Source organism: Burkholderia sp. WSM2230, from assembly GCF_000472445.1.
In the GTDB taxonomy this organism is placed as follows: Bacteria; Pseudomonadota; Gammaproteobacteria; order Burkholderiales; family Burkholderiaceae; genus Paraburkholderia.
This window is the reverse complement of record NZ_AXAJ01000005.1, coordinates 1-57671: the sequence shown is the minus strand read 5'-3', so window position 1 is coordinate 57671 and position 57671 is coordinate 1. Positions and strand designations below refer to the sequence as shown.

Below are 57671 nucleotides of genomic sequence, written 5' to 3'. Positions count from 1 at the left end.
GCATTTCTGGACCAGCCGACGCAGTCGTTCCAGGACGCGTATCTGACCGAGCTGCACAACTTCACGCAGTTCGGCAACGCGGCGAGCCGCGCGTCGCTGGACTCGATCGACACGCGGATGTCGGCTTTCCGCGTCGTCAGCATTGTCATTCTGCTTGCGCTGGTTGGCGGCACGTTTGCGGTTCATCTCGGCTTGCGCCGCGGCGTGGTCGCGCCGCTGGAAGAAGTCGGCCGTCACTTCGAGCGCATTGCGCAAGGGCGTCTCGATCAGCCGATTGCCGCACGCGGCACCAACGAAATCGGCCGGCTGTTCTCGGGCCTCGCGAAGATGCAGGCAAGTGTCGCCCGCACCGTGCAGACCGTGCGCGAATCCGCCGACTCGATTCACCTTGGCGCCGATGAAATCGCGACCGGCAACGCCGATCTTTCTGCGCGGACGGAGAATCAGGCGGCATCGCTTGAGGAAACGGCTTCGAGCATGGAGGAACTCACCGCCACCGTGCGTCAGAATGCCGACCACGCGCGTGAGGCGAATGCATTGGCCGAGACGGCGCTCGAAGCGACTTCGCGCGGCAGCGAAGTGGTGGACAAGGTCGTAGACAAAATGCGCGGCATCGCGCAAAGCTCGGACAAGATTGCGGAGATCATTTCGGTGATCGACGGCATTGCGTTCCAGACCAATATCCTCGCGCTGAATGCGGCGGTCGAGGCAGCGCGCGCCGGCGAGCAGGGCCGCGGCTTCGCGGTCGTGGCCGGCGAAGTGCGCGGTCTGGCCCAGCGCAGCGCACAGTCGGCGAAGGAAATCAAGACGCTGATCAGCGAGTCGGTTGCCGAAATCCAGGGCGGTTCGGCGCTGGTCGAGCACGCCGGCGAGGCGATGAGCAACGTGTCCGCGTCCATTTCGCGTGTCACGCAGATGATGGCGGAGATCAGCGCCTCGTCGCTCGAGCAAAGCACCGGCATCGAGCAGGTTAACCAGGCCGTGGTCCAGATGGACGCGATGACGCAGCAGAACGCAGCGCTCGTCGAAGAGGCGGCGGCAGCGGCAGCTTCGCTGCATCAACAGACGCAGCAATTGAAAGAGGCGGTTTCCGTCTTCGAAATTTCGGAGTCTGTGTTGCGCACACAACAGATTGATGAAATGCCGCCGAAATCTGCGCAATTTGCGTTGTCGCGGATGCGCGCGATTTAAATTGTCTGCGCTTAAAAATCAGGCAGCGGGAAAAAGAAAATGGCCCGCAAAAGCGGGCCATTTTTGTATTGGACGCAAGCGTCTAAGCGTGCGTCAGCCTACCTCGTACCGTGGGTACTTAGGCCGGCGTGATGTTCGCAGCTTGCTTGCCCTTCGGGCCTTGCTTCACTTCGAACGACACCTTCTGGTTTTCCTGCAGGGACTTGAAGCCGCTGCCTTGAACTTCCGAAAAGTGCGCAAACAGGTCTTCGCCGCCGTCGTCCGGCGTGATGAAGCCAAAGCCCTTTGCATCGTTAAACCACTTCACAGTACCTGTTGCCATTTTTGATCCAGTAAATGTTGTGTATTGCATTCGCGCCCGCTATTTCTCAACCCGAGAACGAGCGCGAAGTACGAGTTGTATCACGTCTTTATGACAGACGCCAATCAACCCGTATTCGGGTATTCCCCGGCTTCGGTGTTTTTTGGCTCTCGCGAGCCTGAAAAAAGACGTCCTTAAAGCCAGGGTAAACCATTTGGCAATAAGGTTTTTCGCTGGCTTCAGCGCGAGCTTTGCCGTGCTTCAGACCGGCAAGGCGTCAAAAGCCGTGGCGAGGTGATAAGGCGTGGTCGACGGCATATCGGCGCGCGCAACTTCGCCGTTCGCCGTTTTGCACTCGAACCAGCCCTGCGGCCGCAGAAAGCGTTGCTGGAACAGTCCGATCTGCCGCGGCAAGACGGCGCGCACGGCCTCTTCGTGGTGGCTTGCGAGCGCGCGCAGATATTCCGTCTGCGCCCAGATGCGCTGAATCGGGTCCTTGATGCGCCCGTCTTCTTCGAGCGACGCAAAGACGCCGCCCGTTTCCTGATCCACGCCATGGTGTTGCGCAAAGGTGAAGGCGCGCGCCAGGCTTTCCGCGAGCCCGGAACCGTCCAACAGCCCGCCGGCCTGTTTGACCAGCCAGAACCACTCGAACTGATGGCCAGGTTCCAGGCGATTGTCTGCCGCGCCGACCGGCAATTCGGCGATGCAACCCGAGGGCGCATGCACGAAGTGCCGGGCGACTGCGCCGGCGAGACGCCGCAGCGCAGCGTCGAAAGCGTTGTCGCGCGTGGCTTCGCGGGCGGCGAGCCATGCTTCCGTCAGATGCATCAACGGGTTCTGGATGGGCGTGCCGGTCACCTGCGCGAAGTCGGCGCTGAGCGCGGCGTTGAAGAGATCGTCCTCGGCGGCAAAGCTCGACTGAATGAGCGCCGACGTGCGATGCACGATTTCGAGCGCGTCCCGATTGCCGGAGCGCCGGCCGTATTCCGCACAGGCAAACACGACGAACGCATGCGTGTACAGGTCTTTGACGGTCTCGAGCGGGGCTCCGTGCTGGTCCACGCTGTAGAACCAACCGCCGTGTTCCGTGTCCTGAAACGTGTGCGTGAGCGAGTCGAACAGAACCTGCGCGTGGGCGGCGTCGCCGGCCTGCGAGAACACGAACAGTTGACGCGCGCACGCCATCGCCCGATAACGCTGGACGGGCGCGGGACGATGATGTTCTGCGCTGAGCGCTTCGTACGGCAGGCTGAGCGCGGTGTTGAAGCCCGGTCCGCGCCACATCGGAAGGATCACGCCGTTGAAGTGATCGCGCAGCGCCGCGGCGAGCGCAATCGTCGAGGCGGCGTCAGGGTTCATGCTCGGCATAGTCAAATTTCAAAACGCGTTGATTCAAGGCGCCCGCGAGAGCGGGCCTGGTCTGGCCGCGGTACGGCGGCGGCGCGGCAGCGCACGTATGCCACTCGGCGATCGGGTTGGAAGAGCGGCAGCGCGCGGCTTAGCATAATGCAAACAGATGCCGGGCGGCGCCCGAAAGAGGTCGGGAAAACGCTGCAAATAATTTCAACAGCGAGAGAACGATGCTCGGGAATCTCGAACTCATCTCCCGTCTCCCGTCTCCCGTCTCCCGTCTCCCGTCTCCCGTCTCCCGTCTCCCGTCTCCCGTCTTGCCTTTGCCGCGGTGCCCCAAGTTCCGGCGGACGACGCATCCGGTTAAAACCGAAAATCGTCGGCGAATGGCTTCGGCGGCGGTGGGCGCCATGCGACAATGCGGTCTCGAAAAATTCCAATGGCATTTGATGAGCGGTGCCGGCGCCCGCTCCCCGGCGACCACCGCTTTCTTCTCTATGGCAGATTCCGCAGTATCCAAGCAGTCCCGGCCTGAGCGCGCCGCTTCGAAGAAGCGCCGCCAGGCCACCGTCTCCACCGAAACCGAAAAGAAGCTGGCGCGCGCCGCGCGCTCTGCACAACGCCTCGCGCAGCTGAGCGACGTCTCGCGCGACGACAGCACGCTGGACCTGTTCCCCGACGATCCCACCCGCGCCACGCTGGAAGCGATGAACATCGACATCCGCCAGGGCACGCTGCACGGCTTTGAACTGCCCGATGTAGTGCTCGCGGCGGTGGGCGCTCTGGATACGGCCGCCGAAGGGGCATCCGTGGACGCAAAGGCGGGGCGCCGCGCGCCACGCGCGGCCAGGACCGATGAACCCATCGCAGTCCACGCGCAACTGAGCGGGTTGGAGACCGAACCGCCGCTGGCAGACGGGTCGGGTGCGCCGCAGGCGTCGTCGGCTGTGGATTTAGCTGTTGCCGACAAAGGAGCGATACCCCCGCTCACGCCGGCAATGGCGGCCGCCACGGTGGCGCGCAGCGTGACCGCGCTGCGTCAGGCCGCGGAACGGAGCGCTGCGGGTACGGATGCGGCGGTAGGCATTGGGTCCAGGGACGGCGGCATGGTGGTCGAGCCGGCGGCTGTCAGCGGGCGAGCGGAAGCGGCGGAAGCGGCGGGGGCGGGGGTGAGCCGGTCAGGCGGGATGCAAGCGTCGGCTACCAGTCCGGGCAGCGAGTTTGCGGCGCTGGACTTGGAGCGGACATCGGCGCGCGAGATGGCTTCGTCGGCGGGGATGGGCGCAGCAGAGGCGCCGTTGGCCGGGACCAACGCGGGAGTGCGGCCCGCGGCGTCATTGACGGCGACGGGCACACAAGCGCACGGCACGCGGGCATCGGCAGGGATGGACGCGCAAACGCGCGGCACGGCGCCATTTGCGTCGACGGACACAGGAGCTGGAAGCACGGCGCCATCGGAAGGGATGGACGCACAAACGCGAGGCACGGTGCCATCGGCGGCGACGCGGACAGAAGCGCGCGGCACAGCGTCGTCGGCAAACCCGCACGCGTCAGTGCACCAAGCAACGCGATCCACGAATTCGAGCGCAGCAGCACCGGAGAACAATCGGTCCGCCAATGCGCCGTCACCGGCGCACGACACGGCATCGAACATATCAGACGCATCCGGCCGCGCTGCCGCCGGGTTCGTCCCGCCTCTCCACGAAGCGCGACGCGCGGAAGCCGCCTCCCCTACGGCGCCGGAACTCGACCGGGCGCGCGCGACGGCCTTCGCGGACACCGTCGACGCGTTGTACGGCGTGATCGCCGATCAGCGTCGCGCGGCCACCGATCATTCGCGCCGCATGAAATGGATGCTTTCTATCGTGGTCGGCGCGCTGCTGATGACGGTCGCAATCGGCATCACGCAAACGGTGCTCTTGATGCGCCTCACGCGCGAGACGACCGCACAACAGCATCGCGTCGAACAGATGATGCAAAACCAGCAGGCCGCAATGGCCAGTCTGCTCGACACCCAAATGGCGATGGCCAATGCCGCCGCCGCCCAGGCCGCTTCGCCGGCAGTCACTCCGGAGTCCGCAACACCGCAGCACACGGCGGCGGCGTCGGCATCGGCGAACGGCAAGCGCGCTGTTCACGCGCAGCGCGCTCACAAGCAGAAAACAGCCACCGTGCGGTAAGGGTCCGCACCGCCCGCCGCACCGCCTGCCTGTGACGCTCTCTTTACCGCCGTCCTTGGATAGATGCCGTAAGGCAGGCGTCGCGCGCCGCCCGTCGCAAGCCCGATTGCCCGCTCTACACTCTGCATGCTGCTGCCGCGAAGCCGAATCGGACCCGCCAGCGCCTCATTCGACCGAAGCCAACATGCCGACTAGCGAACACAAATATTCCATCGAGGACCTGATCGCCGCGCTCCTGCGAGACCAGGGCATACATGAGGGACACTGGGCCTTGAACGTCGAGTTCTCCGCTACGGGAGCCGCCGTCAAGCCGCAGGACCAACCGGCGCGCACGCTGCCTGGCCTGATTGTGTCCGTCAACAGCGCCACGCTGGCAGCCGCCGAGCCGTCGGCACAAGGCGCCGTCGACGCCGCCGCCGTGAATCCGCGCAAGAACGCTCCCGCGCGGCGGCGCGCATCGAACCCAAAAGCGGCGCCGACCACGCTTCAATAGGCGTTGACAGCAGCCAAAGGGCGAAAAAACGGGGACGTTGTCATGTTGCAACGCAATATAGGCCGGGCCCCTGCGCCGATGGCTTATTTGGCGGTTCATGTTGCGTCGCACTAGCTTTTGCCTAGGGAAAACCCTATAATGCTTATTAAGGGAAAACCCTAGCAATTGCAGCAACCAACCGGGAGTCGCCATGAGCTTCATCTTTGCATTGTTCCAAAAGGTCAGCGACCTTTTTGCGTCGCCCCACTTGCCGCTGGACACGGATTACTCGTACGCAGCCCGTGCGCGCGAAGCCGAGCGCCAGCGCAAGGCGCAAGCTACGCTGTTCGGCATCAAGCTGACCGACTAATACGGCCGTCAAACCCGCGCGCGACAACAGCGCCGGGTGCGCACCTCGAGTGCGCGCGCATCATTTCAAGCCACTGCCCGCGAAAGCGCGCCGTGGCTTTTTGTTTGTCCCGCGTTTGCGTCCGCCTCGGCCGCTTTTCGCTGCCGTCAATATTTCGCGACCGAAATGGATGTAACGGCCGCTGACATGGCCACGTCGCGCAAGACCCGCGTTCAGCCCCGCAAGCGTTCATGGACGGGCGTTTCCGGAGAAGAGACGGTTTCGCTATCCGCCCCTTTCTTTGAAATGCACGCTTACAAGTGCTCACGTCTTCATGCGGTTTGCGTCGTTAAAGTGGGTTTCAAGCGCACGGCGTCGTGTGCAGGCCTGAAGAGTCGGGCTCGGGCAACACGGCGCAGGCTCGATTCAAACTTTGACGGGAGAGAACCATGAAAACTTTCAACAAGACATCGCGGACCATCATCGCGGCGCTGCTCGCCGGCGGCGCCATGCTGGCTGCGGGCGGCGCGTCCGCTCAGGAACGCGTGGTCGTGGACCACGGTCCGGCGCCGGTTGTTTATGGCGAGCCGCATATGATGCCGGTGGGCGTGTCGATCGATATCGGCTGGCACGGAGATCGTTATTACGACGGCCACCGCTATTGGAACCATGACGAGTGGATGCGCCATCACCCGCACGACTACGATCCGCGTCACCATGACCGCGACGAACACCGCCCGCCTCCGCGCTACTAATTTGCGCATCAACCCTCGCGCCGCCTCATGCGGTGCGAGCCCGGCAGAGCCGGCTTTTCCGCGAGGAAGGCCGGCTTTGTCGCATTCGGCATAGCGCACGCGCGGGCTGCGCTATGCTTGAATGCTTTCATCGATGTCAGCGAGGGAAAGGCGTGAGCAAGGCAGACAAGGCAGGGAACGCAGTGATTGGCGTGGTGGGCACTGGGCTCATGGGCGTCGGCATCGCGACGCAAAGCGCATTGCACGGATTCCGGACAGTGGTCCACGACGTCGACCCGGCGCGCCTCGCGAGCGTCGCGCCGAAAGCGGAAGCGGTGCTGGACGAATTGATCGACGCCGGCCGCATCGGCCCCGAGGTGAAACAGGCGGCGCTCGCGCGTATCGAGACTCATGCGGAACTCGACGTGATGCGCGCCGCTGATTTCGTGATTGAAGCGATTCCGGAGGTGCTCGAACTGAAACACCGCCTGTACGAAAAGCTGACGGTGCTGCTGGCGGACCATGCGATTCTCGCCAGCAACACGAGCGGCTTTACTCCGGACCAGCTGGCTGCGCCGCTGCGGGCCAAAGAGCGCTTTGTCATCGCGCATTTCTGGAACCCGCCGCACATGATTCCGCTGGTGGAAGTAGTGCCCGGAAGCGCGACCGCGTCCGAAATCACCACCAGGACCGCCGGGCTGATGAGCGCAATCGGCATGGAGCCGGTCGTTCTGACGAAGGCCATTCCTGGGTTTGTCGGCAACCGTCTGCAGTTTGCGGTATTGCGCGAGGCGCTGAACATTGTGCGCTCGGGCGCGGCGACGCCGGATGTGGTGGATCGCGTCATGAAGGCATCGCTCGGGCGCCGCTGGGGAGTTGTCGGTCCTCTGGAAGCGGCGGACATGGGCGGGCTGGATACTTTCCTCGATATCTCGACGCATCTGATGCCCGAACTCGCAAAAGACGAAGAGGTGCTCGATCTTCTGCGCGAGCAGGTCGACGCGGGGCGTGTCGGCGTGCGCAGCGGCGCGGGGTTCTACGACTGGGACGACGCGCATCTCGCGCAAGTGAAGGAAGGGCGCAAGCACCTGATTGGGCGAGGGTAAAGCCAACGCCACGCCGGACTCTGCGGTATAACTATGCGTCGTCTTTCTTGCTACACATCGAATGTCCCATTACTTTTACGATCCCGCCGCCGGCCACAACCTTCCGCACGATCCGTTCAAGGCGATCGTCGCGCCGCGTCTGATCGGATGGATTTCCTCGCGCGACGCCGAAGGCACGCTGAACCTCGCGCCCTACAGCTTTTTCGGCGCATTCGCGACCTTTCCGCCGATCATCGGTTTTTGCAGCGAAGGGCGCAAAGACAGTGTCTCCAACATTGAAGCCACCGGCGAGTTCGTCTGGAACCTCGCGACGAAACCGCTTGCCGAGCAGATGAACCGTTCTTCAGCGCCAGTCGCGCCGCATGTCGACGAATTCGAACTCGCGGGGCTCACGCCTGCGCCCGGCCGCAACGTGCGGGTGCCGCACGTCGCCGAATCGCCGGCTGCGCTCGAATGCAAGCTGCTGCAGGTGGTGCGGCTGCATGATCTGGACGGCAAGCCGATGGACAACTATCTGTCGCTCGGGCAGGTGGTGGGCGTGCATATCGATGAGGCGTATCTCAAGGACGGCCTGTTCGACACCCGCGCCGCGCAGCCGGTCATGCGCGCCGGTTATCGCGCGGATTACGCGGAAATCGGCGAGATGTTTCAGATGTTCCGGCCGACCGCGTAGGAGCGGGATTTGCAAGACCCAAGCCCAACCATAACGCCCCTCAACCCCGCCCGCTTTCCAGCTTGAACACGCTGACCACTTGCGCAAGACGCGCGGCGTGATCGCGCAATTCGGCAGCCGCCTCTTCGGCTTCACCGACAATCGTCGCGTTCTGCTGCGTCGCTTCGCCAATCTGCGTGACGGCGAGATTGACCTGCTCGATGCCGCCCGACTGCTCGCGCGACGCCACGCTGATCTCGCCCATGATCGCGCGTACCTGGCCGACCTGCTGGACGATGCCTTGCATCGTGTTGCTGGCCTGCTCGGCGATCTGGAAACCGCTTTGCACGGTCGCCGTGGATTCAGCGATCAGGCCTTCGATCTCCTTCACCGAGGCCGCGCTGCGCTGCGCGAGCGCGCGCACTTCCGAGGCGACCACCGCAAAGCCCTTGCCGTGCTCGCCCGCGCGAGCTGCCTCGACGGCCGCGTTGAGCGCAAGAATGTTGGTCTGGAATGCGATGCCTTCAATCACGCTCGTGATCTCGGCAATTTTCTGCGACGAGCGGCTGATGTCGCCCATCGTCGACACCACGCGTTCGACCGCGCGGCCGCCTTCGAGCGCCGCGTCGGCCGCGCGCGTGACGAGCGTGTTCGCCTGCGTCGCGTGATCGGCGTTCTGCTGCACTGTTGAAGTGATCTGCTCCATGCTCGCCGCGGTTTCTTCCAGGCTGCTTGCCTGGGTCGCGATGCGCGAGGCGATATGGCCGCTGCCCGTAGCGATTTTCTCGGTGCCTTCAGACATATCGGTCGATGCGCTGCGCACCTGCGACACAATGCGCGCCAAACCTTCGCCGATGCCGTCGATCGAGCGCATCAGCCGGCCGATCTCGTCGCCGCGCCGGCTTGCGCCTTGGGCAACGCGCACGCTGAGGTCGCCCGACGCAAAGCGCTCCGAAGCCTTGACCGCTTCGTCGAGCGGCCGGCTGACGAGGCGCCGCACCGCGAACAGGAACACGACCGCGAACACGCCGACCAGCACGAAGCCCGCGACCAGGAAGCGATTGCGGGTCGCGTTGATTTCGGCCATCACTTCGTCGCGCGGCGCGACGCCGCCCACCAGCCATTGCCACTCCGGCACCGTGATGAAAGAAACGAATTTGTCGCGTGCGCCTTGCTCGCCAAGCGTGGCGTCGGCGGAACTGTATTCGAGCCGGCCTTCCTTCATGTCGAGCATCTGCTGATACGGCGCGTTCGCATTGTCCGCGGCCTGGCCGGCGGCAGCCGGATGCACGATCAGCTTGCCGCGATCCGCGCCTTTCGACGCGTTCACCACAAAATAGTAACCGCTGTCGCCGATCTTAAGGTTGCGGATGCCGTCCTGGACCTGCTGGATTTCCTGATCGACGTTCACGCCGACAAAGAGCGCGCCTATCACGCGCCCGCTCGCGTCCGTCACCGGACGGTATTGCGTGATCCAGCGCTTGCCGAAAAGCGGAGCGAGCCCGGTGTAGGTCTTGTTGGCGACGACAAGTGCGTACGCCGGTCCGTTGCGATCGAGCAGCGTGCCGATCGCGCGCGAGCCGTCCTGTTTTTTCAGCGACGTCGTGACGCGCACGAAGTCGTCGCCGGTGCGCGCGAAGATCGTTGCCACCGCGCCGCTGCGTTCGAGAAACTGGTCGGGAATACTGAAGTCCATGTTCAGTACCTTGTCGCCGGCTTTGAACACAGGCGTGGCTACGCCGTTCACGTCGATTTTCTGCGTTTCGTCGAGGCTATAGGTGCTCGGCAGGAAGCTCGCGAATAGCGACGTCGACCGATCTACTTCAGCCGACAGCGCCTTGTCGAACAAGGTGATCATCGCGGCGATCGAGCGATCTTTTTCGGCTATGCGTTCGAGCACCTGGTCGCTGACCTGCGTGCCGGCGCTGCGTGTGAGCGCCCACGTGAAGGAGGCGAAAATCAACGCCACCAGCACGCATGAAAGTACGGCGAGCCGGGCGCCGACGCTGGCACGGCGCAAAGAGAGAAATTCCATGGGCGTGTGTGGAGTAAGAGGGACGAGCGGTGCCGGGGGTGTGAAGGCACCTTCCGGCATCGTGTCTTGTTTACGGCCGCTGCCAACGCTTCCTTTAGGAAGCTGTAAGCATTCGTGCCGTTGCGGCGCCTTCCTCCCGCCCATTGGCGCCGCAGCGTTGCTGGCCGCGTGTCAGAGTTTTGCCTTCCACGTGCGTAGCAGTAACGCGTTCGTGACCACGCTCACGCTCGAGAACGCCATAGCGGCGCCGGCCAGCATTGGATTGAGCAGGCCGAAGGCGGCGAGTGGAATGCCGACCAGGTTATAGACGAAGGCCCAGAACAGATTCTGCTGGATCTTGCGCCACGTCTTGCGCGAAATGTCGATCGCGTCGGCTACCAGCGCCGGGTCGCCGCGCATCAGCGTGATGCCGGCTGCATGCATGGCGACGTCGGTTCCGGTTGCCATGGCAATGCCGATGTCGGCGGCAGCGAGCGCGGGCGCGTCGTTGATGCCGTCGCCGGCCATCCCGACAATGCCCGCGCTGCGGATTTTCAGATCGCGGATCACGCGAGCTTTGTCGTCCGGCAGCACTTGCGCGTGAAATTCGTCTATGCCGAGCGCTCGCGCGACGCTTGCCGCACTGCCGCGATTGTCGCCGGTGACGAGCACGCTTTTCACGCCCATTGCCGAGAGGCGCGCGACGGCCGCGCGCGCGCCCGGCTTGACTGTGTCGCCGAACGCCATCAGCGCGAGCGCGGCGGGCGTCGAAGCATGGCGCTGCATGAGCCAGGACACGGTATTGCCTGCCGCTTCAAGTTCGCGCGCGCGCGCCGCGATTTGCGGCGACAGTTCGATGCCCAGTTCTTCGAGCCAGCGCGTGCTGCCGAGCGCGAGCGTGCGGCCTTCGACTTCCGCTTCGACACCGCGGCCAGCCACGGCGCGCGCGGCGCTAGCTTTGACCGAGGGAAGTGCGGCGAGCGCATGCCCATTGGCTGCCGCCTCATACGCGTTGACGACAGCCCGCGCCAGCGGATGATCGCTTTGGCGCTGCACGGCAGCCGCCAGGGCAAGCGCTTCGTCGCGATTCATCTCGCCGACCGGTTCGAAAGCTGTCACCGAGGGCTGGCCGATTGTCAGCGTGCCGGTCTTGTCGAACGCCACAATGTTCACGCGATGAGCGGTTTCGAGCGCTTCGGCGTCCTTGATCAGCACGCCGTGCCGTGCCGCGACGCCGGTTCCGGCCATGATCGCGGCCGGCGTCGCCAGTCCGAGCGCGCACGGGCAGGCAATCACCAGCACGGCGACCGCGTTCAGGATCGCGGTTTCGCCGCCGGCGCCCGCCAGCAGCCAGCCGATCAGCGTGAGCGCCGCAATCGCCAGAATGGCCGGCACGAAGATTTCGCTGACCCGGTCGACCAGTCGCTGGATCGGCGCTTTCTCGGCCTGCGCGCTTTCCACGAGGCGGATGATCCGCGCGAGCGTCGTTTCCGCGCCTGTCGCGGTGGTGGTTACGGCAATCGCGCCTTCGCCGTTGATGGAGCCGGCGGTCACGGCATCGCCTGACTGCTTGGCCACCGGGAGGCTTTCGCCGGTGATCAGCGATTCGTCGATGTGAGTGCGGCCTTCGAGCACCGCGCCGTCCACCGGAACGCGTTCGCCCGGCCGCACGACGACGACCGTGCCGACCTTGACTTGCGCGAGCGGCACCTCGCGCTCGCCCGCGCCGACGCGAATGCGCGCGCGGTCCGGTCGCAGCGCCTGAAGCGCGCGGATCGCGTCGGTGGTCTGCCGTTTCGCGCGCGCCTCGAGCCATTTGCCGAAACGCACGAGCGTGATGACGACCGCCGACGCTTCGAAATACAGATGCATCGTGTCGTCCGGGTGGCTGGCGAGTTGATACACGCTGATGCCATACGCCGCCGACGTGCCGAGCGCCACCAGCAGGTCCATGTTGCCGGCGCCGGCGCGCACGGCGCGGTAAGCCGCGCGGTAGAAGCGCGCGCCGAACACCAACTGCACGATCGACGCGAGGCCGAATTGCAGCCAGGCCGGCAGCATTGCATGCACGCCGAACCATTCGGTCGTCATCGGGACGATGAGCGGCAGCGTCAGCAGCGCGCAGATGAGCACGGCCGCCAGTTCGCGGCGCGTCTCGTTGCGTTTGCGCTCGGCGGCGCTGGGCGTCGTCACGGTGGAAGCGCTGGCCGAGTCCACATCGGTATCGCCTGATTGCGGCGCGGCGTCCGGCGACGCGACTGGCGCCGCTTCGTAGCCGGCCTTTTTGACCGCGGCGATCAGCGCGTCGATGCCCGTTGCCGCGTCGGCCAGATTGACGTTCGCGGTTTCTGTCGCCAGATTCACGGACGCCGCGGCGACGCCCGGCACCTTCGCCAGCGCCTTTTCGACGCGCATCGCGCACGATGCGCAGGTCATGCCGCCGATCTCAAGCTCGGCGGTGTGGGTCGGAGTCGGATTGGCGCCGGATGGGCGCGCGGCAGTGGCAAGTTCGGTCATGATGGTGAAGGCTCATGGCGGCATGAGGCCGCGTAATGAACCAAGTATCGACCTTCCCATGATGGGAAGGTCAAGAATCTCCTGCCGGCGCGCGGCGCCCTTGCTGCAATACGGTATTCGCGCCTTTGCGCTTGCCTGGTAAGCGCGGATACGATACAACGCGATGTTGTCGGCGTTGCGACGCAAAACGGGTTGCGCTGGGTTGGGGAGACCGCGCGAGCACCGTTGCGCCTCGCGCCGGCGTCTCCCTTTGGACAGCACGTTCCGCCCTCTGAACGAATGATAAAAAATCGCCGAGCAGTGTTTACGAACTACTGGACCTGCGCATCGCTCGCAGGCCTCGCATTCCTGGCTGGTTGCGCGTCGACGCCGTCCACGACGCAAAAGTCGACCGGCTGGATCAAGGACGAAGTCGCCGATTCCTACGTGTTTGGGTATCCGCTGGTGCTGATGGGCGTCGCGCGCGACGCGGCGGTCGGCACCGAACCCGGCCGGGCTCCGCTCAATACGCTGCGCCACGCGCAGGCGCTGCCGCCCATCGGCGCGGCCAATCCAATGCTGCCGAGTCTCGACACGCTGGACTCCACCGGCTGGCTGGACGTCGGCAATGAACCGGTGATCGTCGCGTTGCCCGATTCGCGCGGCCGCTATGTGGACGCCCGCGTTCTCGACATGTGGACCAACGTCGTCTGGTCCACGGCGGATCAACTGGCAACTCGCGCAAACGGCATCAAGGCGCAGGCTATCGCGTTCGTCGGACCGGGCTGGCAGGGCGATCTGCCGAAAAACGTCAAGCGTGTCGACGTGCCGACCCGCAACGCATGGGTAAGCGTGCGCATTCAGTCGAACGGCACACGCGACCTGACCGCGGTGCGCAAGCTGCAGCGCGCGATTCGCGTCGCGCCGCTTTCCGTCTATGTGGGCGAGACGCGCTCGGCGTCGATCGCGCCTGCACGCAGTACGGCCGATGCGGCCGCTGCCGCAGTCGGCGCTTCCGGCACGCCTGCCGCGCAGGTCGCTGCGCTCGACGCGAACGGCTTCTTCAACCGGCTCGCACAGGCGCTGGCCGACAACCCGCCTGCGCCGGCCGACCCGCATGCGCTGAAAACCCTCTCCGATCTCGGCGTGACGCCGGGCGAGCCTGCAAAGCTGCCGGGTGCAGCGGACGCGATTGCCGCCGGTCTCGCCGACGGTCACGAGCGCGTGGTGACGCCGCCGTCGAATCTGCTGACCGGCAATGGCTGGAGCTGGTTCGGCGACGGTGTGGGCAACTACGGCCCCGACTACGCGCTGCGCGCTTACGCCGCGTACGCGCAGCCGGGCATTGGCACGAAAGACGACGAGGTGCGCGCGGTCGTCACTCAGGACAGCGACGGTCACGCGCTCAACGGCGCGAATCGTTATGTGATTCACTTCGCGCCGAATGAGTTGCCGCCGGTGCGCGGCTTCTGGTCGATCACTGCTTACACGAAAGATGGCGCGCTCGGCGAAAGCGCGCCGGCGCGTATCGCGGTGGGCGATCGCAACGGCGCGCGCCGCAATCGCGACGGCTCGCTGGATGTGACAGTGTCGTCCACGCGCAGCCGAAGCGGCAACTGGCTGCCGGCGCCGCGCGCCGATCTGCAACTGGTGCTGCGTTTATATGCGCCCAAGCCCCAGGCGACCGACGGCAGCTGGCAACCGCCCGCCGTCGTGCGTCAATAAATCCGCGCGAGTAGTCCAGGCACTTTAGACACTCCGCAAGGTTCGAAGCCCCACGGCGCGCGTCCGTCACGAGATCGCAATAAAAGACGGACGCGCGGTTCCTCAGCGCGGGCAATTGTGTAAGCACGGCTTACATTTCTATCCCCGGAAAGATTCACGACTTATACTGCCGCTTGCGGGATTTTCGTGTCGCGGCGGGCTTGCCGCCGCATCATCCAGAACCGGGCATGGCAAGCATCAACAAAGCATCAATCGCCTCCTCCATGCAGACCATGCGCAATGTCGCGCAGTCGCGCCGCACACGTCGCGTCATTACAGGTCTGCTGATCTTCATCGTATTGTTCGGTGTGCTGGGCTTTTTCGCGGCGCCGCCGCTGATTCGCCACATCGCTGAACAACAGCTCAGCAAGCAACTCGACCGGCCCGCAACCATTGGCCGCATCGCGCTCAATCCGTACACGCTGAAACTCGAAGCGGACCGCGTGCATATCGGCGAGCGCGGCGGCGCGGGCAATTTCGTGGATATAGAACGGCTTATCGTGCAGCCGTCATGGAGTTCGCTGTTTCGCGCGGCGCCTATTGTCGACGAAATACAGCTTGATTCGCCGCGTTTTCATATTGTTCGCTACGACGCGCAGCGTTTCAATTTCACTGATCTGATCGAAAAATTTTCGAAGCATCCGAGCGCACCGGACAGCAAGCCGACGCTCTTTTCGGTCTCGAACATTCGTCTCGAGAACGGCCAGATCACGTTCGACGACAAGCTGCTTGGCGCGACGCATGTAATCGATCAATGGAAGCTCGGCATTCCGTTTATCGCCACCTTGCCCTCGAAAACCGATATTTTCGTCGAGCCGTTGCTGCGCGCGCGGATCGACGGCAGCCCGCTCGCCATCGACGGAAAGACGAAACCGTTCGCCGCGTCGCGCGAGTCGGAAGTGTCGTTGCGCTTTGAAGGGCTCGACGTGCCGCGCCTCGTCTCGTACGTGCCGACCAGACTGCCGGTGATCGTGCAGGCCGGCAAGCTTTCCACGGATCTCAAGCTCAACTTCGTGATGTCGAACGACGCGCCCACGCTGCGCGTCGCGGGCACCGTCGATCTGAACGACGTCGATGTGCAGGACTCAAGCAAGGCGCCGTTTTTCGCGGCACGCGCGGTGCATGTCGCCGCGCGTACGCTCGAGCCGCTGAAGAGCCTTTACCATTTCGACGACATTCGCATAGACGCGCCAAGGGCAAACCTCGCGCGCGACAGGAACGGCGTGCTGAGTGTCGAGCGCATGTTCGCCCCGGCGCCCGCGCCGGCCGCCGCGAAGGCTGCGGCCGAAGCGGCAAGTTCGGCGGCCCCTGCGTCGGCACCGTTGTCAGCACCTTCGTCGGCGTCTGCGGCTTCGTCTCCACACGCTACGCATCCGAACGGACCCAAAGCCGCAGCGCCGCTCGATCTGTCGATCAAACGCTTCGTGCTGAACGACGGCACGGTGAACGTGCGCGATGAAGCAGCTTTGCGTCCCGTCGACGCCGGTATGCAAAAGCTCGCGGTTACGCTGACCGATTTTTCGACGCTCGCGACGGCTCCGGCGCACTACACGCTAAACACCAGCTTCACGCACAACGGCGGTTCGCTCGGCGCCGCGGGCGCAGTGAGCCTGGCTGCAAAAACGGCAAGCGCGAAGCTCGACATCAAGTCACTGAACCTGCCGCTGCTGCAACCCTACCTCGACGCGATGACCGCGGCGCAAGTGACCGACGGTGCGCTGTCCGCGACCGTCAACGTCGGCGCGAACTGGTCGAAGTCGCCGGCCGCGGTGATGGTCGCGGATTCGCAGCTCGATCTGCAATCGCTGAAACTGGCGCCGCGCGGCGCCAAAGAACCTGTGATCTCGCTCGCGCAAGGCAGCGTGAAGGTCAGGCAGGTGGATGTGAACGCGCGCACCGCAGATGTGCCGAGCGTCGACACGACGGGCCTTGCCGTCGACGTGCAAAGGTTGAAAGACGGCAGCATCAACCTCGCGTCGCTGGCGGGCCCGCATGAAGCCGAGCCGCAACGCACGGCGATTCATGCGGCGAAGAAGGCGCAAGCCGAAGGTCCGGCATGGCACTACAAGATCGGCGAGTTGAACGTAAAGGACGCCACGGCCAATTTCACCGACAACACCACGCCGCAGCCGGTCAAGCTGGGCATAGCGCCGCTGCAACTGAAAGTGCAGCAGATCAGCGACGACCTGAGCCGTCCGCTGCCCGTCGAACTGCAGGCCACGCTGAACAAAAAGGGCACGCTCGGCCTGAAGGGCGACGTCACCGCAACGCCGCTGAAGGTTGCCGTCAAGGTGAACGCAAACCGGCTCGACGCTGCGGCTTTTGAACCGTACTTCGGCAGCAAGCTGAATGCGACGATTGCAAGCGCGCTGCTCAACGGCAGCGGCGACCTTGCGTTGAATCAGGCGAAGTCCTTGAAGGCGACCTATCGCGGCGACGTTGCGCTCGTGGACGTGCGCATGCTCGACAAGGCAACCTCGGATCCCTTTGCAGGCTGGCGCTCGCTCGCGCTTTCCGGACTGAAAGCGGATTACGACGAGCGCGGCACGTCGGTGGACGCCGAGCGTGTGACCTTCACGAAATTCTATGGACGCGTGCTGCTCGACGCGCAAGGCAAGCTCAACCTGAGCGACGTGGCCGCGCATGAAAGCGGCGCGGCACAGTCGCTCACGCGCGACAAGAACGCCAAGCCCGGCACGGAACCGGTGCCGTTGACGCCGCCGACCGCGTCCGCCGTGGTGGCGGCCTCGACACCGGTGGCGGCGTCCGCGTCCGCGCCGGCCTCGTCCGCGGTGGCAACTGCGCCTGCCCAGCCCGCGACCGTGACCGCCGCAACGCCGCCGCAAAATCCGGTCAAGCTGCACTTCGGCCAACTGGTCTTGCAACAGGGCCGCGTGACCTACACCGACAACTTCGTCAAGCCGAACTTCACCGCGAACCTGGTCGGCATTCAGGGCACTGTCGGCGCGTTCGGCACGCAGTCGACCACATCCGCGCCCGTCGACATTGCTGCGAAGCTCGCGGCCAATGGTCCGCTGTCGATTCGCGGCACCGTCAATCCACTGATCGCCAAGCCGGCGCTCGATCTGACCGCGAGTGCGCACGACATCGAGCTGACCAATCTCACGCCGTATTCCGCGAAATATGCGGGCTATCCGATCACCAAGGGCAAGCTGAACGTCGACCTTCACTACAAGCTCGAGAACGATCAGTTGAACGCGGACAACCACCTGTTCATCGATCAACTCACGTTCGGCGATCACATCGAAAATGACACCGCGACCAAACTTCCGGTGCGGCTCGCCATTTCGCTGCTGAAAAACTCACGCGGCGAAATCGACGTCAATCTGCCGGTGTCCGGCTCCTTGTCGAACCCCGAGTTCAGCATTGGCGGCCTGATCTGGCACGCGGTGCTCAATCTGCTGCAAAAGGCGGTGACCGCGCCGTTCTCGCTGATCGCCAACGCGTTCGGCGGCAGCGGCGAGGAGCTCGGTTACGTGGAATTCGAACCGGGCTCCGCACAACTGACGGACGCCGACAACAAGAAGCTCGACACGATCGTGAAGGCGCTCGGCTCGAAGCCGTCCATCAGGATGGACCTGATCGGCCGCGTCGATCCCAAGCTGGACGAGCCCGCATTGCGCACGCTCTACGTGGATCGCCTCGTCAAGCAGCAGAAGATCAGGGACGTGGTGGGCAATGGCCAGAGCGTGGATCTGTCGAGCATCACGGTCGATCCGAAGGAATACGACAAGTATCTGACCAAGGCCTACAAATCCGCGGACTTCAAGAAGCCGCGCAATTTTGTCGGGCTGACCAAGAGCCTGCCCGACGACGACATGAAGAACGCGCTCGCCGCCAACGCGCCCGTCGACGAGGCGAGCTTGCGGCAGCTCGCGCAGCAGCGGGCGCAGAGCGTGCAGCAATACCTGGAAGGCAAGATCGACAGCAGCCGCGTGTTTATCGTCGCGCCGAAGCTGGACGCAGACGGCATCAAGGACAAGGGCGCCACCACGCGCGTCGATTTCGGGCTCAAGTGAGCGATGTCACGGCGCGGCGTTTCGAAGCCGCCGCGCCTGAAGGCCGCGGCCTTCAGGCGGCGCGCGTCGGCTTTTTCAGCGCGGTCTGCTCGATGACGCGCGCGAGCGTGTCGAACGCGGGCCCAATCCTGTCGTTCTTCACGCATGCATAACCGAGCAGCAGTCCGCGCCGCGCGGGCGGGTCGCAGCTGTAATAGCTCGCGAGCGGCCGTACGATTACGCCGGCATCGAAAGCGGCCGCCGTCACCGCGCGGTCGTCCGCGTAGTCCGGCAGACCGAGCACCAGATGCAAGCCGGCTTCGTCGCCCATGACCGGCAGTTCGTTGCCGAAACGCGTGGTGATCGCGTCGATCAGAATCTGCCTGCGCTCGCCGTACAACGCGCGCATGCGCCGAACATGCGAGGTGAGGTGGCCGTCCATGATGAAGTCGGTCATCACCGCCTGCTGCATCAACTGACCTTCTCGGTATAGCTCGGCGATGCCCATGCGGAACGTGTCGACGAGATGTTCCGGCGCGATCATGTAGCCCATGCGCAGGCCCGGAAAAAGCATCTTGCCGAGACTGCCTACATAAATGACCTGGCCGGCGTCGTCGAGACCCTGAAGCGACGCGAGCGGGCGGCTGCCGTAGCGAAACTCGCTGTCGTAATCGTCCTCGATTATCCACACGTTGTGCTGGCGCGCGTATTCGAGCAGCGTGCGGCGCCGCGCGAGACTCATCACCATGCCAAGCGGGTATTGGTGCGACGGCGTGACTAGCGCGAGACGCGGCGGCCGCTGCAAATCCTCCTCGCGCGGATTGAGGCCCTCTTCATCGACCGGCACCGGCACGAGCGTAATACCCGACGACTGCAGCACGCTGCGCGCGCCCCAATAGCAAGGCTCCTCCACCCATGCACGATCGCCGACGTCGGTCAGCAGGCGCACCGCCAGATCGATGGATTGGTGAATACCCGTAGTGATGATGATCTGATCCGGCGTGCAATTCACCGAACGCGCGACGCGCAGATAGTCCGATAAAGCGCGGCGCAGCGGACGGTAGCCGCCGCCGGGCGCATAGGTGAGCAGATCGGGGTTCGCTTCCTTCCACAAGCGCGCTTGCAGACGGCTCCAGGTTCGCGCCGGAAACTCCGCCACGTCGGGCACGCCCGGCATGAACGCGCCCCACTGTTTCGCGGATACCCCGGCCTGGCCGATCAGCCGCCGCCCGCGATTGGACAGGTCGCTCAGATCGCGCCTGGCCGGCTTGTCTTGGGCGCCTAGTACCGCGACGGCCGCGACCGCGGGCTTTCTGCGCGCGTTGACGGCGGCGGTGTCGGGCTGCGTGTCAGCCACATAAGTGCCGCTGCCGGTGGTCGAGAGCACATAGCCTTCGGCGGTCAACTGGTCGTATACATGCAGCACCGTATTGCGCGCGATGCCGAGATCTTGGGCCAGCGTGCGCGAGCTCGGCAGCTTGGTGCCGGGTGGCAGTTGGCCGGCGAGTATCGCCTGCTGCATCAGCCGCAAAGTCTGCCGGTAGAGCGGCTCACCGGCCGCGCGATCAAGCCTCGCGGCGAGCCAGTCCGACAAGATGATCGTGTCCAAGTGGTTCTATCCGGAATAATGAAATGGTTCCATATTGTAGAACCGTAACGGTCTATAGTGGGCCACGCAATTGATGCAAGCCCGCTGTTTCGCAGCAGCAGCCGGCCAGACCGCAGAGGAGACTACGGCGATGAAAACGGATGAAGTGATCGTCAGCTTTCGAGGCGTGCGCAAGACGTACGACGGCGAAACGCTGGTCGTCAAACAGCTGGATCTGGACATCTATCAGGGCGAATTCCTGACGCTGCTCGGGCCGTCGGGTTCAGGCAAGACCACTTGCCTGATGATGCTGGCCGGCTTCGAATTTCCCACCGGCGGCGAGATCTGGCTCGACGGCACGCTGCTCAATACCGTGCCGCCGCACAAGCGCAACATCGGCATGGTGTTTCAGAACTACGCGCTGTTCCCGCACCTCACGGTCGAGCAGAACGTCGCGTATCCGTTGACGGTGCGCAAGGTTTCCGCCCAGGAGCGCGCGCATCGCACCAACAACGCACTGAAGATGGTGCGCATGGAGAGCTTCGCGAAGCGTTATCCGGCGCAGCTTTCCGGCGGCCAGCAGCAGCGTATCGCCCTCGCGCGGGCGCTCGTGTTCGAGCCGAAACTCGTGTTGATGGACGAGCCGCTCGGCGCGCTCGACAAGCAATTGCGCGAACACATGCAGTACGAACTGAAGTCGTTGCACGAGAAGCTCGGCGTGACCTTCGTCTACGTCACTCACGATCAGGGCGAGGCCTTGACCATGTCCGACCGCGTCGCCGTCTTCGATAAAGGCATCGTGCAGCAGCTCGATACCGTGGACCGTCTGTACGAATCGCCCTGCAACGAGTTCGTTGCGAACTTCATCGGCGACAGTAACAAGCTGCGCGGCACGATCGCGAATGTGAACGGCGAATATTGCGAGATCCATCTGGCGGACGGCACGCGGCTGACCGGCCGCAATATCGGCGGCGCGCGGGCGGGCACGCCGGCCATTGCATGTATCCGGCCGGAACGCATGAAGCTCGCAACGGGCGTCAATGGAAACGGTGTTGCTCGGCCGGGTGCCAATGCACTGGCCGGCGAAGCGCGCGGGCTCATCTATTTCGGCGACCACGTGCGCATGCGCTGCGGTTTGCCGCAGCAGGAGGAGTGCTTCGTCAAGGTGCCGCTCGGTACCGACGCGCTCGAGTCTTTCGCGCCAGGCGCGCCCGTCGCGCTGGAGTTCGCGCCGGAACATCTGCGGGTATTCGCGGGGGCGTGATGCCGCGAAACGCGCGCATGATTGCATGAAGCGGGGCTATCAGCAGCACATAAAAAAGTCGCATGACTCATGCTTGAAACCACCACCAAAGGAGAGCAACACACATGAGCAAGATCGGGAAATCGCGCTGCGCCATCGCTGTCGGTGCTGTGGCGCTCGCGCTGGGCGCCGCGCAGGTCAATGCGGCCGAACTGACGGTCGTCAACTTCGGCGGCGCCAACGGGGACGCGCAAAAGGCAGCGTTCAACCAGCCGTTCGAGTCGCAGACCGGCAACAAGGTGACCGCCGTCGAATACAACGGTGAGCAGGCCAAGGTCAAGGCGATGGTCGAAGCCAGGCATGTGAACTGGGACGTGGTGGAAGTCGAGTCGGGCGATATTGGCCGCGGCTGCGACGAAGGGCTGTATGAAAAGCTCGACTGGTCGAAGATCGGCAAGAAGTCGGACCTGATTCCCGAAGCGCCGCAAACTTGTGGAGTGGGCTTTTTCGTGTGGTCGACGGCACTTGCGTATAACGCCGACAAGCTGAAGAGCGCGCCGTCCGGCTGGGCCGACTTCTGGGACACGAAGAAGATTCCGGGCAAGCGTGCGATGCGCAAGGGCGCGCGCTACAACCTCGAGTTCGCGCTGATGGCCGACGGCGTCGCGCCGAAAGACGTCTACAAGGTGCTCGCGACGAAGGAAGGCCAGGACCGTGCGTTCAAGAAGCTGGATGAGCTGAAGCCGAACATCCAGTGGTGGGAAGCGGGCGCGCAGCCGCCGCAGTTCCTCGTGGCGGGCGACGTGGTGATGTCGACGGCTTATAACGGCCGCATCGACGCCGCGCAGAAGGAAGGCAAGAACCTGAAGGTCGTGTGGAACGGCAGCATCTATGACCTCGACTATTGGGCGATTCCGAAGGGCTCGCCGAACAAGGCGCTGGCCGAGAAGTACATCGCCTTTACGCTTTCGTCGAAGCCGCAGCAGGACTACGCGCACCACATCGCTTATGGCCCGGTGAACGTGGCGGCGATCAAGGCGCTCGACGGAAAGACGCTCGCGAATCTGCCGAACTCGCCGGCCAACGGCAAGAACGCGGTGCTGCAGAATCTGTCGTTCTGGACCGACCATGGCGACGAGCTGGAGCAGCGTTTTTCGTCGTGGGCCTCAAAGTAAGTAGCGCGAAGTGATGCGATGACGCGCGCGCATGGCGCAGCCGTGCGTGCGCGGTTGGGGTGGAATGAGACAGCTTTGCATGGGATCAGAGTAAGCGCTAAAGCGCTAACTCTGATCGACAGGAGACTGGGTGTGACTACGATGACGATCGCCGCCGATTCGACGCCGGAATCAACCGGCCGGCTCAAGCGCGAACTCAAGGCCGCGGAAGCGCGAAAGCGCGCGATGGCGCTGCTGCTGATCGCGCCGCTCGCGATCTTTCTGCTGCTCATCTTCGTCGTGCCGATCGGCGCGCTGCTCACGCGCGCCGCGCAGAACCCCGAAGTCGTGAACGCGCTGCCGCATACGCTCAGCGCACTAAGCGCGTGGGATCGCAAGACGCCGCCGCCCGATGCCGCCTACGCCGCGCTGGCGACCGACCTGACCGCGATTGCCGACAGCGACGGCATGGGTGCGCTCGCCCGCCGGCTCAACGTGGAAATTCCCGGTTACCGGTCGCTCGTCGCGAAGTCGGCGCGCGCCATGCCGTTCGTCGACGACAACAGCAAGCCGCTGCAACTGACGCCCGCGCAATTCCACGCGAAATTCGCCGAGCTCGACGAACGCTGGAACAACATTGCGTACTGGCAAGCCATCGCGAAAAACAGCAGCCCGTATTCGCCGTTCTATCTGCTCGCTTCGCTCGATCACAAGCAGGACGCGTTCGGCCACATCATTCCGACCGACGCCGACCAGCAGATCTACCTGGCCGTATTCAGCCGCACCTTTGTGATCGGCGCGGCCGTCACTTTGTTCGCGCTGCTGCTCGGCTATCCGCTCGCCTACTGGATTTCGACGCTGCCCGAGCGTCGCGCGAATCTCGTGATGATTCTCGTGCTGATTCCGTTCTGGACATCGATTCTGGTGCGCGTCGCCGCATGGATCGTGATCTTGCAGAGCGAAGGCCTCGTGAACAAGGCGCTGGTCGGCAGCGGCCTGCTGCACGATCCGCTCGCGCTGCTCTTTAACCGCACCGGCGTCTATATCTCGATGACGCACATTCTGCTGCCTTTCATGATCCTGCCGCTGTACAGCGTGATGAAGTCGATTCCGCCCACGTATCAGCGCGCGGCCGTTTCGCTCGGCAGTCATCCATTCGCCGCGTTCTGGCGTGTGTATGTGCCGCAGACTTATCCGGGCATCGGCGCAGGCGCGTTGCTCGTGTTCATTCTCGCGATCGGCTACTACATCACGCCCGCGCTGCTCGGCGGCCCGAACGACCAGATGGTCAGCTATTACGTCGCGTACTTCACCAACGTGACGATCAACTGGGGTATGGCCTGCGCGCTCGGCGCGCTGCTGCTGGCCGCCACGCTCGTGCTGTATGTGATTTACGGGCGCTTCACGCGTTCATCGCTGAGCCTCGGCTGAACGGAGTCTGCCGATATGAAACTTGCCAAGCCCCTGTTCGCGCCGCATACGTCTCTCGTCGAGCGCGTCTGGTATTTCGCGCTGCGCGCGCTTGCCGTGCTGACGCTGCTGTATCTGATCCTGCCCGTGCTGGCGATCGTGCCGCTGTCGTTCTCGTCGAGTACTTTCCTGGTGTATCCGATTCCAGGATGGTCGCTGCGCTGGTATCAGAATCTGATTGCGTCTGATGAGTGGCGTATGGCGGCTAAGAATAGCTTCATTGTCGCGCCGTCCGCCACCGTGGTTGCGACCGTGCTTGGCACGCTGGCCGCAATTGGGCTCACCAAGGCCAACTTCCGCGGTAAGGGTCTGCTCATGGCGATTCTGATTTCGCCGATGATCGTGCCTGTTGTGGTGGTCGGCGTCGGCATGTATCTCTTCTTTGCGCCGCTCGGTCTGGCCAATACGTATATCGGTCTGATTCTCGCGCATGCGTCGCTCGGCGTGCCGTTTGTCGTGACGACCGTCGCGGCCACGTTGCAGGGGTTCAACTACAACCTCGTGCGCGCGAGTCTGTCGCTCGGCGCAAATCCGGTGAAGACGTTCTTCCGGATCACGCTGCCGGTGATCGCACCGGGTGTGATTTCCGGCGCCCTGTTCGCGTTCGCGACGTCGTTCGACGAAGTCGTCGTAACGCTCTTCCTGGCGGGCGCAGACCAGACGACGCTGCCGCGTCAGATGTTCACTGGCATCCGCGAAAACATCAGTCCGACTATCGCGGCACTGGCCACGATTCTGATCGTTTTCTCGACGTGTCTGCTGCTGGCGCTCGAGTGGCTGCGTGGCCGCAATGCCGCGCGAGCGGTGAGGGCATGACGGCGGACCAGAGACCTCACGAACTGTCTCGAGGAAGCGTGACAATCAGCAACTCGTGACACCGTTCTAAGATTCATCCCATTCCGCGGGCTTCTGCGTCTCGTCATACTTTTATCCCTCGATAAAAAAATGCGCGAGACGCAGACCTCTGATGAAAACCCCGCTAACCGTGCTTGTGTGCGCGCTGACACTAACAGCCTGCGCGGACCACGCCGCGCGCGCACGGCTCGGCATTGAAGACCCCACGCTGCTGAAATCTGGCCTTGGCGCCTCGCAAGACGAGGCGGCAGGCGCCGCCAACCCGCAATGGGTCACTACGTACGCGCCCGTCGCCAACTCCGGCGCGGCGCTCGCGTCATTGCAGGCGCGGCTGGACCGCCTGCAACCGGACCAGAACGGCTACTTCCGCACAAAGGCGGAATGCTGGATCAACGCCGGCCAGCAGGAACGCAAGGCGGGCGATCACTGGGGTTTCGTCGAAGAGGCAATCGGTCAGGCGGCCGTGATCACAGCCGGCCTCGAAAACGGCGCGCCGCTCTCCGCTGCCAATCCTGCTCTGCGCACTGTCTCCGTGGTTCGGCCCGATCTGTGGAAGATCGTCAATACCATCAAGTCCGATCCGGTCATCGCTTCGTGCCGCGAGGCGCAGCAGCCGCTTGCGTGTGCGGAGGTCGAGCTCATGCAAGCGGGCCACGATGCGTGGATGCGCAGCTTCGCTCGGGCCGAGCAGCGCCTGCCTGAAGTGCAGGACAACTTGCGCAAATCGGCGGAAAGCGCGTTGCAATGCAAACAGGCGGCACTCGCAGCCCCAGCGGCAACGCGAGCAGCAGTGTCACGAGCCATCACGCTGCGCGCCGACCTGCTATTCCGTTTCGACGGCGGCAACGAAGCCGCGATGCTGCCCGCAGGCAGACGCGAACTCGACGAGGTGGCGCGCAGCCTGAAGACAGTTGCCGCCCTTCGCGGACTCAGGATCACCGGCTACACCGACCGTCTTGGCGAGAACGCATATAACCAGAGCCTGTCGCTGCAACGCGCGCAAACGGTGGCGCGCTATCTGCGCACGCGCGGCGTCACATCGCTCATCTCGGTTCGCGGGCTTGCCAGCGCCAACCCGGTGGCCGAATGCCGGCAAACCAGGCGCGATGAACTGGTGCGGTGTCTCGCGCCCAATCGCCGCGTTGAGATCGAGTTTGTCGTTGCGGCATCCTGACTCGCGTTCGCAGCGCACACGGCGCTGTCAGCGCCTGGAGCGCAACGGCGTATGGGTGCCGGAAGCTCAGCAGCGAGCCACCAGAAGTCCATGATCGGCCTCAACGGGAAACGGAAGTTCTTTCAGGAGAAATGCAACACATGTCAACCATTCTGATTATCGACGACCACCCAGCGTTCCGGATGATTGTCAGATTGCAGCTCATGCAACTGCTTAGTGTCGACGAAGTGGTGGAGGCGGACAACGGCCAGACTGCGGTGGAAATGGCTCGCCAGTACAAGCCCGATCTGGCGATACTCGACCTCGACATTCCGCGCATCAGCGGGCTGGATGTCATTCCGCGCCTGAAGCTCGTGCATCCGCCTATTCGCGTAATGGTGCTGTCGGGCCATGACCCGGCTACCTTCGCGCCGCGCGCCATGCGTTCGGGCGTTCACGGCTTTGTCGGCAAGTCGCAGGAAATGAAGGAAATCATGCGCGGCGTGGAAGCCGTGCTCGCGGGCTATACGGTGTTTCCGGTCGGGCCGAACGGCGCGAGCATTGCGCCGGGTGTGACACCGAGTGGCGAGGAAGGCCGCATCATGCTGCTATCCGACAAGGAACTCGTCATTTTGCAGATGCTCTCGAAGGGCATGTCGAACAAGGCAATCGGCGACGCGCTGTTCATCAGCAACAAGACGGTGAGCAGCCACAAAACGCGCATCATGCACAAGCTGGGCGTGAAATCACTGGTCGAACTGATCGATCTGGCGCGGCGTTGCCGGATTGCATCGGCGTGATGAGCGGGTATGTGCAGCATGAAAGCCGCAATATCCTGTCCCGATTCCCGCCTGCTTCGGGCCAATGCTCAGGAACTGGTCGGCGAGGACGAGCGCGCCATCACACGCGTGCTCGAACTGATCGCCGAAACGAACCGAACAACGCTTGTGTCGTTACAGCAGAGCTTCGAGGCCGGATGCTGGGACGAAGTGGCAAGCGCCGCACATCGCATGGCCGGGTCGGCCCGCATGCTTGCTCATGATGCGTTGACTGCGGCGCTGTCCGAACTGGAAGCGGCAGGGCGCGCGCACAATCGCGAGCTTGCAACGTCGCAAATGCCGGTCATTGCCGAGGCGCTCGCCAGCCTCGATAAATCAATAGAAGAAGCGTTGCGTTGCAGCACTGGCGCGAGCAGCGGCGCCGCACAATGAGCGCGGGCTGGCGGGCTGCCCGTTCAGTTTCGGCCTCGCGAACCCACCGCGAAAAGGCGTCCATTCACGCCGTCAGCTAGTTCAGCTCCCAACGGCATCGCCATTGAAGACGCCGCGCTCCGATACCACCTGTAGCGGGCGATAACCCTCGGCACGTAGCTTTGCGTTTCGGCATACGGCGGAATCTGCCCGCCATACTTTTGCACGGCGCCCTCGCCGGCGTTGTAGGCGGCCAGCGCCAGCGGCAGGTCGCCGAACTGGCGCATGAGTTCCTTCAGATAGCGCGCGCCCGCAGCCACGTTTTGACCTGCGTCGAAGAGATCCGACGCGCCGTGGCGTGCGCCCGTGCCGGGCATCAACTGCATGAGACTGGTTGCGCCTTTGGGCGACACCGCTTGCGGATTGCCTCCTGACTCGACGTCGATCACGGCCATCAGCAGCGCGCTGTCCAGTCCGGCCGCGCGTGCCGCTTCGTTAATGATTGGCCACAGCGCCATCACGCGCGCAGCGACCAACGCGGACGACTGCCGCACGGCGCCACGCAATGATTCGCGGCCAGGCTGGATCACGACGGATTGGCGACCATCCGCGTCGTCAGGTGAATAGGCTACCGATTGCCGACCGTCCGGGTTATCAGGTGGATAGGCCCCCGACTGACGACCGCCCGCATCGTCAGGTGCGTACGCGACCGCACGCGGCGCCGCGCGAACGGTCAGCCCAACGGGCTCGGCGGCGCCTGCCATTCCGCCGACCATCATCACCACTCCCGGCGCCGGCCGTACGCGGGTCACGACCGCGTCGACGGCGTGAGATCGCAGCGGCAGACAAGCGCCGGACGCGGCGATGGCGACCAGCAGCAGCCGACGCGCCATCAATTGCCCGTCGGATTCGGCGAGTCGTTCAGCGCCGATGCTCTCACCGGCGACTGCATGCGCACGATCGCTTCCGAATCCAGCGAGATCGGCCAGCGGCCAGTCTTGATGCCGTCCGCGAGCTTGACCTTGCACAGCGAGTCGCCGTTCTTCGGAAAGCCGTAGGGATCGATGTCGGGCCTGGCCGGCTCGTGTGTCAGAATCCCGCCACTGCCAATAGGTCCGATCACGTTGGCCGCGTAGTAGATCACCTTGTTCACCAGCGGCACGTACATGTCGTAGCAGTAATGCACATGTATTTTCAGAATGTTGGCATCCTGAATATTCATCCGCGAGGCCGCCCCAGTCGGTATTGATGGATCGCGGTACATCAGCGAATCGTTTGGAATCTCGGTGTAGGTCGTCGCCTCGTCGGGGTAATAGCGCGGTCGCGCGTAGTCGCTGATAGCGGCAGGCGTCGGATTGAGGACGGTGATCACGCTGAAATTGCTTGCGTCTGCCTGAGCGTTCGCGAGCGCCGCCGCAGCGCCCTCGGCGCTCGCCTGCCGCGCATAAATTGGCGCGAGCCCGCGCGCAAGGCCCGAGCGCATCGCCTGCATCGAGCCATGGTTGACCGCGCCTTCCCGCGCGGCTTCCAGCACCGCCACGTCCAGTGTCGACTTTGCCTGATAGAGCAGCACGAACTGCAGCGTGCCGAAACAGACGAACAGCAATAGCGGCGCGATGACAATGAACTCGACCATCGACTGGCCCGACTGTCTGCGCTTGCGTGCGCCGCTGGTCGCCACGCCGTGCGACCGCGATTTCCGTAGCGGCAAAGAAAGAAGGTTCACGACGCCGCCTCGAAGATTAGTGAATCGCCGACTGCGAGGCCGTGCGCGCGCGCCGCGCCGGCCGGCATCTCAAGTGTGTGCGCCGCGCGCAGGTTGAACAGCGCGCGGCGCTTGCGCACCTCGTGATGAATCGCGACGACACGTTCGCGCCGGTCCAGGAACAGCACGTCGATCTCGAAGCGCATGCCGAACGTGTGCACCGAGCCGCAGCGCTTGAGCAGCAGTGCTTCGCCGGGCGGCAGCGAGTCTCGGCCGAGCAGGCCGCGCATGCGCTCGCACATGGTTTGCGCGATGGACACCTTGACGCCGGCGTCCCGCCCGTGAACTTTTAGACAAGCGAGTTTCATAGGAAGCCCTCCTGCACGAACTTCATTGCGATCGGAAATCCCAGCACGATGAAGGTGATCGGAAAGATAAACACGAGCAGCGGAAACACCAGCTTCACCGGCGCTTCCATTGCCTTTTTCTCCGCCCGCTGGAAGCGTTCGGAGCGGCGCTGCTCGGACTGAAAGCGCAGCGACTTGGCGAGCCCGGCGCCCATCCGCTCGGCCTGCACGACGGCGCCGACAAAATTCGTCAGTTCCTTGATGCGCAGCCGGTCGTCCAGACGGCGCAACGCTTCTGTACGGTTGAGGCCCGATTTCAGGTCGCGCAGCACGTGCTCCAGTTCCCAGCGCAAGGGGCCGGACGGACCTTTTTCGACGGCCTTCTGAATGGCGCCGTTGATGTTCAGACCGGCTTCGACGGCAAGTGTCAGGAAGTCGAGATAGATCGACAGATGCCTGAGAACCTGCGCGACGCGGCGGCGCCGCACGTCGCGTGTCCAGATGCGCGGATAGAAATAGCCGAGCAACGCGGCGCCGAGCAGTACCAGCACCGAGAAAACCCCGAGCACGAGCATTGCCAGCAGCGCGAGAAGTGCAGCGAGAGCCGCGCTGATGATCGACAGCGCGATGAACTGACGCGCGTTCATCAGGAACGTCAGCGACGTGAGGCGCAATTGCAGTTCGGTCTTCTCGACCAGCCTGCCGCTGAAGCGCGAGCCGAAATGATGGACCACGAAATTGACGAGCGGCCACAAGGGGCGCAGCGACCTCGGCAGTGGGTCGAGATAGGTACGGTCCTCCGGCAGCACCGCGCCGGCGAGGCCGCTGATCGACCGATAGGCGATGCCGGCAATAACGATGAGCCCGATACTGACGGTGAGAGCGATGAATAGCAGCATGGTCAGACGTCGATATTGGTGATTTTCGAGATCGAGAAATAGCCGAGAACTTCCATCACGCCGATCACTGCGAGCGTGGCCCAGCCGACCGGCTGCGTGAACAGCGGCGCCATGGCCTTGGGTTCCATGAAGCGCAGCACCAGCATCAGAAAGAGCGGCAGACAGGTCATCACGATGCCCTGCATGCGTCCTTGCGACGTCAGCGCCCTGATCTTGCCTTCCATCGTCAGCTTTTCGCGCAGCGTACGCGCGACCGATTCGAGCGCTTCGGCCAGATTGCCGCCCACGTCGCGCGCGATGGATACGGCCGCCGTCATCATCAGAAAGTCGGGAATGGGAATGCGCTTTTCGACGTTGCGCATTGCAATGTCCAGGTCGATGCCAAGGCGAATTTCGCGCATCAACAGATCGAATTCCTGTGAGATGGGAGGCGGTGTTTCCTGCACCACGGCTTCTAGTGCAGTTGGAAAACTCGCGCCCGCGCGCAGCGCTCCGGACATCATCAGCAGCGCGTCGGGCAATTGCTTCTCGATCGCTTCAATGCGCTTCTTGTGCATGCGCTTGAAGTATTTGCGCGGCAACATCATGGCGAGCGGAATCGAAGCCGCCGCGACGAAGAGGCTGCGGCTCAGCACGAACACGACGATCGGCAAGCCGACAATGACGACCATGCTCCAGGCGGCGGCTTTCTGGCGATTCACAAACACGAAAGCGTCGGCGAGCGACGATTCGATCTCGCCAGCCATCTGCCGCGAACTGGCCCGCAGCGTGGAGGTGCCCATGCGCGTGGCGAGAAGAATCAGAAACAGACAGCCGGCGAACGCCAGCACGAGAATAATCGGAAGGCTCATGGTCGACCTCTCACTCCGGCCGCGTGAAGATGTCGGTATTCACAGGAATGCGCCGGCGAATCAGCTCCTGATAGAAGTCCGGAATATAGGCAGTGGGCACGAACTTGCCCTGAACCTTGCCGTGTTCGCTGAAGCCTTCTTCCTTAAACACGAACACGTCTTGCAGCGTGATGACGCCCGATTCCATGCCGCTCACTTCGGTGATATGCGTGACGCGGCGCGAGCCGCACGAAAAGCGCGACTGCTGCACGACGATGTCGACCGCCGAGCAGATCTGCTCGCGAATTGCCTGCACCGGCAAATCCAGCCCCGACATCAGGGTCATTACTTCCAGACGCGCAATGCAGTCGCGCGGCGTGTTGGCGTGAGCGGTGGTGAGCGAGCCGTCGTGACCGGTGTTCATGGCCTGCAACATGTCGAGCGCTTCTCCGCCGCGGCATTCGCCGACCACGATCCGGTCCGGGCGCATACGCAGACAGTTCTTTACCAGGTCGCGGATATTGACCGCGCCTTTGCCTTCCATATTGGCGGGGCGCGCTTCGAGCGAGACGAGATTCGGCTGCGAGAGTTGCAGCTCCGCGGCATCTTCCACCGTGACGATGCGCTCATCGTCCGGAATGTAGCTTGACAGCACGTTCAGCAGCGTGGTTTTGCCCGAGCCCGTGCCGCCCGAAATGATGATGTTGGCGCCCTGCTTCACGGCGGTGTGCAGGAACTCGAGCATGTGCGGCGACAGCGTGCCGAATCTGATCAGATCTTCGCCGACGAGTTTGCGCCGGGAGAACTTCCGGATCGTGATGCTCGGCCCCTTGAGCGCGAGCGGCGGAATCACCGCATTCACGCGCGAGCCGTCGGCGAGACGCGCGTCGACCATCGGCGAGCTTTCGTCGATGCGCCGGCCGATTGGTGCGACGATCCGTTCGATTGCGCCCAGCACCGCGCGATCGTCGGTGAAGATGACCGGCGAGCGGGTCAACTGCCCGTCTTTCTCGACGAAAATTTCGTTGTGGCAGTTGACCATGATTTCCGACACGGTCGGGTCCGCAATCAGTTCCTCGAGCGGCCCGAGTCCGATGATTTCGTCGAACACACTCTTTTTCAGCGCCTCGAGCGGAATGTCCGGCGTGCGAAACATCGGATCGTGATTCAGGATGTCGTCGAGCGCGGCGCTGACTGTCTTGCGCAATTCGTCGTCTTCCATGCGTGCGACGTTCAGACGGCGCAAGTCGAGCGCCGCAATCACTTTCATGTGCGCCTGTTTGCGCAGTTCGATGCCGAGCGGGCTGTTGATCGGCGCAATCGCCAACGGCTGGGCTGCCGTCTTGACGGCGGGCGCGGAAGTGGACAGCGCCCTCGACGGCGCGGTGACTGCGTGTTGATCGGGACGCGCTATGTCCTCTCGTGCAGCGTATGCAAGCGGGGCTTGAGAAAGCGGTTGCGGCTGCGGTTCAGCCGCTGGCGCACCTGCTTCGATAGGGCGCTGTGGGTTTGCTCGCCATTCAGGTTCAGCGGGCTGTTGCATTGCAGGCTGTGCGACATGTGCGGTGTCCGCGACCTGCACGGACTGCGACGGTTGCATCGAGCGCGCATGTGCCGAATGGTGACTCGGGCGAACCGGTTGCTCGTTGGCGGCTGCGCGAACGATTCTGATCGTCGTCATACCGATTTCGATCTGATCGGCTTCAGTCAACGGTCCGTACCGCGTGATCGACGAACCGTTGACCAGCGTTGCGGCTATGCCGCCCTGGTCTTCGATGTAGTAGGCGTTGTTCTCGCGCACAATGCGCGCTTGCAGCTTTCCGATCAGAAGACCCTTGACGCTGATGTCGCAACTCGCGTCCTTGCCGATCGTGCACCCGTGTTCGACTTGCAGCGCGCGCACGGGCGCGTTTCGCGTGTGTATCTCGAGATTGAGCATGGCGATTCTCCGCTAGGCGTGTTCAGTTCGGCGCGCTGCCGAGGACGCCGACCTGTTGCGGCGGCACTTTGCCGTTTGTCGTGGAGGCAGCCGCATCGCGCGTGGCGCTCGGCGCGGTCGGAGGCTGCCCGGCGGCGTTCAACATGCGCAGGGCCTCGGCGACGCCTTCTGGGGGAGTGCTTGCCGAGGGGGCTTGTATTTTTTGCGGTCGAGGCTGCGTTTGCGACTGCGGCTGCGAAGCCGACTGGGCCGCAGCGGAGGAGGCCGCGTCCGCTGGAACAGCAGCGAAAGGTGAACGCAACTGCGATGCTTGTGCCGAAACATCAGCGGGAAGCTGGCCGCCGTTGGGTGCCTGGGCCCTTTCCTCCGCAGGCGCAAGTGGCGGTGTGCTGCGGATCGGCGCGGGCAGCAATGCGGGCGTGGGCTGGATCGGTTGACGCGCGGCGGTCGTGCGCGTCGCTTTTTCCTTGTCGGCGACAAGCGGCTCGGGGTTGCCGAATTGCTTGACATACGCGCTGTCTATGCCGTCGGCACGCATCAGCAGATCCGAGTTGGGCGCGAGTTCGGGATCGGAGATGAGCGGTGTCACGAAAATGACCAGATCGCTTTTCTTCGCGCGGAAACTGTCCGAACGAAACAGCTGGCCGATTACCGGTATCTGGCCGAGGAACGGCATGCCGTCGCTATCGTTGACTGCGTCGGCGCTGATCAGGCCGGAAATGGCGAGCGTTTCGCCCGTGCGCATGGAAATGTCCGAACTCGTGCTGCGCGTGAGGAAGCCGGGCAGACCGCCATAGCTCACGCTGGGGTCGATCTGGCTGATCTCGGTAGTCAGGTGTGCCGAGATGATGCCGTTCACGTCGACGACAGGATTGATGCTTAGCTTGACGCCGTAATCCTTGTACATGACGTTCGTGGTGCCGAGCGCGCCTGATTGTGGAATCGGCACTTGTCCGCCGGCCAGGAAGCTGGCCGTGCCGCCGCTCTTCGTGTTCAATTCGGGCGCGGCAAGAATGAACGCATCGCCGTTATTCACTGCAAAGTTGATTTGCGAAGTGATGTTGGATGCAATGCCGGCTAGAAAATAGCTTGTACCCGCCGTGATAGCCTTTGCCGCGCCTGTCGCAACGCTCGCAGCGCCGCCTATCTGTGGTCCGCGGAAGGCGCTGTCCCAGCCAATGCCAAGCTTTCTTTGCGCATTACGTGTGACTTCCATGATCTGCACTTTGAAGTGCACGGTTTTTCTCAGTGCTTCGCCTTCGTCGACCGTGGTGGTGTCGATCACGTTCTTCATATCCTGCGTCGCCGATTTGACGACCCCCGCCATGTCGCGATGGACCACGCCCGACAGCACGATGTTCGAGCCGATCGCGTCGATGTGAAGTCCGGATACCGACTTCAGCACCGCGCGCAACTGCTGCAGTGACGCGTTCACTTCGGCCTTCGCAATGCGCACCGTTGTTTGCAGCGCGATGCCTTTCTCATTCCACACCACAAGCGACGTCATGCCGTCCTGCTCGCCGAGCAACATCAGACTGCCGTCGACCACGTTCGCGGTAATCAGCTTGCCGTTACCTATCGCGATGCGTTTGATGGTGCCAGGCACGTGCAGAATCCGCACTTCGCCGCGGAACATTTCCAGCACGCGCGCGGTCGCCGATGCGTCGTCCGCTGCGGGCGGGTAGATGCTCTGAGCGAGCGTGAGCGGTGCCGCTTCGCACAACAACACGCCGACCAGAAGGGACGGCAGGACCCGGCGGCACAATCGCGCCGCATTGTTTTTGACTTTCATTGGTATGAAACCTGTGCTCGATGCTTTAGTTCTGCTGAGACGCGCTAGGCGCAACGGCCTTCTGCAGTTGTTGGGCGATGGCGTTGGCCTGCTCGTAGACGCTTGGCTGGCGCTGCGGCAAGACAGATGCTGATGGAACCGCGGCAGACGGCGCACTGGTAGACGTCGAGGTATCGCGCGAGGAGTCGGATTGCATGCTCGGAACGATGTTGGCGCTGGTCGCGCCGCCACCCGCGATCACTTCGACCACCGGCGGCGCCGACGCCTTGCCGCCCGAGCTGGTGAGAGTCGCGGGATCCGCGAACACGTCTTTTTCCTCGATCAACGCGGGGCCGCCGCTGGCCTTGTCGTCAGCATTGCGCAGGATCAGGCGCAAACCGCCGATCTTCTGCGCGAGCGCGATGCGACCGACGTCTTCGGCCGGCACCTGCAGCGTCACCGTCGTGTAGCCCATGCCCTCCTGGCGGCTCATTGCGCTGCTGTTGGCGTTCGCCTGATCGTGCTCGCTCGCCTCGCCTGCGTCGCGCGGGCGCAAGTCCTGGCCGGTGGCTAGCACCAGTACGTTCGGCATGATCAATTGCGCGACTCTTTTGTCGTCGGATGTGTGGTCCTGATGGAAGGCCCTGCCGATCCAGTACACGTCCACGCGATTGCCGGGGCGCACCAGAAGCGCAGTGGAGTTGACCGTGTCGATCTCCACCGTCAGGGCGCGCTGTCCAGCCGGCAGAACGTCGGAGAAATCGCGGCCGCGCAATGCGTCGATATCGGCGGCGCGCAAGGGCAGGCCGCGGCGCACCGGCTTCACGAGGTGCGACGTGCGGTACTGATCGAAGTTCTCCGGACGGATCATGTCGTCATAGACGAGGTCGCCCTGAATCTCACGCGATACGAAATCGCTGCTCGACAACGGCGTGCCAGCCGGCAGATCGCGCGCGGGCACCACCACTTCGACGTCTGCGTGTACCTTGTTCGCGGCTATTTCCTGCTTGAGCCTGGTTTCCCGATCGTTCAGATATTTGTACAGCAGAAATGTCAGGCCGCCTGCAACGCACACGGCGACGAACAGCAGTACCCACGAGTTCGACAGAAGAGAACGGATTTTGATTTTCTTAAGCATGACCAATCGACCGTTGCCGGTCAGGGAAGCGAGAGGGTGAAGCTGTAGGCGCTGAAAAACGACTTGAAGCTCGAGACGAGTGTCGTGAACGGCGCAGCAGTGTCGCCAGTGACCAGGAAAAGGATGCCGATCAGCGCAGCCGTAATCACGAGGTATTCCGCATAGGCCTGGCCGCGCTGCCGGGAAGGCCTCGCAAGGAAATCAAAGCGTTGGTGCATCTCAACGGTTCCTGGTTGTATTGATGACGGCGAAGGTTCGTCCGTCGCGGTCTGAAAAACTGGCGTCCACGCTGTCTTTTCCGCGCTGCATGGCGAACGCTTTGCCTTGCATCGCGCGCGTGCCGACAGACAGATAGTCGGGCTGGCGGCCCGCGTTCACCCACCCCTGCAACGCGAGGCGGTTGCGGTATCGCTGCGCGTTCCAGCGTGCTTCGCCCGGCATATCCAGCAGCCAGGTGCGGCCCGTCTGACCGCCATCGCGGCTCTCGACATCGGAGAGAACCTTGCGTTCTTCAGGCAGCGGGATTGCCGAGTCCGGAATCCGATGCTCTGCCTTGTCGCCGCCAACCCGGACCACGCTCATCAGCCCGCGAGTGCGGGCGCTGTCATGCTGCGGCGGCAGGCTCAGCAGATAGAAACAGTCACCGTCGACAGCGCTGAGCATCAGGCCGGACGCAGTGCTCCGGCCTTTCGCCGGCGCATTTTCGGCGGCCCAGAATTCGCGGAATGCCTTCGATACATCGTCGACCGTACCGTCGAACTGCATGCCGACCACCGAGGTCGGCACACCGTTCACAATCATGTCGCGGCCAATCGCTTCGACGCTTCGCGGTCGAACCGGCGTCTTGTCACATGCGCTGCCCGCAACTGCGAGGCCAGCAACAAGCGCACAGGCGGCAGCAGCGCCGCGTGCAACGTGGATAGTCAGTCTCATTGGCTCAAACGGTTGGGCGGGACGACGTCCTGCTGAATGCGGCCGAACTGGAGGGTCGAAATCTCCGGTGCATACTTCTGCAAGGACTGGTAACCGTTGGGCGGCACGAGCGTGACGTGGGCGGCCGGCACTGCCTGACTGAACAGCGCGCGATTACTGTTCGAGCCGTCCGGTACCCACGTGTTGGTCATGAGCACGTTCGTATCAGAGAAAGTCAGACCGCTGAAGGCGGGCAACTGATTGTTCTTCGGCCACAAGCGCTTGAGTACGCTGCTGTCCTGAGCAATGGCCACGCTGACCATGCCGGCTTGCAGCGTGCGCGTAGGCAGGGCGAAGTGCGCCGCAAAAGGCGCACCAGTGGCGGTCGGCACCTGCCACGTTGCGAGGGCCGAGACCGTCTGACTGCTCGCGGGATCGTCCGCTGTGCCGGTACTGAGCTGAACGTCCGAAGCAGAGGCCAGCAAAGCATTGCCCCCATAGTCGCGCCACATGGCCGGTTGCGTCGCGGCTAGCCCGCTCTGCTGCCGATCCGTGCCCGAAATCGGCGCGCCGTCGCCGGCCATGACGCGCTCCAGCACTTCGCCCTTGATATCGGAGTCGGTTTTGCCTACGGCGAGTGCGGCGGCGCCGTAATCATTCGACCAGCCCTCGGTGGTGGCTGGGTCGGCGGCGAGATTCTTGCGCGGGTCATTGTCCGTCCAGACGGTACGCTCCCACGCGGCATAGCGTGAGCCCATTAGCGTCCGGTTACGGACGTCGTTGAACTTGGCGAGCATGATTACCGCGAGCATCAGGACACTCATGACCGAGATCATGGCGACGAGGAATTCCACCATCGCCTGGCCGGTTTGCGGCGCGTTTCTGGCGTGCGTTCGTTTCATTATCGTTGCGCCTTTAGGTCTACCGGGATCTGGTTGGCCTGAGCCGCCGCGCGCTCGCTCGCATCGACCGGTGCGAGCGCTGCTTGCCAGTACGGGCTGAAAAGGCTCGGGTACTCTGTCTCATGGTCGGCACGCGCCCATTGGTCTGCGTGCATAAGGCCGCCTATGATCGAACTGCCGAAAGACGTTTCGTCGGGACGTACGAAGTAGGCATTGGCGCTAGACAGCGCGCGCATCGCGCCGCTGGCCGCATTGCTGTCGACCCGCATACGTCCACCGCCCTGCAGGCCCACGGTTTTCACGAGCGTGTCGCTGCCGCGCGTGACTTCGATGGTGATGCGCGGCGCTTTCGCGGAGAGCTGCTTTCCATTGACTTCCTGATAACGCAGCAGGCCGCCGTTGACTGGGTCGAGCGAAGGCCCCGGCCCTGCGCGGAACTGTTCCGCCATGGCGTCCGGCACCTGCCAGCCAGGCGTCGTGCTGCCCGTGTATCCGAAGTTGAAATACCCGCCGTAGCCCTCCCAGTCCTGCCACGCAGCAAACGGCGGATGGGTCATGTAGGTTGTGATATTGCCGTTGGCGCTGCCGCCGAAGCCGGCTTCCGATTCGACTGGTCCAATGCAGCTGATGCGCAGATGCGCGGTGCTCGCGTCGATCGACTGCCATCCGCTTTTATCGTTGCGCAGTTGCGTGCCGCCGTCGTGCGTCACGTTGATGGTGAACGAGCTGCGCGGTCCACAGATCATGTCGGCGCTGTCGTTAAGTTGTTGAAAGTTCGGCGCGACGCTGCGGACGGAGTCGCGATTCTTGACGAAGCCGTCGAGCGTGGCGGGGTTCGTGACTACGTCTGCGAAGTCGTCCTGTCCTACGGTGCCCGCAGGCGTGACGGTCGCCGTGTACGAGTTCCATGCCGCCAGTTGCGCAGCATTGCGCGCGCTCGTGAAGTAGCCGGCCGTGACGTGCGTGTCGGACTGATTCAGTTGTGCGATGGCCTCGGCCGTGTCGGGCACCGCGGTGAATACTGCGGCGTGATAGTTCGCCTGAGCGTCGCTCAGCGCGCGATCAAGCACGCCGATGTTGCGGGCGACGGTGGGCAGCAGCGCATCCAGGGCCGCGCGCACCGGTGCAATGTCGGCTTTGCCGATCTGCTTGGGTGTAGTCCATTGAGCTGGATGGTCCGCGAGCGCATTGACGATGTTGTCGAGGTCCGACGGCGAGTAAGTCGCGTCCAGTTCGTCGATCCAGGACTTCAGAGCGATCACCTGCGCGGCGGTGACCTGATTTGCAACCGCTGCGCGGTTCGTGTACGCAGAGAAGTTGTAGTCGCGCGCCTGCAGCACGGCGGCGCTGTACGCTGCCGCGTCGGCGGTGTTTTGCAGTTTGATTCTGGCGCTCGTCATCTGGAACGAGTTGAACGCCAAAAAAAGGCCGATGCAGCCGACCAGTAGAAAAATCAGAGCAGGGACCAGCGCCTGCCCGCTAGCGCCGGCGACCCTGGCCCTGCCCTTGCGGGCAGAGCGTTTCATGATGGATATCGCTAACCGGAGGCGATTAATTGGCGTTGTTAGCGTCGTTATACGTACCCATGTTCTTGGTCTTGTTGGCGTTCGTCGTTGCCGTGTTGGCGTTGGTTTGCGCCGTCGAGATATTGTTCTGGGCGTTCTGGCCGGACATTTCGACGGCGAGACCGGCGGTCTGGTTTCGCAGCGTCTGGCCGAACAGCGAATAGACGCCAATTGCCGACACGGCGATCAAAGCGACGATGATGATGTATTCCGTCATGCCCTGACCGAGTTGCTTATTTTTACGGCGGATTTGTGCGATTCTCATGGTTTCTCTTCAAGAAGATTAAAGGTGCTGAGACACTGGCTGTGCAAGCTGTTTTGTCCTAGATATAAAAATAAAACTAGGAATGTTCTTGCCTGATAAGTATCAGCAACGGTGCCGCGCAGAAGTATAAGAATTCGAATGGCATATGGATTGGCGAAATTTCCCAATCTCCGCATTGCAATTCCTGTATCCGATGTCGTATGCATATATCGACCACATCGGTGTCGTTTTGTCACAGCCGGTAGCGCCGTGATGGCCGTGAATAGACGCCCGGAGGCTCGACGTTGTGACCGGCCGGGGCAATGCGAATACCCATAAATGCTCCGGTTGAATCGCCTGCGACTTATCCCGCGTAAGTGCGGAAAATTCCTACCCGTTTTTCCTGTTTCCTGATTTTTAGAGATGCATCCCCCAGTTAGATTCGCGATGCGTGAAAACATTGGATCGAGCTTTAAACGTGCCGGTCGGTTTTTTGTGCGGGGAGCGTGTGCGCACGGTTTCTCAAATCGAACTGCAAGCGGGGCTTGCCCTCTATTTAGGGAATTTATGAATAAGTCGTATATCAGCGTCTGGAATGACGTATCCGGAACATGGGTGGCTGCGCCCGAGACCGCGAAGGCGCGTGGTCGTGCGACAGCTTCGTCTTCCACTGTTTCGTCGGACGCCGGCGCACAGAGCCGCCCGGCAACCTCGTTGAAGGCCGCGTTCATGCCGATCGCCATGGCAATCGGTGCAATGGGCATGTCGATGGCGCCCGGCACGGCGGCGGCTCAAGCCGTGACAGGCAACGGTGGTCTCGAGTTGTGTCCCGGACAGTTGGGAATGAACGCCATGGGCTCCGCGTGGGGACCCGTGTCGAGCGCCGTTCAGAGCATGATCTGCAATTTCAACAATGGCATGTCATTCTCGTTGAACAACGGCGCGACGGAAAACGGTGCGAACGGCTACACCGACGGCGTCATTACTGCGCGTGTGGCGGGCTATTCCGATGGCCATCTCGAACTTGCGGGCTTGAGCGGAATCTACATGCTCAACACCGTGAACATGACCGGCAACAAGGTCACCCAACTGGGAGCCGGTGATGTCTCGCTGGGTAGCTCCGACGCGGTGAACGGCGGGCAGCTTTATCAGTACACGCGCTACTTCCAGGCAAATTCGCCTTCGACCGAAACGGCCAGCAGCGCGCGCGCAACCGGCTCGAGCTCGGTGGCATCCGGCCCGTACTCGCTGGCGGCCGGCAGCAACTCGAGTGCATACGGTGCGAACGCTGTGGCATTGGGGTCCAACTCAGTTGCGTTGGGTGCAGGTTCCGTTGCAAGCCGCAGCGATGCAGTGTCCGTCGGCTATCTCTCTTCCGACGGCAGATCGCAATACACGCGGCAAATCACCAACGTGACCGCCGGCGCTGCCGGAACCGATGCGGTCAACGTCAACCAGTTGAATGCCGCAATCGCGAGCGTCAACGGCGGTGGCGGCGGTGGCACCGCCCCGAATGCCGTCACGTACGACAGCTCGCTGTCGAATCTGATCACGCTCAAGGGTACCAGCGGTACCAAGATCACGAACCTGACTGCTGGCGACGCCACTTCGAAGTGGAGCACAGATGCAGTCAACGGCGGGCAGCTGTATCAGACAAACCAGGACGTGGCGAACGTTGCGAGCAACGTGGCCAACGTCGCCGGGAATCTCGCCAATGTGACCAACGTCGTCAACAACTTCGTCAACAACGGTATTGCCGGCAATCCGCTCATCGTGACGTACGACTCGTCAGCGCGCGACATCGTGACGCTCGGCGGCACGGCGCACACGGCGGCGGTCAAGCTGACGAACGTCGCGGCTGGCGATATCTCGTCGGCCAACAGCACGGACGCGGTCAACGGCGGACAGCTGTACCAGACGAACCAGACGCTGAATTCGCTCGGAAATAATCTGAGCGGCGCGATCACCAATATTTACAACCACGGCGTCAAGTACTTCCACACCAATTCGACGCTGGCGGACGGGTCAGCAGACGGCACCAATTCGGTGGCCATCGGCGCCCTGGCGATTGCTTCGGCGAATAACTCCGTCGCGTTGGGTTCGAATTCGGTGGCTGACCGCGCGAATGCGGTGTCCGTCGGTTCGACCACTGCACCGCGCCAGATTATCAACGTCGCGGCAGGTACCGAGACTAACGACGCAGTGAACCTGGGGCAGATGGACGCCGCGATTGCAGCGGTTGCGGGCGGTGGTGCGCCGGACGCAGTCGTATACGACTCGTCCGCGCATAACAAGCTGACGCTTGGCGGCGCGCAGGCTTCGTCAACGGTTGGCCTCACCAACGTGGCGGCTGGCCAGGTTGCGTCGAGCAGTAAGGATGCAGTGAACGGCGCGCAGTTGTTCGGAACGGCGAGCAGTGTTGCGAATGCACTGGGCGGCGGCTCCAGCGTGAGCGCAACCGGCGCTGTCACCAACCCGGCGTACATCGTGCAGGGTAGTACGTACAACGACGTGGGCTCGGCCCTCAGCCAGGTCGACACCGCCATCAGCGGCCTCAACAACGAGGTCGCCAATTCGTCCAAGTACATCAAGGTTGTATCGGCTGCCTCGTCGGCGATCGCCACGGGCGCAGAGGCGGTCTCGATCGGTGGCGCGGCGTACGCAAGCGGAGCCAGCTCTGTAGCTATTGGTTCTGGCGCACGTTCACAGTTCGCAAATTCCGTCGCGCTCGGCGCTAACTCGCGCGTGACGGTGGCGAATACAGTATCTGTCGGCGACGTCGGTGCAGAGCGCCGCATCATGAATGTGGCGAACGGCGTGTCGGCCACTGACGCTGTGACGTATAGCCAGTTGTCGGCTGTTCAGACGGCGCTGTCGCAACAGATTTCCCAGTCGGCCGGCGTCAAATCCATGCTCCTCGGCGCACCTGCGCTTGGCGCGACTCCGGTCACCGCCTACATCGCGGTGAGTTCGAACGTCACCGCGGGCACGACAACGAGTACCGATAATTCGCAGGATGCAATGGCGATTGGGCCGACGGCTACAGCGCTGGGCCAAGGTTCGCTCGCGGTCGGTGCAGGCTCCGGTACCGCATTGGCGGGTTCCACCGCCGTTGGTACCGGAGCAGCCGCTCTGGCGCTGGACACCACTGTGATCGGCGCGGGCGCGAATACGAGCAACTCCGCCACCAACGCCGTTGCGATCGGCTACAACGCGGCCGCGCAGGGTCCCAACGCGCTGTCGCTCGGCTCGACGAGCATGGCGAATGCATCCAACGCAGTGGCAATGGGCGGCAATGCCGTTGTGACGACGACAGGCCTGAACGCCATGGCTTTGGGAGCGAATGCAACGGCTAGCCAGGCGAGTGCGGTGGCTCTCGGTGCCAACGCTATTGCCAGCGCAAGCAATGCCGTCGCGCTGGGCAGTGGCTCCATTGCAGACCGGCCGAACACAATCTCCGTTGGCAGTGCGTCGGCACAACGACAGGTGGTGAACGTAGCAGCAGGTACGCTCGGCAACGACGCGGTGAATGTCAATCAGCTAACCGGCGTCACCAGCATGATTGGCGGCGGCGCGGGAGTGAACGCTGACGGCACGATTAAAAATCCGTCGTTCCTGATTGGCGGCCAGACATATTCCGACGTGGGTTCCGCTATTACGGCTGCAACATCGAGCGGCTCAGCAAACGCGGTTCAGTATGACTCATCGGCGCACAGTAAGGTGACGCTCGGCGGTCTTGTCGGCACGCCGGCACCGGTCACGCTGACCAACCTGGCCAACGGCGTGGCGGCCAGCGACGCAGTGAACGTTGCGCAATTGCAGGCCATGGGCGGCACGTTCAACAGCAGCGGTGTCGTGACCAACGCGTTTGTCGCGTACGATGACACGACGAAGGGCACGGTCACCCTCAAAGGCACTGGTGGTACGACGATCACGAACGTGAAGCCGGGCGCTTTGACGGCCGTCAGCACCGATGCAGTGAACGGCAACCAGCTGTATCAAACCAACGCCAACGTTGCCAACGTAGCAGGCAACCTGACCAACGTAACGAACACGGTCAACAATATCGTCAACGGTGGCGGCGTAAAGTACTTCCACACCAATTCGACGCTTGCCGATTCGTCTGCCACTGGCGCAAACGCGGTCGCGATCGGCGGCGCAGCGAGCGCATCGGCAAACAATTCGGTCGCGCTGGGCTCGAACTCCGTGGCAAGCCGCGCGAACGCCGTGTCTGTGGGTGCGGTCGGCGCCGAGCGTCAGGTCATCAACGTCGCGAACGGTACGAATGGCACCGATGCGGTGAACGTGCAACAGCTCCAGGCAATGGGCGGCGTGATCAACAGCAGCGGCGTGGTGACCAACGCGTTTGTCGCATACGACGACACGACGAAGAGCAAGGTCACGCTGGGCGGCGCGGGTACGACGAATGCCGTCACGCTGACCAACGTTGCCAACGGTATCGCGACCAACGACGCAGTCAACGTTGCACAGTTGCAGGCCATGGGCGGCACGTTCAACAGCAGCGGCGTGGTGACCAACGCGTTTGTCGCCTACGACGACACAACGAAGAGCAAGATCACGCTGGGCGGCGCCGGTACGACGAGAGCAGTCACGCTGACCAACGTCGCCAACGGTATCGCGACCAACGACGCAGTCAACGTTGCACAGTTGCAGGCCATGGGCGGCACGTTCAACAGCAGCGGCGTCGTGACCAACGCGTTTGTCGCCTACGACGACACCACGAAGAGCAAGGTCACGCTGGGCGGCGCGGGTGCGACGAAGGCCGTCACGCTGACCAACGTCGCCAACGGTATCGCGATCAACGACGCAGTCAACGTTGCACAGTTGCAGGCCATGGGCGGCACGTTCAACAGCAGCGGCGTCGTGACCAACGCGTTTGTCGCCTACGACGACACGACGAAGAGCAAGATCACGCTGGGCGGCGCCGGTACGACAAGAGCAGTCACGCTGACCAACGTCGCCAACGGTATCGCGACCAACGACGCAGTCAACGTTGCACAGCTGCAGGCCATGGGCGGCACGTTCAACAGCAGCGGTGTCGTGACCAACGCGTTTGTCGCATACGACGACACGACCAGGAACACGGTGACGCTGAAGGGCGCCAGCGGCTCAACCAAGATCGCGGGTGTGAAGGCGGGCGCGCTGTCGGGCACGAGCCTTGAGGCAGTCAACGGCAGCCAGTTGTTCGCTACGGCAACCAGCGTTGCGAACGCGCTGGGAGGCGGCTCGACCGTCAGTTCCACTGGCGCCATTTCGGCCCCGAGCTATCAGCTCAGCGGCGGCACATACTCGGACATCGGCTCCGCTCTTAGCGGGCTCGACAGCCAGGTCGGTGCAATCAACAACAACATCGCCGACACGACCAAGTACATCAAGGTGGTGTCCGCATCCAGCGCGGCCATCGCCTCCGGCGGCGAAGCTGTGGCGATCGGTGGCGGAGCGTATTCGAGCGGTACCAATGCCGTTGCTATCGGTTCGGGCGCGCGTTCGCAGTTTGGGAACTCGGTGGCGCTGGGTTCCAACTCGCGGGTAAGCGTAGCCAATACGATTTCTGTCGGTGACGTGGGTGCGGAACGCCGCATCATGAACGTCGCGAACGGCGTAGCGAACACTGATGCTGTGACGCTCGCTCAGTTGAATGCGCTGAAGGCTTCGCTGACTCCGGTGCAGTCTACGGGTCTGAAGTCGATGCTTTTGGGCGCGGCCGTGCCTGTCACCAACTATATCGCGGTGAGTACGAACGTCACCGCGGGCCTTCCTGCCACCTCGACGGATAATACCGAGAACGCCATGGCAATCGGGGCTGGCGCAATGGCTCAGGGTGCGGGTTCGGTCATCGTTGGCGCGGGTTCGGGCTCATTCCGTGCCGGCTCGACCGTCGTCGGTTCATATGCGAGTGCAGCGGCACTGAATGCCACAGTGATCGGCGACGGTGCAACTACCGACAACAAGGCCGACAACTCGGTGGCAATTGGCTACATGGCCGCAGCCCAAGGTGCCGACTCTCTGGCGCTCGGTACCAACAGCGTAACGAATGCAACAAACTCCGTCACGCTGGGCAGTGGCGCGACCGTCGTGACGGGTGCCACGAACTCGATGGCTCTCGGTGCCGGGGCAGTGGCTTCGGCAACTAACGCTGTGGCGATCGGCTACAACTCGGTGGCAGACCGTGCGAACGCCGTTTCGGTTGGCAGCAGCTCGCAGCAGAGTCAGATCATCAACGTCGCCGCCGGTACTCAGAATACCGACGCGGTGAACCTCGCCCAGATGAATACTGCGATCGCCGCAGTGGCTGGCGGCGGTGCGCCGAATGCGGTGGTGTATGACACGTCGAGTCACACGTCGGTTACCCTCAACGCCAGCGGCGCACCGGTGAAGGTGGCAAACGTCGCCGACGGTGTCGCCAACAACGACGCAGTCAACGTCGAACAGTTGAAGGCCATGGGCGCAAACATTGGCTCGAGCGGCAACGTGACGAACGCGTTCGTTGCTTATGACGATACGACCAAGGGCAGAGTCACGTTTGGCGGAGTTGGCTCGACCACGCCCGTCATCCTGTCGAATGTGGGCGCGGGCCAGGTGACGTCGGGCAGCACGCAGGCTATCAACGGTTCGCAGCTGTACGGCGCAATGGCCAGCACGGCAGCGGCGCTCGGCGGCGGTTCGGCAGTGAACACTGACGGCACGATCTCGAAGCCCAGCTATAAGCTGAACGGCGCGACCTATAGCGACGTCGGCGCCGCGCTGGTGGCGGCCGCATCGGGCGGCGGTGGCAGCGGCTCGCCGAACGCCGTGCTTTACGACACGTCGGCTCACACGTCCGTCACGCTCAATTCCACCGGCGCGCCGGTCAAGGTGTCGAATATTGCTGACGGTGTCGCCAACAACGACGCAGTGAACGTCGAGCAACTGAAGGCGATGGGCGCAAGCATCGGCTCGAGCGGCAATGTCACGAACGCATTCGTTGCATACGACGATACGACGAGGAGCAAGGTCACGTTTGGGGTTTCGGGCTCGACCACCCCGGTCATCCTGTCGAATGTCGGTTCTGGTCAGGTGGCGTCCAGCAGCACCCAGGCAATCAATGGTTCGCAACTCTACGGCGCAATGAGCAGCACGGCGGCGGCGTTGGGCGGCGGCTCGTCGGTGACGGCTAACGGCACGATCAGCAAGCCTGCGTATGTCATCAACGGCGGCACGTACAACGGCGTGGCCGAGGCAATCAGTGCGCTAGATGCGCAGACTCGCGGCGGCAGCCCCGATGCGGTGATCTACGACACGTCCGCGCACGACAAGCTGACTTTGGGCGGTGTCGGCTCCACGACGCCGGTCACGGTCGCAAACGTCGCGGACGCTACGAGCGACAACGAAGCCGTGAACCTCAAGCAGTTGAAGGCGGCCGGCCTGAACGTCGACCCGTCGGGCAACGTGACCAACTCGTTCGTCGCGTATGACAACGCGTCGAAGGGCACAGTGACGTTCAATATGGGCAGCACGCCGACCCAGCTGAAGAACGTGGCGGCCGGTACTGAAGCAACCGATGCGGTCAACGTCGACCAGATGAAGACGTACGTTGCGCAGCACGGCGGCGACGGCACGGCGAACGGTGTTGCCTACGACGACTCGTCCAGGACTCAGGTCACACTGGGTGGCGCGGGTTCGGCTACGCCGGTCACGCTAACCAATGTGGCAGACGGCAAGAACGCTACCGATGCAGTCAACTACGGCCAGTTCTCCGCTCTCGAAAGCACGGTGAAAAACATCGCTGACGGCGGTGGTTCTACCTACATCACCGTCAACAACCCGGGAACAGGCGGTACGGCGGCAGTAGCATCCGGCACGGATTCGATCGCGATCGGCAACGGCGCAGTCGCATCGGGTAGTGAATCGATTGCAATCGGCAAGAACACCAAGACGACGGGTGATAACTCGGTCGCCATGGGTTCCGGTGCTTCGGCTGCGAACGTCAATTCGGTCGCACTTGGTGCGAACTCGACAACGGATCGCGACAACACGGTGTCCGTCGGCTCAGCCGGCGCCGAGCGTCAGATCACGAATGTCGCAGCGGGCACGCAGGCAACCGACGCGGTCAACGTGGGTCAGTTGAACAATGCCATGGGCAACATGAGCAACACGATCAACAACGTGGATCGTAACGCTGCCAAGGGTATCGCTGCGGCGTCGGCGCTTAATATCGTCACGCCGTATCTGCCGGGTCGTACCACGATCAACGCGGGTATCGCGAACTACCGTGGCTATCAGGCCGTCGGTGTGGGCGTGTCTCGTTGGAATGAGAAGGGCACGGTCAACTACAACCTGGGCGTGTCCAGTTCCGGCGGCAATAGCACCATCGTTCGTGCTGGTATCGGCATCGTCCTCGGCAACTAAGCGAAGGCCGTCGTGCCTTCAATAGAAGCTTGAGACGTTAGCTGTCGGGGTCGCACGGGAAGTTTCCGTGCGACCCTCTTTCCATGAGAAAACACACATGAAGTATTCCTTGATTGCGATCGCGCTTGCCGCGACGCTCGCCGGATGTTCGTCGACCGCGACGCGCGACCGGCTGCAGATTCAAGACCCCACGGTCCTGCAGACCGGCTTCGGCGCCACGCAAAGCCAGGCAGCAGGCGCGGTGACGCCGCAGTGGATCGGCACGTATGGCGGCATCAAGGGCGGCGCATTGCTCGACGCCGTCCAAGGCCGCCTGCAAGCGCTCGGCGAGCGCAAGAACAACTACTTCGGCGAAAAGGCACAGTGCTGGCTGAATGCTGCCAGCGCTGAGCGGTATAGCCGCGATAACTGGGGCTTCGTGGAAGAAGCGGTGGTTCAGGCCGACCGTCTGACCGCGGCGCTCGAAACCGGTCAGGGTCTGTCCGTCGACAATCCCGAACTGCGCACGGCTTCGGTGATTCGTCCGGATCTCTGGAAGCAGATTCTGGAGGCAAAGACCTCCCCGCTGTTCCCGCAGTGTCAGGAAGCACAGCGTTTGACGGCGTGTTCCGAAGTCGAAATGATTCATGCTGGCCACGAGGCGTGGACGCGGAACTTCAACGCGAGCCAGCGTTTGGTGGATGCGGTGGAAAAAGGTCTGCCTGGCATTGGCACTGCGCTTGCAGCCTGCACACCGCCTGTGACTGTGCAGCCGCTTTCCGTGATTCCGCCAAAGATGACGCTGCAAACCGACGCCACTTTCATGTTCGATCGTGCAGATCCCGGCGGCATGCTGCCCGCAGGCAAAGCCAAGCTCGATCAACTCGTCCGCGATCTGAAGCAGGTGGACGACGTGACAGGCATTCGCATCGACGGCTACACGGACCGTCTTGGTAGCGACAGCTATAACCGCCAGTTGTCGACAAAACGCGCAGAGACGGTCAAGCGCTATCTGCAAAACGGCGGCGTCACGACACCGATAACCGCACGCGGTCGCGGCAAGGACAATCCGGTGGTCCAATGTAACGACCGTAACCGCCAGGCACTGATCGAATGCCTGGCTCCGAACCGTCGGGTGGAACTGCAATTCGCGCGTGGTGACGCGCAAAAACCGGTTCAGCTGAAGGCGAAGCCGGAGCAGTCGCAGAACGAACGGACACAGTAACGCAGGAATGGCCCGCGCCTATCGCGGGCCTTATTTCCCATGCGTTTCGCGTGATGACTGTCGGGGCGAGCGTTTGCAAGCCTCGGTTCAGAACTATCCGTCGATGCAATTCGAAAAATCCGCATGCTATTGCAGACATATCTACCCGTGTTGCGGCAGAGATGACGCCGCAACATTGTTAACATGAACGCCAATCCCTGCTGGGCTGTTTCTGTTTCGTTTTGCGCCCCCTGACTAATATGAAAACAAATGGAGCTGTAAATGAAGAGAATCGTGATTATTGACGATCACCCCATAATTAGAGGGACGATAGCGAACGTGTTACGCGCCGACCCCGAACTGGACCTGGTAGGGGAATGCGGCGACGGCGAAGATGGTCTGCAAATGGTTCTGCGCGAAAAGCCGGATCTCGTCATTGTCGACCTTGATTTGCCAAGGCTCGACGGCTTGTCCATGATCCGCCGTATTCGCGAGGAAAACCTGGAAATCTGCATTCTTGTTCTTTCCGCCAAGCCGGAAGACGTAATGGCCGGATATACGCGCACGGCCGGTGCAAATGGTTATGTAGGCAAAGGGCGCAACATGAGCGAGTTGATTACGGCGCTCAAGACAGTCCTGTTCGGCTACGACTGTTTCCCTGCTGATGCGACCGGTTCCGTGCCTGAAAATGCGCTGAGCTCCTTATCGGCGCGTGAAGTGGAAGTATTGCAACACCTCGCTCGCGGCGCGAGCAATCGCGACATTGCAAGTCGCTTATTCTTGAGTGACAAGACCGTGAGTACCTACAAGAGCCGTATTCAGGAGAAGCTGGGGCTATCGTCGCTCGCAGCGTTGATCGAATTTGCTTCGTTACATAAGCTGATCGATTAGTTTGCGCGGCCATGAACGAGACGAGACTGCATGACGACGGCGAGGAAACCGGCCTCCCGCAGCGTGCACCCAGCGGCCCCGCGGCTCAGGGCGTGCCGCCGGTGCCGCGTGTGCATCTGGTGATGCCCGCTGCCGTGCATGATGTGCGAGCGGCTCACGCAAACGCCAGGCCGTCTGATACGCATGAAGGCGATCATCGCCCGGACGAAGCCGTTGATTCAAATCTGGAACTGTTCGACCGTGGTTATCTGAACGCGCTCGTACAAGAAGGAATCAACCTGAACGCATTTCTTGATGGCTGGAGCCAAGCAATGCGCGATGACCTGAATCAACTCGTCGAATCGCGACGCGAAGGCGACTCAGAACATTTTCGTCATTCATTGCACAGACTGAGCGGTGGGCTGGGTCTCGTTGGCGCACACAGTCTGATAGAGGCGTTGCGCCACATACGGACGGCGCCCTCCACGCACGATCGCGCGTCAATTGACACGCTTACGGCTCGTATCCGAACGCTGCTGGAGCAACTCGAACCCGTGCGGGATGACCACCGGAGCGCCCGACCATGAACAGGCCGTTGGCCTTGATCCAAGGCGCGCTTGCGCTTCCCAATTCGCGTCCGCTGTCTGGCTTGCCGCCGCCTTTCGGCTCGTGGCAACGCTCAGCGTCGCGCACAGAGCAACTCGCCCCGCAGCCGGCCATGCCTGGCGCGCCGCGATATGCGCCAACGCCGCGCCCTCGCGTCAAGGTTCCGCCGCCGAACACCAGATTCCTGTTCTTCTACAAGCTGCCGCAACGGCCGACTTCTGACAGTCGTTTAAATGAGCAACTGGCGGAAGCACGGCGTTACCTGGAAGCGGACAATGCGCGTCCGCATTCGTCGCGCTCGGACCGGATACTTGGTGCGGCCATCTTTGTGGGCTGCAGTATTGCGCTTGCCTGGCTGCTGGCGACCTGTTCCGCACACGGCGTTGCCGACAAGGCCACAGTAGCAGCGGTGCCATCTGACAGAATGGTGCGTGCCGGCCCTGTCACCGCTCAGACGACCAAAACGGTCATGGATCAGACACCCGCGTCACACAAGGTCGACCAGGCCGCGTTGCCCGTAGCGCTATGGGTGCCGGAAGTCACGCATCATGTGGGCGCGGCGAGTTTGTCGCAGCGGGCTGAGTTGCAAGCTAACGGGAGCGCGCCCGGCCATAGCGTCTCTGAAAGACGTGTTACAAGAGCTCATCGTCCGCTTGCCCTGGCCGCGTTGACTGGCGTTGCAGTCGAAAAGGGGCGGGCCGCGTCCAGTCGCGTCAGTGATTCGCGAGCGCCTCTCGCGGCAACGAGCGAGCGTGAATGGACAGCGTCGCAATCGTCTGCAAACGATTCAGCCGAGCGCAAGGCATTATGGGATTGGGCTGTGCAGCAGCGTGGCGCAAGCGCCGCCACGCGCACAACTGTATCTGCGCCAGAGAGCATCGACTGGAATGCTCATATGACGCAGCGTCGCATTACAGACAATCCGTCCGCGTTCCAGGCCGGCCGCGCCCCGCAATAAGCGGCGAAAAAAAAGCCCGACCAAGGTCGGGCTTTGAAAGTCGGCTGCGCCCTCCACAGGACGCAGCCCCTGCAAAACAGCCAAGCTGTTTGCGTCGTCGCGAGGCTTAAGCAGCCAGCAGCGAGCGCAGCACGAACGGCAAAATACCGCCGTGCTTGTAGTAGTCGACTTCGATCGGCGTGTCGATACGCAGCAGCACCGGCACGCGCTTCTCGCTGCCGTCCTTGCCGCGAATCACCAGTGTCACTTCCTGCTGCGGCTTGAAGTCCGCGCCCAAGCCTTCGATGTCGTACGTTTCTTCGCCGGTGATGCCGAGCGACTGCACGCTGTCCGAACCCTTGAACTGCAGCGGCAGAACGCCCATGCCGACCAGATTCGAACGGTGAATCCGCTCGAAGCTGCGTGCAACCACAGCCTTCACGCCCAGCAGTTGCGTGCCCTTCGCTGCCCAGTCGCGCGACGAACCCGTGCCGTACTCTTCGCCGGCGAACACGATGGTCGGCGTGCCCGCGTCGATGTACTTCATCGCTGCATCATAGATCGACAGTTGCTCGCCGCTCGGCTGGTGAATCGTCAAGCCGCCTTCCACGCGCGAGCCGTCTGCCTTCGGCGGGATCATCAGGTTCTTGATCCGGACGTTCGCGAACGTGCCGCGCATCATCACGTCATGGTTACCGCGGCGCGAACCGTAGCTGTTGAAGTCGGCCTTCTGCACGCCGTTTGCCTTCAGCCACTTGCCTGCCGGCGAGTCTTCCTTGATCGAGCCAGCCGGGCTGATGTGGTCGGTCGTGACCGAGTCACCGAAAATGCCCAGAGCGCGCGCGTTCTTGACTGCGGCGATGCTCTCGGCCGGCGTCATCGAGAAGTCGTTGCCGAAGAACGGCGGCTCCGCGATGTATGTCGACTTCGGCCAATCGTAGACCTGACCTTCTTCGCCTTCGATCTTGCTCCACAGGTCGCCCTTCTTGGTCAGCGACGAGTAGTTCTTGCGGAACGCGTCCGCGTCCAGCGCGAACTTCAGCAGGTCGTTCACTTCGTCGCTGGTCGGCCAGATGTCGCCGAGGTAGACGTCCTTGCCGTTCTTGCCCTTGCCGACCGGTTCGGTCATCAGGTCGCGCGTGATGTTGCCGGCGATAGCGTAAGCAACCACGAGCGGCGGCGAAGCCAGGAAGTTTGCACGGATGTTCGGGTGAATACGCGCTTCGAAGTTACGGTTGCCCGACAGCACTGCCGCCGCGACGATGTCGTTCTTCGTGATCGCTTCGTTCAGTTCCGGCGTCAGGTCGCCCGCGTTGCCGATACAGGTCGTGCAACCGTAAGCGGCCAGCGTGAAGCCGAGCTTGTCGAGGTACGGCAGCAGGCCCGTCTTCGTCAGGTATTCGGTGACGATACGCGATCCCGGAGCGAGCGACGTCTTGATGTGCGGAGCGACCGTGAGACCGGCTTCCACAGCCTTCTTCGCGAGCAGGCCGGCAGCCAGCAGCACGCTCGGGTTCGAGGTGTTCGTGCACGACGTGATCGCGGCGATCAGCACGTCGCCGTTCTTCACGTTGACGCCATTGCTGGTGGTGTATTGCGCGTCCAGGTCGGCGGCCTTCTTGGCAAAGCCGTTTTCCGCGACCGGCTTCGAGAACAGGTCGCTAAACGTGGACTTGACGTTGCCGATTTCGATACGGTCTTGCGGACGCTTCGGGCCTGCCAGCGACGGAGCGACCGTGCCCAGATCCAGCGTCACGACCTTCGTGTAGTCGATGTCGCCTTCCTTCGGAATGCCGAACAGGTTCTGAGCCTTGAAGTAGTTCTGGAACGCCGAGATTTCGGCGTCCGTGCGGCCGGTGCCCTTGAAGTAGTCGATGGTTTTTTCATCGACCGGGAAGAAGCCCATGGTCGCGCCGTATTCCGGCGCCATGTTGCCGATCGTCGCGCGATCCGGCAGCGACAGCGAGCGCGTGCCTTCGCCGAAGAACTCGACGAACTTGCCGACAACCTTTTCCTTGCGCAGCAGTTCGGTGATGGTCAGAACCAGGTCGGTGGCCGTCACGCCTTCGCGCAGCTTGCCCTTCAGGTTCACGCCGACCACATCCGGCGTCAGGAAGTACACCGGCTGGCCGAGCATGCCGGCTTCAGCTTCGATACCGCCCACGCCCCAGCCGACCACGCCGATGCCGTTGATCATCGTGGTGTGGCTGTCGGTGCCCACCAGCGAATCCGGGTAGTACACCGTGTCCGCGCCTTCGGCCTTCTTATGCACGCCGCGTGCGAGATATTCCAGGTTGACCTGGTGAACGATACCGACGCCCGGCGGCACGACCTTGAACGTGTCGAATGCCTGCATGCCCCACTTCATGAACTGGTAGCGCTCGTTGTTGCGCTGGAATTCCAGTTTCATGTTCAGGTCGAGCGCGTTCTTTTCGCGGAAGTGGTCGATCTGCACCGAGTGGTCGACAACCAGATCGACCGGCACGAGCGGCTCGATCGACTTCGGGTTCTTGCCCACGCGCTGCGCGACGCCACGCATTGCCGCGATGTCGGCGAGCAGCGGCACGCCGGTGAAGTCCTGCAGCACGACACGCGACACGACGAACGGGATTTCGTCGACGCGCGCGGCGGTCGGCTTCCAGTTCGCGAGTTGCGTGATGTGTTCTTCGGCGATTTTCTTGCCGTCGTAGTTACGCAGCACCGATTCCAGCACGATTCGGATCGAAACCGGCAGGCGGTCGATCTTGATGTTCAGTGCCTTGCCGAGTTGCGGCAGGGAGTAGAACTTGCCTTTGCCGGAACCGCTGTCGAATTCCTTGAGCGTTTTGTGGAGGTTGTGGGCCATGGTCTTTTCCTTGGTTTGATCGCGGAACTACAGTACTTAACTCAACTAGATGACGTACAAATCGACGTACTCATTGACCGGCATGGCTTCGAGCCGTGCCTGATCCAGCGACACGTCGAGAATCGCCAGTTGTTGCTTGACCGGAAAGCGGCGCGCGAGGTTGGTCTTGAACTTCTCGACCAGCAACGGAATACCGTCTTCGCGACGACGCTTATGACCGATCGGGTATTCGACTACGACTTCGTCGAACTGCGACCCGTCGTTGAATTCGACCGTCAGTGCATTGGCGATCGAACGCTTCTCGGGATCGTGGTAATCCTTCGTGAACTGCGCGTCTTCCACGCATTCCATCTTTGCGCGCAGCACGTCGATACGCGCGTCCTGCGCGACCGAATCTTCGTAATCGGCCGCCGTCAGGCGTCCGAAAATCAGCGGCACGGCGATCATGTACTGAATGCAGTGATCGCGGTCGGCCGGATTATTGAGCGGACCTTTCTTATCGATGATGCGGATCGCCGCTTCGTGCGTGCGGATCGTGACTTTGCGGATGTCTTCCACCCGCCTGCCGTGCGCGACCAGTTGCGCCTGCAACGTCATGGCCGCTTCCACGGCAGTTTGCGCGTGGAACTCGGCCGGAAATGAGATCTTGAACAGCACGTTTTCCATCACGTATGAACCGTATGGGCGCTGGAATCTGAACGTGTTGCCCTTGAAGAGCACGTCGTAAAAGCCCCACGTTTTCGCCGTCAGCACCGACGGATAGCCCATCTCGCCGGTTTTCGAAATCAGCGCGAGACGTACGGCGCGCGAAGTCGCGTCACCCGCGGCCCACGATTTGCGCGAGCCGGTGTTCGGTGCGTGGCGGTACGTGCGCAGCGCCTGCCCGTCGACGAGCGCCTGCGAAACCGCATTGATCAGCTCGTCGCGCGTGAGGCCGATTAATTGACCGACCACCGCCGTCGAGGCGAGCTTCACGAGCAGCACGTGGTCGAGCCCGACCTTGTTGAAGGAGTTCTCGAGCGCGATACAGCCTTGAATTTCGTGCGCCTTGATCATTGCGATCAAGACGTCTTTCATCGCGAGTGGCGCTTTGCCCGCTGCGATGGCCGTGCGCGAGAGCCAGTCGGCTGTCGCGAGAATTCCGCCGAGGTTATCCGACGGATGCCCCCATTCGGCGGCGAGCCACGTGTCGTTGAAGTCAAGCCAACGGATCATGGCGCCGATGTTGAAGGCGGCCTGAACCGGGTCGAGCTGGAACGACGTGCCCGGCACCTTTGCGCCGTTGGGGACGACCGTGCCCGGCACGATGGGTCCCAACAGCTTGGTGCAGGCAGGATAGGTGAGCGCCTCGAGGCCGCAGCCGAGCGTATCGATCAGGCAATGACGCGCTGTTTCCAGCGCGAGCGCGCTGTCGATCTGATAGTCCCGAACGTAATCGACGATATCGACCAGGACTTTGTCCGGGTCGGGTCGCACGTTGGAAATCGGAGCGGACATCGAGGGCTTTCCTGATGACAAATGATTAGTTGCCGACCTTGTTGATTGCGTTCGATTGCGTCGGAGCCGGCGCGCCTTGCGCCATTGCTGCGGTCTGGCACTCGTCGGCCAGGCGCGAACTGTCCTTGTCCTGGAACAGCATGGCCTTGGTCGGGATCACGACGAGATCCATACCGGTTGCGGCGTCGTGGAAACGATCCGCGCCCGTGGTGGTTGCTTCGCGCGGCAGATTGTAGTTCTTGTTCGCCCAGTGAACCGTGACGATCTGGTCACGCTTCATGTCGCCCTTCAGTTCGAAAGCCAGACCTTCCTTGCACGACCACTTTTCGGCGCCTTCCGGTACCGGATCGACCTTGGCTTCCTTGGCGGGATTTTCTTTACGCTTGATCAGGCGGCGCGGTTGCGGCCGCTTTGCTACGGCCTTCTTTGCAGCGGGCTTCGCGGTGGTCGCCGTTTCTGCGGCGGCGTCAGTCGCGACGGTCAGCATCGTCGTGGACAGGGCGCCAATCACGGCGGCGATCATCAGCTTCTTCATGGAGAAAACCTTTCTATCTAATTTCAGTTGAACGGTACGCGGTCTACCGGTCCTGGCGGCCGCGGGGTTGAACTGCACGCGCCTCTAAAGCGCACAGCGACCGCTATTTTCGCTTATTTAGCGGCACGTACCTTAAATTCTCAGGCCCCGTGTAATTCGCGCTCGGCCGGATGATCTTGTTGTCGATGCGCTGCTCGATGATGTGCGCGCTCCAGCCCGCCGTGCGCGCAATCACGAAGAGCGGGGTGAACATCGCCGTCGGCACGCCCATCATGTGATACGACACCGCGCTGAACCAGTCGAGATTTGGAAACATCTTTTTCACTTCAGCCATGACTTTTTCAAGGCGCTCGGCGATATCGAAGAGTCTGGTGTTGCCCGCTTCCTTCGAGAGCTTCTTCGCGACTTCCTTGATGACCTTGTTGCGCGGGTCCGAGATCGTGTACACCGGATGCCCGAAGCCGATAACGACTTCCTTGTTCTCGACGCGTTTGCGGATGTCGCTTTCCGCCTCATCCGGCGACTGGTAGCGCGACTGGATCTCGAACGCGACTTCATTCGCGCCGCCGTGCTTCGGTCCGCGCAGCGCGCCGATTGCGCCGGTAATCGCCGAGTAGATGTCCGAACCNGTGCCGGCAATCACGCGGCCGGTGAACGTCGACGCATTGAACTCGTGCTCGGCATAGAGGTTCAGCGACACATGCATCGCNTCGACCCACGACTTCGGCGGCTCGGTGCCATGCAGCAGATGCAGGAAGTGGCCGCCGATCGAATCGTCGTCGGTTTCGACCTCGATGCGCTTGCCGTTGTGCGAGTAGTGATACCAGTACAGCAGCATCGACCCGAGCGAAGCCATCAGCTTGTCGGCGATGTCGCGCGCGCCCGGCAGGTTGTGGTCGTCCTTCTCCGGCAGCACNGTGCCGAGCACCGAGACGCCGGTACGCATCACGTCCATGGGATGCGCGGCCGCGGGAATCCATTCGAGCGCGGCTTTGACGTTCGCGGGCAGGCCGCGCAGCGCCTTCAGCTTCGCCTTGTAGGCGGTGAGCTCGGCCTGCGTGGGCAGCTTTTCATGNACGAGCAGATAGGCGATCTCTTCAAACTCGCAATTGCCCGCAATGTCGAGAATGTCGTAGCCGCGATAGTGCAGGTCGTTGCCGGTCTTGCCGACCGTGCACAGCGCCGTGTTGCCCGCGGTCACGCCGGACAGCGCGACGGATTTTTTCGGTTTGAAGCCGCCTTGTGCGTCGACG

Annotated in this window: 42 protein-coding genes (1 of these 42 running past the window's edge); 20 read left to right on the top strand and 22 right to left on the bottom strand. The window is 62.7% G+C overall.

All coding sequences use genetic code 11. From position 1 onward, the window contains the following. Positions 1-1191, top strand: partial view of a methyl-accepting chemotaxis protein gene (locus A3AC_RS0112135; RefSeq protein ID WP_025599130.1) — the 3' portion only. The gene continues 432 nt to the left of window position 1, outside the view; the window shows 1191 of its 1623 coding nt (coding positions 433-1623); its start codon lies off the left edge, out of view; its stop codon occupies positions 1189-1191. Positions 1192-1309: 118 nt separating this feature from the next. Here the strand turns inward: A3AC_RS0112135 and A3AC_RS0112130 are convergent, their stop codons facing one another. Further along, positions 1310-1513 (bottom strand): cold-shock protein, encoded by a 204-nt coding sequence (locus A3AC_RS0112130; RefSeq protein ID WP_006047528.1) that lies wholly within the window; start codon positions 1511-1513, stop codon positions 1310-1312. Positions 1514-1753: 240 nt separating this feature from the next. Continuing rightward, positions 1754-2863 carry an AGE family epimerase/isomerase gene (locus tag A3AC_RS0112125; RefSeq protein ID WP_025599128.1) on the bottom strand — a complete coding sequence of 370 codons (1110 nt, stop codon included), beginning with the start codon at positions 2861-2863 and terminating at the stop codon, positions 1754-1756. A 479-nt stretch (positions 2864-3342) separates the two neighbouring features. Between A3AC_RS0112125 and A3AC_RS0112120 the strand changes: the two genes are divergently transcribed. The 6 genes from A3AC_RS0112120 (at position 3343) to A3AC_RS0112090 (ending at position 8359) form a co-directional block, all read left to right on the top strand. After that, positions 3343-5025 (top strand): hypothetical protein, encoded by a 1683-nt coding sequence (locus tag A3AC_RS0112120; protein WP_025599127.1) that lies wholly within the window; start codon positions 3343-3345, stop codon positions 5023-5025. A 184-nt stretch (positions 5026-5209) separates the two neighbouring features. Then, positions 5210-5518 carry a hypothetical protein gene (locus A3AC_RS0112115; RefSeq protein WP_025599126.1) on the top strand — a complete coding sequence of 103 codons (309 nt, stop codon included), beginning with the start codon at positions 5210-5212 and terminating at the stop codon, positions 5516-5518. Between the two features lie 190 nt (positions 5519-5708). After that, positions 5709-5867 carry a hypothetical protein gene (locus A3AC_RS30670; RefSeq protein ID WP_013342108.1) on the top strand — a complete coding sequence of 53 codons (159 nt, stop codon included), beginning with the start codon at positions 5709-5711 and terminating at the stop codon, positions 5865-5867. Positions 5868-6295: 428 nt separating this feature from the next. Next, positions 6296-6601, top strand: a complete 306-nt coding sequence (locus A3AC_RS0112105) for a hypothetical protein (protein ID WP_025599124.1) — start codon at positions 6296-6298, stop codon at positions 6599-6601. Between the two features lie 113 nt (positions 6602-6714). After that, the gene (locus tag A3AC_RS0112095; RefSeq protein ID WP_084515441.1) at positions 6715-7686 is read left to right on the top strand and encodes a 3-hydroxyacyl-CoA dehydrogenase family protein; all 972 of its coding nucleotides are present in this window, start codon (positions 6715-6717) and stop codon (positions 7684-7686) included. Between the two features lie 61 nt (positions 7687-7747). Continuing rightward, positions 7748-8359, top strand: coding sequence for a flavin reductase family protein (locus A3AC_RS0112090; protein WP_025599122.1), 612 nt, complete (start codon positions 7748-7750; stop codon positions 8357-8359). A gap of 40 nt (positions 8360-8399) precedes the next feature. On the opposite strand, the gene A3AC_RS0112085 is transcribed toward A3AC_RS0112090, so the two are convergent. Beyond that, positions 8400-10373, bottom strand: coding sequence for a methyl-accepting chemotaxis protein (locus A3AC_RS0112085; RefSeq protein WP_025599120.1), 1974 nt, complete (start codon positions 10371-10373; stop codon positions 8400-8402). A gap of 171 nt (positions 10374-10544) precedes the next feature. Further along, a complete protein-coding gene (locus tag A3AC_RS0112080; protein WP_025599118.1) occupies positions 10545-12869 on the bottom strand; it encodes a heavy metal translocating P-type ATPase in 2325 nt (774 codons plus the stop codon). Positions 12870-13148: 279 nt separating this feature from the next. Between A3AC_RS0112080 and A3AC_RS0112075 the strand changes: the two genes are divergently transcribed. Beyond that, entirely contained in the window at positions 13149-14573 is a 1425-nt protein-coding gene (locus A3AC_RS0112075; protein WP_025599116.1) for a DUF1254 domain-containing protein, read from the top strand. Positions 14574-14800: 227 nt separating this feature from the next. After that, complete coding sequence (locus A3AC_RS0112070) at positions 14801-18652, top strand: DUF748 domain-containing protein (RefSeq protein ID WP_025599115.1); 3852 nt, start codon at positions 14801-14803, stop codon at positions 18650-18652. A gap of 52 nt (positions 18653-18704) precedes the next feature. On the opposite strand, the gene pdxR is transcribed toward A3AC_RS0112070, so the two are convergent. Then, positions 18705-20240 (bottom strand): MocR-like pyridoxine biosynthesis transcription factor PdxR, encoded by a 1536-nt coding sequence (pdxR, locus tag A3AC_RS0112065; protein WP_025599114.1) that lies wholly within the window; start codon positions 20238-20240, stop codon positions 18705-18707. 130 nt (positions 20241-20370) lie between these two features. On the opposite strand from pdxR, the gene A3AC_RS0112060 reads away from it, so the two are divergent. From A3AC_RS0112060 to A3AC_RS0112030, 7 genes are all read left to right on the top strand, one after another. Continuing rightward, positions 20371-21483 carry an ABC transporter ATP-binding protein gene (locus tag A3AC_RS0112060; protein ID WP_025599113.1) on the top strand — a complete coding sequence of 371 codons (1113 nt, stop codon included), beginning with the start codon at positions 20371-20373 and terminating at the stop codon, positions 21481-21483. Positions 21484-21587: 104 nt separating this feature from the next. Further along, positions 21588-22637 (top strand): ABC transporter substrate-binding protein, encoded by a 1050-nt coding sequence (locus A3AC_RS0112055; protein ID WP_025599112.1) that lies wholly within the window; start codon positions 21588-21590, stop codon positions 22635-22637. Between the two features lie 132 nt (positions 22638-22769). Continuing rightward, entirely contained in the window at positions 22770-24047 is a 1278-nt protein-coding gene (locus A3AC_RS0112050; RefSeq protein WP_025599110.1) for an ABC transporter permease, read from the top strand. A gap of 15 nt (positions 24048-24062) precedes the next feature. Then, entirely contained in the window at positions 24063-24902 is an 840-nt protein-coding gene (locus A3AC_RS0112045; protein ID WP_013342096.1) for an ABC transporter permease, read from the top strand. Positions 24903-25053: 151 nt separating this feature from the next. Beyond that, the gene (locus A3AC_RS0112040; RefSeq protein WP_025599108.1) at positions 25054-26115 is read left to right on the top strand and encodes an OmpA family protein; all 1062 of its coding nucleotides are present in this window, start codon (positions 25054-25056) and stop codon (positions 26113-26115) included. 140 nt (positions 26116-26255) lie between these two features. Beyond that, positions 26256-26894, top strand: a complete 639-nt coding sequence (locus tag A3AC_RS0112035; protein WP_025599107.1) for a response regulator transcription factor — start codon at positions 26256-26258, stop codon at positions 26892-26894. Positions 26895-26912: 18 nt separating this feature from the next. Next, the gene (locus A3AC_RS0112030) at positions 26913-27305 is read left to right on the top strand and encodes an Hpt domain-containing protein (protein ID WP_025599106.1); all 393 of its coding nucleotides are present in this window, start codon (positions 26913-26915) and stop codon (positions 27303-27305) included. Between the two features lie 23 nt (positions 27306-27328). On the opposite strand, the gene A3AC_RS0112025 is transcribed toward A3AC_RS0112030, so the two are convergent. The 13 genes from A3AC_RS0112025 to A3AC_RS0111965 form a co-directional block, all read right to left on the bottom strand. Next, on the bottom strand, positions 27329-28177 hold the full coding sequence (locus A3AC_RS0112025) for a lytic transglycosylase domain-containing protein (RefSeq protein ID WP_025599105.1): 849 nt from the start codon (positions 28175-28177) through the stop codon (positions 27329-27331). Continuing rightward, the gene (locus tag A3AC_RS0112020) at positions 28177-28920 is read right to left on the bottom strand and encodes a TadE family protein (protein WP_156924608.1); all 744 of its coding nucleotides are present in this window, start codon (positions 28918-28920) and stop codon (positions 28177-28179) included. The genes A3AC_RS0112025 and A3AC_RS0112020 overlap by 1 nt, the downstream gene beginning before the upstream one ends. Positions 28921-29006: 86 nt before the next feature. Next, positions 29007-29357, bottom strand: a complete 351-nt coding sequence (locus A3AC_RS0112015) for a DUF192 domain-containing protein (RefSeq protein WP_025599103.1) — start codon at positions 29355-29357, stop codon at positions 29007-29009. Next, complete coding sequence (locus A3AC_RS0112010; RefSeq protein ID WP_025599101.1) at positions 29354-30235, bottom strand: type II secretion system F family protein; 882 nt, start codon at positions 30233-30235, stop codon at positions 29354-29356. Before A3AC_RS0112010 ends, A3AC_RS0112015 begins: the two co-directional genes overlap by 4 nt. Before the next feature lie 2 nt (positions 30236-30237). Beyond that, positions 30238-31086 (bottom strand): type II secretion system F family protein, encoded by an 849-nt coding sequence (locus A3AC_RS0112005; protein WP_025599099.1) that lies wholly within the window; start codon positions 31084-31086, stop codon positions 30238-30240. Between the two features lie 10 nt (positions 31087-31096). Next, a complete protein-coding gene (locus tag A3AC_RS0112000) occupies positions 31097-33004 on the bottom strand; it encodes an ATPase, T2SS/T4P/T4SS family (RefSeq protein WP_025599098.1) in 1908 nt (635 codons plus the stop codon). Positions 33005-33026: 22 nt separating this feature from the next. Then, positions 33027-34796 (bottom strand): type II and III secretion system protein family protein, encoded by a 1770-nt coding sequence (locus tag A3AC_RS0111995; RefSeq protein WP_025599097.1) that lies wholly within the window; start codon positions 34794-34796, stop codon positions 33027-33029. A gap of 25 nt (positions 34797-34821) precedes the next feature. Beyond that, entirely contained in the window at positions 34822-35913 is a 1092-nt protein-coding gene (gene cpaB, locus A3AC_RS0111990; protein WP_025599095.1) for a Flp pilus assembly protein CpaB, read from the bottom strand. 20 nt (positions 35914-35933) lie between these two features. Continuing rightward, positions 35934-36131: a hypothetical protein gene (locus tag A3AC_RS0111985; protein ID WP_025599094.1), complete on the bottom strand. Its 198-nt coding sequence runs from the start codon at positions 36129-36131 to the stop codon at positions 35934-35936. Between the two features lies 1 nt (position 36132). Continuing rightward, positions 36133-36846: a hypothetical protein gene (locus A3AC_RS0111980; RefSeq protein ID WP_025599092.1), complete on the bottom strand. Its 714-nt coding sequence runs from the start codon at positions 36844-36846 to the stop codon at positions 36133-36135. Further along, the gene (locus A3AC_RS0111975; protein ID WP_025599091.1) at positions 36843-37727 is read right to left on the bottom strand and encodes a hypothetical protein; all 885 of its coding nucleotides are present in this window, start codon (positions 37725-37727) and stop codon (positions 36843-36845) included. Before A3AC_RS0111975 ends, A3AC_RS0111980 begins: the two co-directional genes overlap by 4 nt. Next, the gene (locus A3AC_RS0111970) at positions 37727-39253 is read right to left on the bottom strand and encodes a pilus assembly protein TadG-related protein (RefSeq protein ID WP_025599089.1); all 1527 of its coding nucleotides are present in this window, start codon (positions 39251-39253) and stop codon (positions 37727-37729) included. The genes A3AC_RS0111975 and A3AC_RS0111970 overlap by 1 nt, the downstream gene beginning before the upstream one ends. 25 nt (positions 39254-39278) lie before the next feature. Further along, positions 39279-39557: a Flp family type IVb pilin gene (locus A3AC_RS0111965; RefSeq protein ID WP_025599087.1), complete on the bottom strand. Its 279-nt coding sequence runs from the start codon at positions 39555-39557 to the stop codon at positions 39279-39281. 546 nt (positions 39558-40103) lie between these two features. Here A3AC_RS0111965 and A3AC_RS0111960 point away from each other — a divergent pair. The 4 genes from A3AC_RS0111960 to A3AC_RS29670 all read left to right on the top strand — a co-directional run bounded on the left by A3AC_RS0111960 (position 40104) and on the right by A3AC_RS29670 (position 50585). Beyond that, on the top strand, positions 40104-47945 hold the full coding sequence (locus A3AC_RS0111960) for a YadA-like family protein (protein WP_025599086.1): 7842 nt from the start codon (positions 40104-40106) through the stop codon (positions 47943-47945). A 97-nt stretch (positions 47946-48042) separates the two neighbouring features. Beyond that, complete coding sequence (locus A3AC_RS0111955) at positions 48043-49149, top strand: OmpA family protein (protein WP_025599085.1); 1107 nt, start codon at positions 48043-48045, stop codon at positions 49147-49149. Positions 49150-49410: 261 nt separating this feature from the next. After that, on the top strand, positions 49411-50019 hold the full coding sequence (locus A3AC_RS0111950; protein WP_025599084.1) for a response regulator transcription factor: 609 nt from the start codon (positions 49411-49413) through the stop codon (positions 50017-50019). Positions 50020-50030: 11 nt separating this feature from the next. Beyond that, positions 50031-50585 carry an Hpt domain-containing protein gene (locus A3AC_RS29670; protein ID WP_025599083.1) on the top strand — a complete coding sequence of 185 codons (555 nt, stop codon included), beginning with the start codon at positions 50031-50033 and terminating at the stop codon, positions 50583-50585. 1083 nt (positions 50586-51668) lie between these two features. Here the strand turns inward: A3AC_RS29670 and acnA are convergent. The 4 genes from acnA to prpC form a co-directional block, all read right to left on the bottom strand. Then, entirely contained in the window at positions 51669-54386 is a 2718-nt protein-coding gene (acnA, locus tag A3AC_RS0111940; protein WP_025599081.1) for an aconitate hydratase AcnA, read from the bottom strand. Positions 54387-54431: 45 nt separating this feature from the next. Further along, positions 54432-55883, bottom strand: a complete 1452-nt coding sequence (locus tag A3AC_RS0111935) for a bifunctional 2-methylcitrate dehydratase/aconitate hydratase (RefSeq protein ID WP_025599080.1) — start codon at positions 55881-55883, stop codon at positions 54432-54434. A 25-nt stretch (positions 55884-55908) separates the two neighbouring features. Continuing rightward, positions 55909-56418, bottom strand: a complete 510-nt coding sequence (locus A3AC_RS0111930) for a hypothetical protein (protein WP_025599079.1) — start codon at positions 56416-56418, stop codon at positions 55909-55911. Positions 56419-56521: 103 nt separating this feature from the next. Beyond that, the coding region (gene prpC / locus A3AC_RS0111925; protein ID WP_025599078.1) for a bifunctional 2-methylcitrate synthase/citrate synthase at positions 56522-57671 on the bottom strand (1150 nt) is incomplete at its 5' end.

Bases quoted from the DNA above. Each gene is read 5' to 3' on its own strand.
- A3AC_RS0112060 (WP_025599113.1), top strand. From the start codon at position 20,371: ATGAAAACGGATGAAGTGATCGTCAGCTTTCGAGGCGTGCGCAAGACG.
- A3AC_RS0112115 (WP_025599126.1), top strand. From the start codon at position 5,210: ATGCCGACTAGCGAACACAAATATTCCATCGAGGACCTGATCGCCGCG.
- A3AC_RS0112020 (WP_156924608.1), bottom strand. From the start codon at position 28,920: ATGGTCGAGTTCATTGTCATCGCGCCGCTATTGCTGTTCGTCTGTTTC.
- A3AC_RS0111935 (WP_025599080.1), bottom strand. From the start codon at position 55,883: ATGTCCGCTCCGATTTCCAACGTGCGACCCGACCCGGACAAAGTCCTG.
- A3AC_RS0111980 (WP_025599092.1), bottom strand. From the start codon at position 36,846: ATGAGACTGACTATCCACGTTGCACGCGGCGCTGCTGCCGCCTGTGCG.
- A3AC_RS0112030 (WP_025599106.1), top strand. From the start codon at position 26,913: ATGAAAGCCGCAATATCCTGTCCCGATTCCCGCCTGCTTCGGGCCAAT.
- A3AC_RS0112045 (WP_013342096.1), top strand. From the start codon at position 24,063: ATGAAACTTGCCAAGCCCCTGTTCGCGCCGCATACGTCTCTCGTCGAG.
- A3AC_RS0112075 (WP_025599116.1), top strand. From the start codon at position 13,149: ATGATAAAAAATCGCCGAGCAGTGTTTACGAACTACTGGACCTGCGCA.
- A3AC_RS0112035 (WP_025599107.1), top strand. From the start codon at position 26,256: ATGTCAACCATTCTGATTATCGACGACCACCCAGCGTTCCGGATGATT.
- A3AC_RS0111965 (WP_025599087.1), bottom strand. From the start codon at position 39,557: ATGAGAATCGCACAAATCCGCCGTAAAAATAAGCAACTCGGTCAGGGC.
- A3AC_RS0111985 (WP_025599094.1), bottom strand. From the start codon at position 36,131: ATGCACCAACGCTTTGATTTCCTTGCGAGGCCTTCCCGGCAGCGCGGC.
- A3AC_RS0111950 (WP_025599084.1), top strand. From the start codon at position 49,411: ATGAAGAGAATCGTGATTATTGACGATCACCCCATAATTAGAGGGACG.
- A3AC_RS30670 (WP_013342108.1), top strand. From the start codon at position 5,709: ATGAGCTTCATCTTTGCATTGTTCCAAAAGGTCAGCGACCTTTTTGCG.
- A3AC_RS0111995 (WP_025599097.1), bottom strand. From the start codon at position 34,796: ATGAAAGTCAAAAACAATGCGGCGCGATTGTGCCGCCGGGTCCTGCCG.
- A3AC_RS0112120 (WP_025599127.1), top strand. From the start codon at position 3,343: ATGGCAGATTCCGCAGTATCCAAGCAGTCCCGGCCTGAGCGCGCCGCT.
- A3AC_RS0112080 (WP_025599118.1), bottom strand. From the start codon at position 12,869: ATGACCGAACTTGCCACTGCCGCGCGCCCATCCGGCGCCAATCCGACT.
- A3AC_RS0111960 (WP_025599086.1), top strand. From the start codon at position 40,104: ATGAATAAGTCGTATATCAGCGTCTGGAATGACGTATCCGGAACATGG.
- A3AC_RS0111955 (WP_025599085.1), top strand. From the start codon at position 48,043: ATGAAGTATTCCTTGATTGCGATCGCGCTTGCCGCGACGCTCGCCGGA.
- A3AC_RS0111975 (WP_025599091.1), bottom strand. From the start codon at position 37,727: ATGAAACGAACGCACGCCAGAAACGCGCCGCAAACCGGCCAGGCGATG.
- A3AC_RS0112125 (WP_025599128.1), bottom strand. From the start codon at position 2,863: ATGCCGAGCATGAACCCTGACGCCGCCTCGACGATTGCGCTCGCCGCG.
- A3AC_RS0112055 (WP_025599112.1), top strand. From the start codon at position 21,588: ATGAGCAAGATCGGGAAATCGCGCTGCGCCATCGCTGTCGGTGCTGTG.
- acnA (WP_025599081.1), bottom strand. From the start codon at position 54,386: ATGGCCCACAACCTCCACAAAACGCTCAAGGAATTCGACAGCGGTTCC.
- cpaB (WP_025599095.1), bottom strand. From the start codon at position 35,913: ATGCTTAAGAAAATCAAAATCCGTTCTCTTCTGTCGAACTCGTGGGTA.
- A3AC_RS0112070 (WP_025599115.1), top strand. From the start codon at position 14,801: ATGGCAAGCATCAACAAAGCATCAATCGCCTCCTCCATGCAGACCATG.
- A3AC_RS0111930 (WP_025599079.1), bottom strand. From the start codon at position 56,418: ATGAAGAAGCTGATGATCGCCGCCGTGATTGGCGCCCTGTCCACGACG.
- A3AC_RS0112090 (WP_025599122.1), top strand. From the start codon at position 7,748: ATGTCCCATTACTTTTACGATCCCGCCGCCGGCCACAACCTTCCGCAC.
- A3AC_RS0112000 (WP_025599098.1), bottom strand. From the start codon at position 33,004: ATGCTCAATCTCGAGATACACACGCGAAACGCGCCCGTGCGCGCGCTG.
- A3AC_RS29670 (WP_025599083.1), top strand. From the start codon at position 50,031: ATGAACGAGACGAGACTGCATGACGACGGCGAGGAAACCGGCCTCCCG.
- A3AC_RS0112130 (WP_006047528.1), bottom strand. From the start codon at position 1,513: ATGGCAACAGGTACTGTGAAGTGGTTTAACGATGCAAAGGGCTTTGGC.
- A3AC_RS0111970 (WP_025599089.1), bottom strand. From the start codon at position 39,253: ATGAAACGCTCTGCCCGCAAGGGCAGGGCCAGGGTCGCCGGCGCTAGC.
- A3AC_RS0112095 (WP_084515441.1), top strand. From the start codon at position 6,715: ATGCTTGAATGCTTTCATCGATGTCAGCGAGGGAAAGGCGTGAGCAAG.
- A3AC_RS0112105 (WP_025599124.1), top strand. From the start codon at position 6,296: ATGAAAACTTTCAACAAGACATCGCGGACCATCATCGCGGCGCTGCTC.
- A3AC_RS0112005 (WP_025599099.1), bottom strand. From the start codon at position 31,086: ATGAGCCTTCCGATTATTCTCGTGCTGGCGTTCGCCGGCTGTCTGTTT.
- A3AC_RS0112085 (WP_025599120.1), bottom strand. From the start codon at position 10,373: ATGGAATTTCTCTCTTTGCGCCGTGCCAGCGTCGGCGCCCGGCTCGCC.
- A3AC_RS0112010 (WP_025599101.1), bottom strand. From the start codon at position 30,235: ATGCTGCTATTCATCGCTCTCACCGTCAGTATCGGGCTCATCGTTATT.
- A3AC_RS0112015 (WP_025599103.1), bottom strand. From the start codon at position 29,357: ATGAAACTCGCTTGTCTAAAAGTTCACGGGCGGGACGCCGGCGTCAAG.
- A3AC_RS0112040 (WP_025599108.1), top strand. From the start codon at position 25,054: ATGAAAACCCCGCTAACCGTGCTTGTGTGCGCGCTGACACTAACAGCC.
- A3AC_RS0112025 (WP_025599105.1), bottom strand. From the start codon at position 28,177: ATGGCGCGTCGGCTGCTGCTGGTCGCCATCGCCGCGTCCGGCGCTTGT.